Origin of the sequence: Pseudomonas sp. PDM17, from assembly GCF_014851985.1 — a bacterium.
Taxonomy (GTDB): Bacteria; Pseudomonadota; Gammaproteobacteria; order Pseudomonadales; family Pseudomonadaceae; genus Pseudomonas.
This window is the reverse complement of the sequence record NZ_JACVAT010000002.1, coordinates 515,619-572,013: the sequence shown is the minus strand read 5'-3', so window position 1 is coordinate 572,013 and position 56,395 is coordinate 515,619. Positions and strand designations below refer to the sequence as shown.

Here is a 56,395-nt window from a genome sequence, read left to right as displayed (position 1 = left end):
TTCCACCAACGCCTCGAGGATTTCCACGGCCTTGTCGTAGTACGCCTGTCCGGCGAGCGTCGGGCTGCTGTGGCGGGTGGTGCGGTTGAGCAGCGTGGCGCCCAGCTCCGCTTCCAGCGCCGCCACCTGGCGGGTCACCGAGGAGGTTGCCACGCCGAGCTTGCGGGCCGCCGCCGAGTAACCGCCACAACGGACGGTCTCGACGAACATCGACAGGGCCTGCAGTTTGTCCATGGCGGCACTCCGGGAGCGGGAAACCCCGGAGTGTACCCAATCACCCCTGCGCTCGCCTTGCACGCCTGTGCTCTCAGGCGTGGCTGTCGCCGCGCAGCAGGAAGAGCAAGGTGGCGATGGTCGGGATGACCGCCGCGCCGATGGCGAACGGCGTCCAGCTGATGGCTTCGTAGAGCGGGCTGGCAACCAGCGAGCCGAGCGCACCGCCGACGAAGATGCTGGTCATGTACACCGCGTTCAGGCGCGCACGGCTGTGCGGGTCAAGGGCGTACACCTCACGCTGGCCAAGCACCATGTTCAGCTGCACCGCGAAATCCAGCAGCACCGCGCACACCACCAGCCAGAAGAATCCCGCACCGGGCAGCGCACCGAGCAACAGCGCGAACGGCGCCAGCAGCAGCGCCACCAGGGTGCCCTTGAAGGTATGCCCGGCATCCGCCAGCCGTCCGGCGATGGGCGCGGCGACGGCGCCGACGGCGCCTACCAGGGCGAACAGCGCGACCTGAGTCTGGCTGAAGCCATGGTGGCGGATCAGCTCGATGGGGGCGATGGTCCAGAAGGCGCTGAACGCGGCGAACAGCAGCCCTTGGTAGAGCGCGCGTTCACGCAGCACGGCGTAGCGCCGCGCCAGGGAGAACACCGAACCGATCAGCTGCGGGTAGGTCGCGCTGTGGGCTGGTACGCGGCGCGGCAGCGCCACCGCCATCACCAGCGCGATCACCAGCATCAGCACGGACGCGGCGAGAAACACCCCGCGCCAGCCGAAGACTTCCGCCACCAGGCTGGACACCGGCCGTGACAGCAGGATGCCCAGCAGTAGGCCGCCCATGATGTTGCCCACCACGCGGCCACGGGCCTCTTCCGGCGCCAGGTGCGCGGCCAGCGGCACGAGGATCTGCACTGCCACCGAGGTCAGGCCGATCAGCAGTGCGCAGGCCAGCAGCACCGAAGGCGAATTCGCCAGCCCGGCGCCGGCCAGGCACAGCGCCACGGCCAGAGTGAAGCCGATCACCAGCTTGCGGTTTTCCAGCAGGTCCGCCAGCGGCACCAGGAACAGCAGGCCAATGGCGTAGCCGAACTGCGTCAAAGAGACGATCAGGCTGGCTTTTTCGGTGGAGAGGCCGATTGCCGGGGCAATCAGCTCGACGATGGGCTGCGCGTAGTAGAGGTTGGCGACCACGGCGCCGCAGCAGAAGGCCAGCAGCACCACCATCGCTGAGGACAGGGTCGGCTGCGCGTGGTCGGCCGGAAGGGAATTCGAAGCGGGGTTCATGACCATTCCTTGTGGGAAAAACAGTGGCGCCAGCCTATGCCGGCAGCCTTCCGCGCAGAATCGGTCGGGCCGGCAATACAGCGGTGCGCGAAACGCAACGCTGCCTGCCGGCGCGACGGTTCAGGCCATGTCGCTGTTGCTGAATTCCTCGGCGAGGAAGTCGATTAGTGTGCGTACCGAGGGCAGCAGGCCACGGCGCGAGGGGAAGATCGCGTGGACGATGCCGCACTTGGGCGACCAGCCCGGCAGCAGCTCGACCAGCCGGCCGGCAGCCAGGTCCTCGCGCACCGCCACACGCGGCACGTGGGCGATGCCGACACCGGCGATCACCGCATTGCGCAGGGCCAGCAGGTCGTCGGTGACCATGCGCGGCTTGTGAGAGATCAACAGGCGCTCCCCTTCCTCGTTGAACAACTCCCACTGGTATTCGCGCTGCATGCCGCCCCAGTGCAGGCTGGGCAGCTGGCCGAAGCCCATCGGCGAGCTGTCGCCGGTCATGCGTTCGAGGAAATCCGGGCGCCCCACCAGGCACTGGGTGCTGTTGCCCAGCACCTTCATCACCATGTCGGTGTTCTCCAGCGGCGGGAAGCGCACCCGCAGGGCGATATCGAAACCCTCGTGGAGCAGGTCGACGCGGCGGTTGGTGCTCTCGATGAACAGTTCCACCAGCGGGTATTTGAGCATGTAGCGGGTGAGCATCGGCCCGACCCAGGAGTTGAGCAGCGTCGTCGGGCAGGCCAGCCGCACCAGTCCGCGTGGCTCGGCGCGGTTGCGTTCGATGACCTCCGAAGCACCTTCCGCCTCGATGCGCATGGCCACGCAGCGCTGGTAGTACTCCTGGCCGATCTCGGTCAGCGAGCAGTGCCGGCTGGTGCGGTGCAGCAGACGCACGCCCAGGCGTTCCTCCAACTGGGCGATGCGCCGGCTGAGCTTGGACTTGGGGATGTCCAGCGCGCGGCCGGCAGCGGCGAAACCACCCTGCTCCACCACCTGAGTGAAGTAATAGAGGGTGTTGAGGTCTTCCATGGGTTGTTCTCCGCCTGGAACGCTGGGAAAGCTGCGCAGCTTACCGTATCAGGTGATGCGGCACGCGCCAGCCATGCTGCGGCGGTCATGTACGGGGAGAATGGAGTCAACCGCTCCTGCGAGCGGAAAGCGTCGGTGCGGGTCTGCAGTAGCGTCCCATGGGCGCGGCCGCAGGCAAGGCCCGCCCCTGCTGGGGAACACGACTCCTCGCAGGGGCGGGCCGTACCAGCGACACGATCACGCGGGTGTTGCCACCCGCGTCAAACCGCCGATCAGCCCTTCGCCGCCCAGGCGTTGAAGCGCTGCTCGAGGTCCTCGCCGTGGTCGACCCAGAACTCGAAGTTCACCGGCACCGCCTGCTCGAGGTTCGCCGGCGCCGTGTTCAGGCGCTCGATCAGCTTGGGATCGATCAGCTTGTTGGTCCCCAGGTTCACCGAGCCGTAACCCAGCTTCACGGTGTGGATCTTCTGCTGCTCGGGCGACAGCGAGAAGGCGATGAAGTCCTCGGCGGCCTTCTTGTTCGGGCTGCCCTTGGGGATCGCCCAGGAGTCGATGGCATACAGGCTGCCGTTCCACACCACCTTCATCGGCACGCCCTCCTCCTGCGCAGCGAAGGCGCGGCCGTTGTAGGCAGTGCTCATGACCACGTCGCCGCTGGCGAGGAACTGCATCGGCTGCGCGCCGGACTCCCACCACTGGATCGATGGCTTGATCTCATCGAGCTTCTTGAACGCGCGGTCCACGCCTTCCTTGGTGGACAGTACCTTGTACAGGTCTTCCTTCTTCACGCCATCGGCCAGCAGGGCGATCTCCAGGGTGTACTTGGCGCCCTTGCGCAGCGAGCGCTTGCCGGGGAATTTCTTCGTGTCCCAGAAATCCGTCCAGCCGGTCGGGCCGTTGGCAAGGCGTTTACCGTCGTAGACCATGGCCATCGACCAGACCAGCAGGCCGGCGCCGCAGTCGGAGATGGTGCCGGGCACGTAATCTTCGGCCTTGCCGAGGATCGCCGGATCGAGTTGCTCGAACAGGCCTTCTTCGCAGCCGCGCAGCAGCTCAGGGCCTTCCACCTGGACGACGTCCCAGTTGACGCCGCCGGTGTCGACCATGGCCTTGATCTTGCCCATTTCGCCGTTGTACTCGCCGGCGATCACCTTCATACCTTCCTTCTTCTCGAAGGGCTTGTAGAAGGCCTCGGTCTGTACGTCCTTGCTGATACCACCGAAGGAGATCACGGTCAGATCAGCAGCCATGGCGCCGGACGCCACGCCCATGAGCAGGGCTCCCAGAATCGGGTTTTTCATTTCCACCTCTTGGCTTTGTTGTTGGCAGATGGTTCAAGCACGCAGGCGCCCGGTCTCTGCGGACCGGGGCACGATAACAGGGGCAGGTGCGCCCGTTTGTCTTAACTGCGATAGGCGGCCTCGCCGTCCTCGATCAGGCGCAGGGCCGATTCCCAGGCCAGCAGGTGCAGGCCGTCGACCAGCGCTTCCTCCTCCTGCAAGGCGACGCGCTCGCACACCGCGTGCGGCGGGTAGCGCAGCTGGCGGCCGCCGGCCAGGGCCTGGACCTGCGCCTGGCAGGCGCGCTCGAGGAAGTAGATCTGGTTGAAGGCTTCGGCGATGCAGCGCCCGGTGGCCAGCAGGCCGTGGTTGCGCAGGATCATCACCATGTGGCTGCCCAGGTCGTTGACCAGGCGCGAGCGCTCCTCCGGGTCCAGGGCGATGCCTTCGTAGTCGTGGTAGCCCAGGCGGTCGTAGAACTTAAGCGCATGCTGGCTGATCGGCAGCAGGCCGTCTTCCTGGGCAGACACCGCGATACCGGCGGCCGTGTGGGTGTGGATCACGCAGGCCACGTCCTCGCGGGCGGCATGTACCGCGGAATGGATGTTGAAGCCGGCGCGATTGACGCTCTTCGGGCCGAAGCGTGGGTCGATGACGTCGCCCGCGTGGTCGACCTTCACCAGGTCGGAGGCGCGCATTTCATGGAACATCACGCCGTAGCGGTTGATCAGGTAGTGGCCCGGTTCGCCCGGCACCCGCGCGGAGATGTGGGTGTCGATATGGTCGGTCCAGCGGAAGTGCGCGATCAGCCGGTACAGCGCGGCAAGGTCGCAGCGCGCCTGCCACTCTTCGGCGGAAATACTCGACGGATCGATGTTGTAAGCTGTGTCACGCATGACGGGCTGTCCCTGTTCTTGTTCGGGGGTTCTTATTTCAGGCTGTGCGGCGTATTGCCGCCGTCTGGGACCGAGTGTGCTGGGCGCGCCCCGCCCGCACCATGCACAGGGACAACGCAGAAATTGCAGTGCTGTTATGGTCCGCGGACCTGTACAGATCCTTCCCCACCATAATCGGACCTTCGGATGCTGTTGCTCGACCCCACCTCGGACATTCCCCTGGTCACCCAGATCGTCGACGGTATCGCCCAGGCCATCGACGAGCAGCGCCTGCGCCCCGGCGCCAAGCTGCCTTCGATCCGCAAGTTCGCCCAGGCCAACGGCGTCAGCCACTTCACCGTGGTCGAGGCGTACGACCGACTGGTGGCGCGCGGCTGTCTGAGCGCCGTGCCCAACGCCGGCTTCTATGTGCGCGGCCCGGTAGTCGAGGGCAGCATCAGCGACGAGGCGCCCACCGAGTTCGACTTCGATGCGCACCTGCTGCTGCACAAGGTCTTCCAGCCGCTGGGGATGGAACTTCGCCCCGGCGTCGGTCTGCTGCCCGAGCACTGGCTCGACGGCGAAGGCCTGCTGCGCGGCCTGCGCAGCCTGGCGCGGGAAGAGCCGACTCAGTTCGGCAACTACGGCCACAGCAAGGGCAACCCCAAGCTGCGCGGCAAGCTCGCCGACCGCCTGGGCGATGCGGGGGTAGCCGCCAGCCCCGAGCAGATCCTGCTGACTGCCGGCGCCAGCCAGGCGCTGGATCTGACTGTGCGCTACCTGGTACAGCGCGGCGATCCGGTGCTCGTTGACGAGCCTGGCTACCACAACCTGTTCCTCAACCTGCGCCTGCAGGGCGCGCAATTGCTGGGCGTACCCCGCAGCGCCGACGGGCTTGACCTCGACCGCCTGGAGCAACTGGCCCGCGAGCACCGCCCCAAGGTCTACTTCACCCAGGCTCGTCTGCAGAGCCCCACCGGCGGCAGCCTGTCGCTGGCCGCCGCTCACCGGTTGCTGCAACTGGCGGAGAAGTACGATTTCCTCATCGTCGAGAACGACATCTACGCCGAACTCGACCCCGCCGGCCAGCTGCTGCTGGCCAACCTCGACCAGCTGGCGCGGGTGATCTACATCGGCAGCCTGTCCAAGGTCATCGCCCCGGCGCTGCGCACCGGTTTCATCGCCGCGCACCCGGAACTGATCGAGGAGCTGGTGCCGCTGAAGATGGTCAGCGGCCTGACCAGCTCGGAACTCACCGAGACCCTGGCCCTGGACATCCTCCTGCAGGGCCGCCACCGCAAGCACGTGCGCCAGCTGCGCGACCAGCTCGGCGACGCCCACGACAGCGTGGCGCGGCGCCTGGAAGCCGCCGGCCTGGAAATCTTCCACGAACCCCGCGCCGGCCTGTTCCTCTGGGCCCGGCACCGAGCGGTCGACGACGCCACTTTGCTCGCCAGTCGCGCCAAGGAGGCCAAGATTCTGCTGTTCCCCGGCCAGCTGTTCATGCCCGACGGCCGCAGCGTACCGTGGATGCGCTTCAACGTCGCGCACTCGCTGGATGAGCGGCTGTATACCTTTCTCTCCGCGCAGGGTTGATGGTCACAAAATTCAGTGGAGCCGAGTCCAAGGAAGAACAGCCGGCCTTTCGTCCGGCACGTCAGGAGGACACCATGAAATTTCCCGCCATCGACCCGCAGCAACTGCAACGCGCCCAGCAAGGCGACCCCGCCGCCCTCGATGCGCTGCTGGTGGCCCTGCAAGCACCGGTCTACAACCTCGCCCTGCGCATGCTCGGCCGCCGTGAAGATGCCCAGGACGCCAGCCAGGAAATCCTCCTGCGCATCACCACGCACCTCGCCAGCTTCCGCGGCGACAGCCAGTTCTCCACCTGGGCTTTCCGCATCGCCAGCAACGCGCTGCTGACTGCGCGCACCAAGGTCCGAGAGACGCCCACCGTGTCGCTGGAAGCTCTGGCGGAAAAGCTCGAACTCGGCCTGCGCCTGGCCGAAGCCAATGAGCGCCCGCTTGAACCGGCCGACAAGCTCGCCGCCGAGCGCATCGCCCTGGCCTGCACCCAGGGCATGCTGATGTGCCTGGAGCGCGAGCAGCGCCTGGCCTATGTGCTCGACATCGCCTTCGGGCTGGACTCGGAGACGGCGGCGGCGGTGCTGGAGATCGAACCGGCGGCCTACCGCAAGCGCCTGTCACGGGCACGCCAGCGACTGGATGAGTTCATGCAGCAGCATTGCGGGCTGGTCAACGCGCAGGCCGCCTGCTCCTGCGAGCGCCAGGCACTGGCCCTGCCGGCGGGCGCCAGCGATACCCGCAAGGCCGAGAGCGAGCTGCTCGCCCTCACCCGCCTGGCCGATGCCGCAGCAGTGTTCCGCGGCCACCCGGATTACCACGTCCCGCAACGGGTCATCGAAACCGTCCGCGCCGTGCTGCAGCAGCACACCGGAGGCTGGCAATGAACGCACTCGCCGATCTGGACTACCCCGAAGGCTTCCAGCCGCTGCAGCGGCGCAATCCGTTGCTGGACCTGCTCGGCCCGTTCCTGGTGCGCGGCGAAGGTGATTCACTGGAACTCGGCCTGCTGCTGGACGAACGCCACACCAACAGCCGCGGCGGCGTACACGGTGGCATCCTCGCCACCCTGGCGGACATCGGCATGGGCTACGCCATGGCCTTCTCCAGCCAACCGCCGCAACCGCTGGTCACCGCCAGCCTGACCCTGGACTACGTCTCCAGTGCCCAGGTCGGTGACTGGCTGAGCATCCGCCTGCTGCACAGCCGGCAGGGCCGGCAGATGGCCTTTGCCAATGCGCTGCTGTCGGTGGGCGACAAGGTGGTGGCGCAGGCCAGCGCGGTATTCGCGGTCCCGCGCTGATCCGCCGGATATCGCCAGCGGCCGCGCGAGGCCTTAGACTTGCCGTCCATCAGTAACCGCCAGCAAGAGATCACTATGGGCGCCCAGTGGAAAGCCAAACATAAAGAAGTCGCCGCCAACGCCAAGGGCCGCATCTTCGGAAAACTGTCGAAGGAAATCATGATCGCCGCGCGCAATGGCGCCGACCCGGACATGAACCCGAAGCTGCGCCTGGTCGTCGAGCAGGCCAAGAAGGCCTCCATGCCGCGCGACACCCTGGAGCGCGCCATCAAAAAAGGCGCTGGCCTGCTGGACGGCGCCGCCACCTTCGAGCGCGTGGTCTACGAAGGTTTCGCCCCGCACCGCGTACCGGTGATCGTCGAGTGCCTGACCGACAACGTGAACCGCACCATCGCGGAAATCCGCGTGCTGTTCCGCAAGGGCCAGCTGGGCGCCTCCGGATCGGTGTCCTGGGACTTCGACTACCTGGGCCTGGTCGAGGCCACCCCGGCCAGCGCTGACGCCGACCCGGAACTGGCCGCCATCGAAGCCGGCGCCCAGGACTTCGAGCCGGGCGAGGAAGACGGCGACACCCTGTTCCTCACCGACTCCACCGACCTCGACGCCGTCTGCCGCGCCCTGCCCGAGCACGGCTTCACGGTCGCCTCGGCCAAGCTCGGCTACAAGGCAAAGAACCCGGTGAGCCTGTCCGACGCGGAACTGGAGGAAGTCGAAGCCTTCCTCGACGCCCTGGACGGCAACGACGACGTGCAGAACCTCTACGTCGGCCTGGCGTAAGTCGGACTGGCGCAAGACAGAAAGGGCGGCCGATTGGCCGCCTTTTTTCATTCTGGCGGGCGCTGCGCGCTCGCGCGAAGACTTGCTATCCGCTACAGCCCCTTCTTCAGGCTTTGGCTCAAGCTCTCCTGCCGACGGATCGCGGGCATGGCCCGCTCCTGCAGGGTTGCTCCCCAGCGCAGCGACTTTGCGCATTTCTGATATCGCCCCACCCCGCGCCCTTCGTACCTTCTCCCTGCCCGCCGCACCTGACGGCCGGCGCGTGCAACCCACAAAACAACAAGAAGGGCCGCCCCATGACTCCACGCATCCAACCGTCGGCAACCGCCGACGCCCTCCCTTGCCCGCTGCGCTCCGGCGCGCGCGGCTGACTGCCGTTCACCCCTCATCATTCACAGGCAAGGGACACCCACCATGCTCAAACAAGGCGTACTCCGCTGGCCCCAGATCGCCGGGCTCGGCATTTCACTGGTCATCGCCGGGCAGTTCTCCGGCTGGAACTACGGCCTGGCCAGCAGCGGCTGGGCCAACATGCTCGTCGCCACCCTGCTGATGGCCGTGCTCTGCGGCGGCCTGGCGCTGTGCGTGTGCGAACTTTCCACCGCGCGGCCCCATGCTGGCGGTGTGTTCGCCTACGCGCAGCTGGCCTTCGGGCCCTTCGTCGGCTATCTGGTCGGCGCGGCCTGTGCACTGGCGCTGACCATCGGCACCGGCGCGGCTGCCAACTTCCTCGCCGCCTATATGGAGTCAGTGTTCGGCTTCGGCGGCTGGCCGGTGCGTATCGGCCTGTTCGCGGTAATCATCGGCATTCACATCGTTGGCGTTGGCGAAGCCCTCGGGTTGACCCTGCTGGCCGGCGCCGTGGCAGCCATCGCGCTGCTGGCCTTTGGTGGCGCCATGCTGCCCCACGTACACTGGGAAAACCTGCTGGCCACTACCGGCAGCCCGCTGCCCAACGCCGCCAGCGCGCTGCCGGGTGTGAGCGTCGGCGGCGTGTTCGCCTGCGTGCCCTTCGCCATCTGGATGTTCATCTGCCTGGAGCAGGTCGCCTCCGCCGCTGAGGAGGCCGCCGAACCGGGCCGCAGCATGCCGCGCGGGATCATCGCCGCCGTCGCTACCCTGCTGCTGACCGCCCTGACCGTGGTGATCAGCGCGCCGGGCGCCGCCGGGGTAGAAGTGGTCGGCAACGCCGGCGACCCGCTGTACGCCGCCATGACCCACGGCGGACTCTACGGCGAGCGTGACTGGCTGCCGCTGCTGGTTGGTTCCGGCGCCGTATGCGGCCTGCTGGCGACCTTCTTCTCGGTGGTGTTCTCCGCCTCCCGCCAGCTGTTCGCCCTGGCCCGTGACGGCTTCTTCCCCGCCGCCATGGCCCGTACGAACCGCCGTGGCGCGCCCTATGTCGCCCTGCTGGTGCTGACCGTGATCGGCCTGCCGCTGACCCTGGTGCCGCCGGAAAAGCTCCTGCTGTGCATCGTCCTGCTGCTGGGCAGCTGCCATCTGGTGCTGTTCGCCGCCTACCTGCGTCTGCACCGCACCCAGCCCGGCCTGGTGCGCCCGTTCCGCCTGCGCGGCGGCCCGCTCGTGGCCAGCGTCGGCATGCTGCTGACGCTGGTGGTGATCGCCGCCTGCTTCCAGCTCGAAGTGGCGATGCTCAGCGCCCTGGCCCTGGTGGTCGCCGCCCTCATCCTCAACTACCTGCTGCGCGCCGCCAACCGCGCCGGCAAGCCCCTGGAGAATGCCGAGAATGTCTGAATCGACCCTGCTGCAACGCCGCCACCAGGTCATGGGCGATGCCTCGCCGCTGTTCTACGACGAGCCGCTGGAGCTGGTGAAAGGCGACGGTGTCTGGCTCATCGACGCCGCCGGCAAGCGCTACCTGGACTGCTACAACAATGTGCCCTGCGTCGGCCACTGCCACCCCAGGGTGGTGGCGGCCATGGCCGAACAGGCGGCGACGCTGAACATCCACACCCGCTACCTAAACGAGCGCGTGGTGCGCTACGCCGAGAGCCTCACCGCGACCTTTGCCGAACCGCTGGACAGCCTGATGTTCACCTGCACCGGCAGCGAGGCCAACGAGCTGGCCCTGCGCATGGCGCGCTTCGCCACCGGCAACAAGGGCGTGATCGTCAGCGACTACAACTACCACGGCAACACCACCAGCCTGGCGGCAGTGACCACCGCGCTGCCCAGCTCCGAGCCGTTCTCCGCCCACGCGCGGGCCGTGCCGATCCCCTGCCTTTACCATGCCGACGGCACGCCCGAGCAAATCGCCGACCGCTACGTGGCCAAGGTCGCCGAAGCCATCGCCGAGCTGCAGACGGCCGGCGTCGGCCTGGCGGCCATGCTGATCGACACCCTGTTCGCCAACGAAGGCATTCCGCGCCTGCCGGCCGGCTACCTGGAGCGCGTGGCGAAGCTGGTGCGCGATGCCGGCGGCCTGCTGATCACCGACGAGGTGCAATCGGGCTTTGCCCGCACCGGCGACCATATGTGGGGCCACCAGTCGCACCCGCTGGTGCCGGACATCGTCACCCTCGGCAAACCCATGGGCAACGGCTTCCCTCTGGCGGGCGTGGTGACCCACCGCGAGCGCGTGGAGACCTTCGGCCGCAGCAACATGTACTTCAACACCTTCGGCGGCTCGCCGGTGGCCGCTGCCGTCGGCCAGGCGGTGCTGGACGTGATCACCGAGCAGGACCTGCAAGGCAACGCCCGGCGCCAGGGCGCGAAGCTCAGCGCCGAACTGCATCGCCTCGTCGAGCGCCACTCGATCATCGGCGACGTTCGCGGCCAGGGTCTGTTCTTCGCCGTGGAACTGGTGCGCGACCGCGCCAGCCGCGAGCCGGCCGGGCTCGAAGCGCGACGCATCGTCAACCGCATGCGCCAGCGTGGCGTGCTGATCAGCAAGATCGGCGGCGACGACAACATCCTCAAGATTCGCCCGCCTCTGGTGTTCGAGGCCGAGCACGGCGAGCTGTTCATCGACACCCTGAACCAGGTCCTGAGCGAACTCTGAGGAGCTACCATGAACGACTTTTCCAAGGTTTGTTTCACAGAGCTCGATCACGACCAGCAGATCGCCTGCCTTCGCGACCTGGCACTGGACGCCCTGCACCACTGGGATGGCGATTTCGTCGGCCTGGAGCTGCTCAAGTACCGCGAGAACGCAGTGTTCTGCGCCACCCGTAGCGACGGCACGCGCAGCGCCCTGCGCGTGCACCGCGGCGGCTACCACAGCGAAGCGGCACTGCGTTCGGAGCTGACCTGGATGGAGCAGTTGGCCGCCGGCGGTATCGGCGTACCGAGCATCATCCGCACCCGCAGCGGCGAGCACCTGGCCGAGGTACGCAGCACTGCTCTGGAAGAATCACGCTTCGTCGACATGCTCGGCTGGCTTTCCGGTAGCACTTTGGGCTCCGCCGAGCAGGGCCTGAGCGCCGATGGCGACATCGAGGCGCTGTTCCATCAGGCCGGCGTCGTGGCCGCGCGCATCCACCTGAATTCAGCCCAGTGGCGCCAGCCCAACGAATTCACCCGGCACGCCTGGGACGAGGAAGGCCTAGTCGGCGCCAACCCGTTCTGGGGGCGATTCTGGGAGCTGGAGCTGCTCAGCGATGGGCAACGCGAGCTTCTGCAGAGAGCTCGACAGGAAGCCCGCCTCGACCTGCGCCGCTACGGCCGCAACCTGGGCAACTTCGGCATGATCCACGCCGACCTGGTGCCGGAGAATCTGCTGCTCGAAGGCGGCGAACTGCAACTGATCGACTTCGACGATGCCGGCTTCGGCTGGCACATGTTCGAGCTGGCCACTGCGCTGTACTTTTGTCTGGACGACCCGCGCCTGGCGCAGATCCAGGCGGCGCTGCTGGCCGGCTACGACTCGGTCAAGCCACTGTCCGGAGCCGACCGCGCCGCGCTGCCGTTGTTCCTCGCCCTGCGCGGCACCACCTACCTGGGCTGGGTGCACACCCGGCCCACCAGCGAAACCGCCCGGGAACTGGCGCCCATGCTGATCGAGCGCGCCTGTACACTGGCCGCCGCCTACCTCGCCGGCCGCTGAAACTGGCAGAGCGCCGCAACACCCTGGCGCGCAGGCACAAGCCTGCCCGCCAGCACTGACCGATACTCGGCGCACAACCGAGGTGACCCGCAATGACCGGCATCGCCCGCCATCAGGCAACCGACTCCGATGAACTGGCCTGCGCCCTCGCCGGCTGGAGCCAGGACTACACCCAGCTCGGCCACGGCCGCCTGCAGGCGGAGCTGCTGCATGTGCAACTGCCCGACGCCTCGCTGATCTACGAACATTCCAACCTGCACCTGCACGAGAACATGGCGCCGCCCGCCGGCCACCTGGTGATCGGCATCCCCCTGCGCGCCAGTGCCGATTCGCGCTTCAACGGCCAGGCCCTGCACGACGACACCCTGCTGGTGCTCGAAGGCGGTCGCGAGCTGGAAATCTGCGCCGCCGGGGAAATCCACATGCTCGGCCTGACCTTCAGCCAGCCACAGCTGGAACGCCTGCTCGGCGCAGAGGAGCGCGAGCTGTTCGAACGCGCGCTGCAGCAACGACGCCTGGAGCTTTCGCCTACTGGCGCCGGCGGCCTGCGCCGCAGCCTGTGCGACGCCCTCGCCGGCTTCGAAGGCGAGCTGTGGCGGGTGGACGATCCGCAGCAGGCCGGGCATGCAGTCGCCCTGGTGCTCAGCCACGTACTGCAGGCGCTGGAAGAAATCCTCCCCGGCAACGACCGCGAAGGCGCGCCGCGCTCATTGCAGCAACATCGCCGCCTGGTGCTGGCAGCCATCGAGCGCATGCAGGCCGACCTCTCCGAGCCGCTGTCGCTGCTGGAACTGAGCCAGCGCCTGAACACCAGCCAGCGTACCCTGCAGTACTGCTTCCGGCAGATCTGCCAGAGCACGCCGCAACAGTTCTTCCTCAGCCTGCGCCTGGCCGAGGCGCGCCGCCGGCTCAAGCAGGAGCCGCAGCAGAGCATCACCCACCTGGCACTGGACCTGGGGTTCGCCAGTTCCAGTCACTTCTCGGCGTTGTACAAACGCCTGTATGCGGAGCAACCGTCACTGATCTCGCGTTCGCGCTGATCGGCACGAATTCCGACTATCTGCACCTTTTCGGCGCAGCGAGCCCACTTTTCCCGGAAATAGAAGCCTTGGGCGATCTGGCAACCACACCCAATCACTTGGCAGACAGGAGCAACGGCACGGGGCCAGCCCTTACTTAGCATCGGCAGAAGTCACATCCCCTCAATCGACAATAACGAAACGGATGCCTTCACCATGACCCACGCCGCCGTGCTGCGCCCCACCCTGCTCGCCCTGCTCATCGCCGGGGCCAGTTCCGCCAGCGCCTACGAGCTGTACGCGACCGACGACACGCACCTGAACGCCGACCTCTCGGCGACCTTCGGGCTGTTCCACAGCCAGGAGCGCTACAACATGACCGGCACCCTGGATGAAGGCTCGTCGTCCTGGCAGGAAGGCTTCATCAAGTACGGCCTGAGCGGCGACCAGAAGCTGGGCGGCGCGGGCACCGCCTACGGCGCCTTCAACCTGCTCAGCTCCGGCACCTGGGGCGACGGCGACGCCGCCGGCTTCAGCGACGGTTCCGAACGCACCACCAAGATCGAGGACGCCTATGCCGGCTGGCGCTCGGCCGGGCTGTTCCCGGTGCTGGGTGACGATGGCATCGACCTGTCCTTCGGTCGCCAGAACATCGTGGTCGGCGATGGTTTCCTGATCGACGGCGACGCCCTGAACATGGGCAAGGGCCTGGCCGACGGCGAATACAACCGTGGCGGCGGCTACTACCTGGCGGCGCGCCGCGACTTCGACGAAACCGCCGTGCTGCGCATCGGCGGCAAGGAAGGCTGGCGCGGCGACCTGATGCGCCTGAAGTCGGACAACCGCGCCCAGGCCAACTCCGAGCTGTATGTCGCCACCCTCGAACATGTCGCCCCGGAAGCCACCTTCGGCCTGACCTACATCGACATCACCGACGTGGACGAGCGCTACGCCTCGCCCATCCAGCTCGACCGCAAGGACATGAAGACCTACAGCCTGCGTGGCACCGGCAATGCGGGCGTGGAGAACCTGTTCCTCTCCGGCGAATACGCCTGGCAGGACAAGCGCGACGCCCAGTACACCGACGACACCGCGAACGCCTGGTACCTGGAGGCCGGCTGGACCTTCTCCGACGTCACCTGGAAGCCCTATATCAGCTACCGCTTCAGCCGCTTCTCCGAAGGCTACGACACCCTCTTCTACGGCTTCAGCCGTGGCTTCGGCACCTGGTTCCAGGGCGAGGTGGCAGGCAACTACTCCGGCCCGTTCAACAACAACACGCGCGTACACAACGTCGGCGCCAAGGTCACCCCGCTGGAGAATCTCTCCATCGGCGCGCAGTACTTCGACTTCCACACCCTGGACACCGACCTGGGCAACACCGACGGTCGCGAGCTGGACCTCTACGCCGAGTGGGCGATCAACGAGCACCTGGTGATCATCCCGCTGGTGGGCCTGTACCAACCGAAGAAGAGCGCAGCCGAAGGCGGCACCCAGATCGGCAACGACAACAGCAACCTCTACAGCCAGTTGCTGTTCTCCACCACGTTCTGATCCAGAGATTCGAAGCACAAGGAAAGCCCGCCATGCCCAGCCTCCTGACGTCCATACAGGGCCGTATCACCTGGCTGGCGGGCCTCTGCCTGATCCTCGTCGCCAGCGTCCTGATCGGCCTCTCGCTGTACCAGGCGCGGCAGGACAGCCGCACCATCCAGCACGACAGCGGCGAGCTGTTCGCCGTTGCCGCACGGCACAACCTGGAAACCCAGGGCCAGGTGCAGGCCCTGCTGATCCGCGAACGCCTGCAGAACAACCTGCTGCTCGGTGAAGGCCTGCTGCGCACAGTGCAGAGCCTGCGCGCGCAACAGCACCAGGGCGTCCTCGCCCCCTCCGCGCTGCGCACCGCACTCAACCAATCGATGGCCGACACCCTCGGCGCACACCCGGAGCTGCTCGGCCTGTTCCTGGTGTTCCAGCCCGATGCGCTGGACGCCGCCGACAGCCAGTTCGCGGCCCGCGAAGACCTGGGCAGCAACGAGACCGGCCGCTTCGCCCTCTACCTGCTGCAGAGCGGCAAGGATACTCAGCGGGTGATCGGCACCGAGCAAGTCCTCGGCGACACCACGCCCGGCCCCAGCGGCCAGCCCTACAACGCCTTCTTCACCTGCTCCACCGGGCACGCCCGCCCCTGCGTGCTCGACCCGTATTTCGACGACGCCTCCGGCCAGCGCCGGCTGGTCACCAGCGTCACCCTGCCGCTGCTGGAGAACGGCAAGGCCATCGCCGCCGTGGGCTTCGACATCGACCTGGCGGCGCTGCAGCAAAGCAGCGCGGAAGGTAGCCGCAGCCTGTTCGACGGCCAGGGCCGCATCCGCATCCTCAGCCCCAACGGCCTGATCGCAGGCGACAGCGGCGACGCCTCGAAGCTGGGGCAGAAGTTCGCAGACAAAACCGTGCTCGCCGAGATTGTCGCCGGGCGCTCGCAGTCCTTTGATGACGGCGAATCCATCAGCGTGCTGCACAGCCTCGCGCCGGTGCCGGACGCCGCGCCCTGGGGCATCCTGCTCAGCGTGCCGCGCGCGGTGATGCTCGCCCCGGCGGAACGCCTCAAGGGCACGCTGGATGACCTGCGCTGGAAAAGCACCGCGCTGGAAACCGGCGTAGGCATCGCCGCCGGGCTGCTCGGCATGCTGCTGGTAGCTCTCACCGCGCTCGGCATCAGCCGGCCGATCCTGCGCCTGGCACGGATGCTGGAAGATATCGCCGACGGCGAAGGCGACCTCACCCGCCGCCTCGATTACCCGCGCCGCGACGAACTGGGCCGGCTGGCCACCGCCTTCAACCGCTTCCTCGACAAGCTGCAGCCGAGTATCGCCGCCGTGCAGTCGGCGACCCGCGAGGCACACTCCACCGCCGACCGCTCGGCGCAGATCGCCCGGCAGACCAGCGACGGCATGCAGCAACAGTTCCGCGAGATCGACATGGTCGCCACGGCGCTCCAGGAAATGTCCGCCACCGCCCAGGATTCCGCCCGCAGCGCCGCCCGCGCTGCCGAAGCCGCGCACACCGCGGAGCAGGCCTGCGACGATGGCTTCCGCACCCTGGACGCCACCAACAGTGGCATCGACCTGCTGGCCGCCGGGATGAACCAGGCGATGGCCGAGTTGCAGCAGCTGGCGGCGAGCAACGAGCAGATCGGCTCGATCCTCGAAGTCATCTGCGGCATCGCCGCGCAGACCAACCTGCTCGCCCTCAACGCCGCCATCGAAGCGGCGCGCGCGGGCGACGCCGGGCGCGGTTTTGCCGTGGTCGCGGACGAAGTACGCGGGCTGGCCCGGCGCACCCAGGAATCGGTGGAGGAGATTCGCGAAGTGATCGAAAACCTGCAGGCGCGCGGCCAGTCAGTGACCAGCGCGATGCAGGGCAGCTTTGCCCAGGCCCAGGGCAACGTCGATCAGGCGCGCCAGGCCATCGACGCCCTGCGCCGGATCGGCGAGGCGGTGAATCTGATCAGCGAAATGAATCTGCAGATCGCCAGCGCGGCGGAGGAACAGAGCAGCGTCGCCGAGGAGATCAACCGCAACATCGCCGGCATCCGCGACGTCACTCAGACCATTTCCGATCACGCGCAGCAAGCCGCCAGCGCCAGTCGTTCACTGAACGACCTGGCCAGCCGGCAGCAGGGATTGGTGGAGCAGTTCCGCGCCTGAGTCAGACCTTGCTGCACATCGGGGTCTGGCGCAGGTACTTGACGGTGTGCTGCTCGCCCTTGGAGTCCAGGTAGACCATGGTGGCCTGGCTGACTTCGCAGCGCTCGTTGGGTTGCGAGATGCTCAGTACCTTGGCCACATCCAGCGGCATGCCGTAGTGGTACACGGCAGCATCGTCGGCGAAAGCACTGAAGGACAGCAGCAAGGCGGGGATGGCGAAGAGTGCGCTAAGGGTGGATTTCATGGCAGGAACCTCAGGGATCACGCGGGTCGCGTCGATCGTGGCCCACAGCCATAAATCTAGCCGAGCGGCCGCTCGGGACACAGCGCGAGTTCGACAATGAATTTCTGCAGATTGCGTAACAATGGCGGTTTGCGAGCCACCCCGACTTGTGATTATCACGCCGACTGTTGTCTGACTGGCAGCATTCGAACTCCCGAAGCGTTTGCGGCCAGCACTTTCTCCCGCAAGAATGAATGCCATCGATCGGATCGGGAGGCGCCATGAAGCGCGTGGCCATGCTGCTGTTCCCCGGCGTGCAGGCGCTGGATGTTTCCGGCCCGCTGGACGTGTTCGCCGAAGCCAATGCCTTCGTCCCCGCCGGCCAGGGCTATCAGGTGGTGACCCTCGCCGCCCCGTCCTTCCCGCTGCGCGCCTCCAACGGCCAGTGGCTCGGCGCCGACTTCAGCCTCGAACAGGGCCACGGCGCCGCCGACATCCTGCTGGTGCCGGGCGGGCCGGCCTTGCCGGATGAGTCGCCTGCGCCGGATTTGCTCGACTGGTTGCGCGCGGCCTGTCCCCAGGCGCCGCGTTATGGCTCGATCTGCACCGGGGCCTTCCTGCTAGGCCATGCCGGGCTGCTCGACGGCAAGCGCGTGACGACCCACTGGAGCGATGCGCGGCGGCTTGCGGAGTTGTTCCCGCTCGCGCAGGTCGAGCCCGACCGGATTCATGTGCGCGATGGTGCATTGGTGACTTCGGCCGGCGTGACTGCCGGTATCGACCTGGCGCTGGCTCTGGTCGCCGAGGACCATGGCGCGGCGGTGGCGCTGGCGGTGGCGAAACGGCTGCTGGTGGTCGCGCAGCGTCAGGGCGGGCAGTCGCAATTCAGCCCCTTCCTGCAGGCCCCGGCCGATGAAGGCTCGCCGGTGGCGCGCATCCAGCGCTACGTGCAGGAAAATCTCGACCAGCCGCTGGGTGTGCCGCAACTGGCCGCCGAAGTGGCGATGAGCCCGCGCAGCTTCGCCCGCGTGTTCGTCCGCGAGGCGGGCGTGACGCCGGCCGAGTTCGTCCAGCGCGCCCGCATCGACGCCGCTCGCGGGTTGCTGGAAGGCAGCGATCTGGCGCTGAAAGTGATCGCCTGGCGCTGCGGCTTCGGCAGCGCGGCACGCATGCGCCTGGTGTTCGCCCAGCGCCTGGGCGTCACGCCAACGCAGTATCGCGAGCAGTTCCGCCGCGAGGGTTGATCCTCCACGCCAAAGTGTCCGGCGTGCCTCGTCGTAGGATGGCGTGGAGCGCAGCGATACCCATCAATTCGACGCACGATCAGCATGGGTATCGCTGCGCTCCACCCATCCTACCCATGCGCTCACTGATAGCTCCTGCGCGGGCTCAGATCGGCGGCGCCGAGCGCAGCATCACCGACTTCAGCGCGAACGCCGACTTGATCCCCGCCACGCCGGGAATCTGCGTCAGCGTGTTGGTGAGGAACAGCTGGTAAGCCGACAGGTCCTTCACCACCACTCGCAGCATGTAGTCGGCGTCGCCGGTCATCTGGAAGCAGCTCATCACCTGCGGCGCCTGGACGATGCGTTCTTCGAACCGGGCGAGGTAATCGCCGGTCTGTTTTTCCAGGGACACCGAGACGAACACGCTCATGCCGCCGGACAGGCGCTCTTCGTCGAGGCGCGCGAAGTAGCCCTGGATGTAGTGCTCCTCCTCCAGGCGGCGCACCCGGCGCAGGGTCGGGGTCAGCGACAGGCCGATGTTCTGCGCCAGATCGCGCCAGGACAGGCGGCCGTCATCGGCCAGGGCGCGGAGGATTTTCAGGTCGGTACGGTCCAGATCAGCCATTTTTCCTCAGTACTACGGAAGGTTGTTTTTATAGTTCAAACACACTAATCCCGAAGCTTATAGCTAGTCAATTTGGAGCAAAAAACCAACCGGTCACACCTATACTGAAACCACAACTACAACAACCGAGGACCTCACCATGAGTGATGTCACCCCCCGCCACGCGACCCCGCGCGGCACCCGCACCGTAGCCCTACCCGGCCGGGTGCGCCCGCCAGGCATGGCCTCTTCCGTCTGCTGATCCACACCCACGATCACAACTGGAGACCGACCATGACCGACTACGCTCCGCTCCGCCTGCACGTCCCCGAGCCCACCGGGCGTCCGGGCTGCAAGACCGACTTCTCCTACCTGCACCTGTCGCCCGCCGGCGAGGTACGCAAACCCGACATCGACGTGGAACCCGCGCAGACCACCGACCTGGCCTTCAGCCTGGTGCGAGTGCTCGACGAAGACGGCAACGCCGTCGGCCCCTGGGCTCCGGACCTGAGCCACGAGCAACTGCTGCGCGGCATGCGCCTGATGCTCAAGACGCGCATCTTCGACGCGCGCATGCTCACTGCCCAGCGCCAGAAGAAGATGTCCTTCTACATGCAGTGCCTGGGTGAAGAGGCCATCGCCACCGCGCACACCATGGCCCTGCGCGACGGTGACATGACCTTCCCGACCTACCGTCAGCAAGGCATCCTGATCACCCGCGACTACCCGCTCAAGGACATGATCTGCCAGCTGCTCTCCAACGAGCAGGACCCGCTCAAGGGCCGCCAGCTGCCGATCATGTACTCCAGCCGCGAGAAGGGCTTCTTCTCCATCTCCGGCAACCTCGCCACCCAGTTCATCCAGGCCGTCGGCTGGGGCATGGCCTCGGCGATCAAGGGCGACACCAAGATCTCGTCCGCCTGGATCGGTGACGGCGCCACCGCCGAATCCGACTTCCACACCGCCCTCACCTTCGCCCACGTCTACCGCGCGCCGGTGATCCTCAACGTGGTCAACAACCAGTGGGCGATCTCCACCTTCCAGGCCATCGCCGGCGGTGAAGGCACCACCTTCGCCAACCGTGGCGTGGGCTGCGGCATCGCCTCGCTGCGGGTGGACGGCAACGACTTTCTCGCCGTCTATGCCGCCTCGCAATGGGCCGCCGAGCGCGCCCGCCGTGGCCATGGCCCGAGCCTGATCGAGTGGGTCACTTATCGTGCAGGCCCGCACTCCACGTCGGACGATCCATCCAAGTACCGCCCCGCCGACGACTGGACCAACTTCCCGCTGGGCGATCCCATCGCCCGCCTCAAGCAGCACCTGATCGGCCTCGGCATCTGGTCCGAGGAGCAGCAGGAAGCGCTGAAGAAGGAACTGGAAGCCGAAGTGATCGCCGCGCAGAAGGAAGCCGAACGCCACGGCTCACTGGTGGACGGCCATGTGTTCAGCGCCGCCAATCTGTTCGACGACGTCTACAAGGACCTGCCGGAACACCTGCGCCGGCAGCGCCAGGAGCTCGGGGTATGAATGCCATGAACCAGCAACACGAGAACGCCCAGGCGGTCACCAGCATGACCATGATCCAGGCGCTGCGCTCGGCCATGGACGTGATGCTCGAGCGCGACGACAACGTCGTGGTGTTCGGCCAGGACGTCGGCTACTTCGGCGGCGTGTTCCGCTGCACCGAAGGCCTGCAGAAGAAGTACGGCACCTCGCGGGTGTTCGACGCGCCGATCTCCGAGAGCGGCATCATCGGCGCCGCCGTCGGCATGGGCGCCTACGGCCTGCGCCCGGTGGTGGAAATCCAGTTCGCCGACTATGTCTACCCGGCCACCGACCAGCTGGTCTCGGAAGCCGCGCGCATCCGCTACCGCTCGGTCAACGACTTCACCGTACCCATGGTCGTGCGCATGCCCTGCGGCGGCGGCATCTACGGCGGGCAGACCCACAGCCAGAGCCCGGAGGCAATGTTCACCCAGGTCTGCGGCCTGCGCACCGTCATGCCGTCCAACCCGTACGACGCCAAGGGCCTGCTGATCGCCTGCATCGAGAACGACGACCCGGTGATCTTCCTCGAACCCAAGCGCCTGTATAACGGCCCGTTCGACGGCCACCACGACCGCCCGGTGACGCCCTGGTCCAAGCACCCGGCCAGCCAGGTGCCGGAGGGTTACTACAGCGTGCCGCTGGACAAGGCGGCCATCGCCCGCCCCGGCTCCGAACTGACCGTGCTGACCTATGGCACCACCGTCTACGTGGCCCAGACCGCCGCCGAGGAAACCGGCATCGATGCCGAGATCATCGACCTGCGCAGCCTCTGGCCGCTGGACCTGGACACCATCGTCGAGTCGGTGAAGAAGACCGGCCGCTGCGTCATCGTCCACGAGGCCACCCGCACCTGCGGTTACGGCGCCGAGTTGATGTCGCTGGTCCAGGAAAACTGCTTCCACCACCTCGAAGCCCCCATTGCGCGCGTGACCGGCTGGGACACTCCCTACCCGCACGCCCAGGAATGGGACTACTTTCCGGGGCCCGCGCGCGTCGGCGCGGCCTTCAAGCGCGCCATGGAGGTCTGAATGGGCACTCACGTCATCAAGATGCCGGACATCGGCGAAGGCATCGCCGAGGTCGAGCTGGTGGAGTGGCATGTCCAGGTCGGCGACGAGGTCCATGAGGACCAGCTGCTGGCGGAAGTCATGACCGACAAGGCCACCGTGGAAATCCCCTCGCCGGTGGCCGGAAAGATCATCGCCCTGGGCGGCGTGCCCGGCCAGGTGATGGCCGTGGGCGGCGAGCTGATCCGCCTGGAAGTGGAAGGCCACGGCAACCACCGTGAAGCCGCGCAACCCAAGGCCCACGAAGAAGAGCCGGCCAAGCCGGAAGCCAAGCCGGCCCCCGTCGCCGAAGCCCCCAAGCCTGCACTGCGCGTCGAAAGCAAACCGGTCGCCCCGGCCGCGCGCCCTGCTCCGTCGCCGGCGCCGCGCCGCGCGCCGGGGGAGAAGCCGCTGGCCTCACCGGCGGTGCGCCAGCGTGCCCGTGATCTGGGCGTGGAGCTGCAGTTCGTCCAAGGCAGCGGCCCGGCCGGGCGCATCCTGCGTGAAGATCTGGAGCACTTCCTGGAACACGGCGGCGCGACCATTGCCTCCGGTTATGCCGCGCGCCACGACGAACACCAGATCCCGGTGATCGGCCTGCGCCGCAAGATCGCGCAGAAGATGGCCGAGGCCAAGCGGCGCATCCCGCACTTCAGCTATGTCGAGGAAATCGACGTCACTGACCTCGAAGCGCTGCGCGTGCACCTCAATGCCAAGCACGCGGCGGCACGCGGCAAACTGACCCTGCTGCCGTTCATTGCCCGCGCCATGGTCGTCGCCCTGCGCGACTTCCCGCAGCTCAACGCGCGCTATGACGACGAAGCCGACGTGATCACCCGCTACGGCGCGGTGCATCTGGGCGTCGCGACCCAGAGCGACAACGGGCTGATGGTGCCGGTGCTGCGCAACTCCGAATCCCGCGATCTGTGGGGCAATGCGGCGGAAGTGGCGCGCCTCGCCGAAGCCGCGCGCCATGGCAAGGCCAGCCGCGAGGAGCTCTCCGGCTCGACCATCACCCTGAGCAGCCTCGGCGCCCTGGGCGGCATCGTCAGCACGCCGGTGATCAACTACCCGGAAGTGGCCATCGTCGGAGTCAACCGCATGGTCGAGCGGCCCATGGTGGTCAGCGGCCAGGTAGTCGTGCGCAAGATGATGAACCTGTCCTCGTCCTTCGATCACCGGGTGGTCGACGGCATGGACGCGGCAGCCTTCATCCAGGCCGTGCGCGCCCTGCTCGAACACCCCGCCACCCTGTTCATCGATTGACGGAAGCCGCTGACATGAAACAGAACCAGACTCTCGAAACCACCCTGCTGGTGATCGGTGGCGGCCCCGGCGGCTACGTCGCGGCGATCCGTGCCGGCCAGCTGGGCATCCGCACCGTACTGGTGGAAGGCGCGGCCCTGGGCGGCACCTGCCTGAACATCGGCTGCATCCCGGCCAAGGCGCTGATCCACGCTGCCGAGGAATACCTCAAGGCCCGCGAGTTCGCCGGCAAGTCGCCGCTGGGCATCAGCGTGCAGGCGCCGAGCATCGACATCCAGCGCACCGTGGAATGGAAGGACGGCATCGTCGACCGCCTGACCACCGGTGTTGCAGCACTGCTGAAGAAGCATGGCGTCACCGTGGTCAACGGCTGGGCGAAGATCGTCGACGGCAAGACCGTCGAGGTCGACCTTGCCGAAGGCGGCACCCAGCACATCCATACCGAGCACCTGCTGCTGGCAGCCGGTTCGAAATCCGTGGAACTGCCCTTCCTGCCGGTGGGCGGCAATGTCATCTCCTCCACCGAGGCGCTGGCACCCAAGGCGCTGCCCAAGCGCCTGGCGGTGGTTGGCGGCGGCTATATCGGCCTGGAGCTGGGCATCGCTTATCGCAAGCTCGGCGTGGAAGTCACGGTGGTGGAAGCGCAGCCGCGGATCCTGCCGACCTATGACGAGGAACTGACCCGACCGGTGGCCAATTCCCTGCGCAAGCTGGGCATCGAGCTGTACTTGGGCCACAGCGTGATGGGCCTGGAGCCGGACGGCAAAGGCCTGCGCGTGCAGGACGGCGCCGGTTCCCAGCGGGTGATCGAGACCGACCAGGTGCTGGTCGCCGTCGGCCGCCACCCCAACACCGCCGGCTGGAACCTCGACACCCTGCGCCTGGACATGAACGGCCGCGCCGTGCAGATCGACGACCAGTGCCGCACCTCCATGCGCGATGTCTGGGCCATCGGCGACATCGCCGGCGAACCCATGCTGGCGCACCGCGCCATGGCCCAGGGCGAAATGGTCGCCGAGATCATCGCCGGCAAGCGCCGCGCCTTCACCCCCACGGCGATCCCGGCGGTGTGCTTCACCGATCCGGAAGTGGTGGTGGTCGGGCTGTCGCCGGAACAGGCTCAGGCCGCCGGCTATGAGATGTTGACCGCAAGCTTCCCGTTCGCCGCCAACGGCCGCGCCATGACCCTGGAATCCAGCGACGGCTTCGTCCGCGTGGTGGCCCGCAAGGACAACCACCTGATCCTCGGCTGGCAGGCCGTGGGCAAGGCGGTCTCGGAGCTGTCCACGGCCTTCGTGCAGTCGCTGGAAATGGCCGCCTGCCTGGAAGACATCGCCGGCACCATCCACGCCCACCCGACCCTCGGCGAAGCGGTGCAGGAAGCAGCGCTGCGCGCGCTGGGGCATGCCTTGCACGTCTGAAGTCTGATCTCTCCAACTGGCCTGGCCTCCAGGCTTCCCCCTCCTGACCCGCCCGCTGGCGGGTCTTTTTTGCCTACGGGTTCAGCGCTGGCCATGGCCGCGAACGGCGGACAACGTCCGCCGTCGGGGTTCTCTGCCGGACCTGACCAATCGTGGACAGAGTCCGCTCCTACGCACCGTGGCCGATCACCGCACGGATTGTGGCATTACCGCCACCCGGCCGATCTGCACCTACGCACCAGTTCACAGCCGTTTGCGTCTATTTTACCGTCTAAGCCTGCGATTTCACGGCAATAACGAACAGAACCTCGCGACATTGACCAAATTAACCATTTGGTACATTTTGCTCCTACAGGCCTTTCCCCTCACGGCCATACAAAAACAACGGAGCCACCTTTCATGCCACACACCCTGCTCGTACTCAACGGGCCGAACCTGAACCTGCTCGGCACCCGCGAGCCCGCGACCTACGGCCACGAAACTCTCGACGACATCGCTGCCCTCTGCCAGCGCACCGGCGCCGAGCACGGCCTGGAAATCGAATTCCGCCAGACCAACCAGGAAGGCCAGCTGATCGACTGGATCCACCAGGCGCGCGGCCGCTGCGCCGGAATCCTGATCAACCCCGCCGCCTGGACACACACCTCGGTAGCCATCCGCGATGCGCTCGCCGCCGTGGAACTGCCGGTGATCGAAGTGCACCTGTCCAACGTGCACAAGCGCGAGGAGTTCCGCCATCACTCGTTCGTCTCCGCCATCGCCCTGGGCGTTATCGCCGGGCTGGGCAGCGACGGCTATCGCGCCGGTATCCAGCACTTCGCCAAGCGGCTCAAGGGGTGAGCGCCATGACCGAATACCGCACCGTGCTGGCCGGCCTGATCGGCGCCGGCATCCAGGCCTCGCGCACTCCGGCCCTGCACGAGCGCGAGGGCGACGCCCAGGGACTGCGCTACCTCTACCGGCTGATCGACCTGGACTCCCTCGGCGTCGATGCCGGCGCCCTGCCCGACCTGCTCGCCGCCGCCGAGCGCATGAGCTACACCGGGCTGAACATCACCTTCCCCTGCAAGCAGGCAGTGATTCCGCTGCTGCACGAGCTATCCGACGAAGCCCGCGGCATCGGCGCGGTGAATACCGTGGTGCTCCGCGATGGCAGGCGCATCGGTCACAACACCGATTGCCTGGGCTTTGCCGAAGGCTTCCGGCGCAACCTCAGCGACGCACCGCGCGAACGCGTGGTGCAGCTGGGTGCCGGCGGCGCAGGCGCTGCAGTGGCCCATGCACTGCTCAGCGAAAGCGTGCAGCAACTGACGATCTTCGAGGTGGATTCGGCCCGCGCTCAGACACTGGTGGACAATCTCAACGCCCATTTCGGCGGCCAGCGCGCGCGGGTCGGACTCGACCTGGCTGGAGCAGTCACCGAGGCGGACGGGCTGGTCAACACCACCCCGGTGGGCATGGCCAAGCTGCCCGGCGCGCCGCTTCCGCTGGAGCTACTGCACTCGGGCCTGTGGGTGGCGGAGATCATCTACTTCCCGCTGGAGACCGAGCTGCTCCGGCATGCCCGCAGCCTTGGCTGCCGCACGCTGGATGGCGGCAACATGGCGGTGTTCCAGGCGGTGAAGGCTTTCGAGCTGTTCAGCGGCCTGGAAGCGGACAGCGAGCGGATGCTGGTGCATTTCAGCGCGATGTAATCGGACCATGGAGCGCTACCCGCGATGGGTATCGCTCCACACCATTCCAAGTCAGCTGGAACCGACCTGTAGGCGCGGCAAGGCCAGCGCCTGATGCAATCGTGGCAGCGCTGCTCAGGGCTGCACGTAGCGCAACACCGCCTCGATGATCATGTCCTTGTGCCGCGCCTTGATAGCCGGGTCTTCCAGCTCGACCTGGAACAGCGACCCCACCGTGTGGCGGTTGGACACCCGATAGAAGCAGAACCCACTGATCAGCATGTGCACGTCGATGGCCTGCAGGCCGGCGCGGAACGCACCACTGGCAGCGCCGCGCTGGAGGATGTCCTCGATGGTGCGCAGGATGTTGCTGTTCATCGAGCGGATCGCCTCGGAGCCAGAGGCGAACTGGCCATAGTGGATGTTCTCGATGCTGACGATGCGCACGAAATCCACGTTGCGGTCATGGTGGTCGAAGGTGAAGTCCACCAGCCGGCGCATGGCTTCCAGTGGCTCCAGCTCGGCCAGGTGCAGTGTCTGCTCGGTGCCGCGGATGTCACCGTAGAGCTTCTCCAGCACCGCCTGGTAGAGCTGCTCCTTGCTGCCGAAGTAGTAGTAGATCATCCGCTTCGAGGTGTTCATGCGTTCGGCGATGGCATCCACCCGCGCGCCGGAGAGCCCCTGCTGGACGAACTCGACGATGGCCGCCTGGAGGATGTCCTCGCGGGTCTTCTCCGGGTTGTTCTTGCGGCCCCGGCGGGCGGTTTCGGCGGGAATCGGCTGGGTGGCGCTGTCGGTCATGGCTCTGCATCGTCAGGCAGGCGCCAGGGGCGCCTGCTGTGGTGAAGGGGTGCGCGGATTATGCGCGCCCCCGCACCCTTCAGGCAAAGCGTGGCGGCTCACACCTTGGGGCGGCGCGTGGTGCCGTTGCGCGCCTGGGCCATGGCCGCCAGGCGCACGGCAACGTTGGCCGCGCCGTAGCCGGCATAGCCGCCGCGACGCTGGATGATCTCGAAGAAGAAGCGCTCCTCGAAGGGCTCGGTGTACACGTGGAACAGCTCGCCGCCGCTGGCGTCGCGGTCGTAGAGGACGTTGAAGTAGGCCAGCTCGCTGAGGAACTCGTCGTCGAAGTCGAAGCGCGCAGCAAGATCGTCGTAGTAGTTGAGCGGGATTTCCAGCAGCGGTACCCCGGCGTCCTTCGCCCGCGCCACCTCGGCGAAGATGTCTTCGCAGGCGAAGGCGATGTGATGGACCCCGGAGCCGCGATAACTGGACAGCGCATGGGAGATCGCCGTGTTGCGGTTCTCCGAGATGTTCAGCGGCAACCGCACACTGCCGTTGGCGCTGCGCAGGGCGCGGCTTTTCACCAGGCCGTAGGGATCAGGCAGCACCACTTCGTCGTCGGCCTCGAAGTCGAACAGGCCCTTGTAGAAAAGCACCCAGCTGTCCAGCCCGTCCGCCGGCAACGCCATGGCCATATGATCGATGCGCTGCAACTGGCCGCTGGGTTGGGCGCCAGGATCGAGGTGGAAGTCGATGTCATAGATGGTGTGTCCGGCGGCGCGTTCTTCGACCAGATAGATCAGGCTGCCGTCCGGTGCGCGCACGGCGGGAATCTCCCGCTCGTTGGGGCCGACCAGCCCGCGATACGGCTGGCCCTTGTAGTCCTGCGCACGCTCCAGTGCACTGGCGGCGTCACGCACGCGCAAGGCGGTGGCACACAGTGACGGGCCGTGGGCCTCGAAGAAGCTGTGGCCGAAGGAATAGGGCTCGGCATTGAGCACGATATTGATATCGCCCTGGCGCAGCAGGCTCACCGCCTTGGAGCGGTGTTCACCGGCACGGGCGAAGCCCAGGCGCTCGAGCCAGTTACCCAGGCGCGCGCCGAGGGCCTCGTCGACGGCGAATTCGAGAAACTCCACACCCTCCAGCTGGCTGGCCGGCGGCGGCGCGAACAGGCAGTCGAGCTGCTCCTGCGGCGTGCCTTCGCCGATCAGGCGTTCGCGGGTCTTCTCTTCCAGGTACAGCAGCGAGCGCAGTCCGTCCGCGGCATTGGCGCGCGGCGGCGCGGCGCGGAAGCCGTCGTTGAAGATTTCCAGTGACAGCGGGCCTCGATAGCCGCTCTTCAGTATCGGCGCGAGGAAACCCGCCAGATCGAACTCGCCCTGGCCGGGGAAGTTGCGGAAATGCCGGCTCCACTCCAGCACGTCCATGGCCAGGACCGGCGCGTCGGCCATCTGCACGAAGAAGATCTTCTCCCCCGGAATCTGCGCGATGCCCGCCGGGTCGCCCTTCAGCGAGAGGGTGTGGAAGCTGTCGAGAATCACGCCCAGCGCCGGGTGATTGACCTCGCGCACCAGGTCCCAGACCTGCTGCCAGGTGTTCACATGGCGGCCCCAGGCCAGGGCTTCGTAGCCCACGCGCAGGCCACGGGCGCCGGCGCGCTCGGCGGCCAGGCCGAGGTCTTCGAGGAGGAATTCGCGCTCGCCCAGGGAGTCGGCGGCAACGTTGCTGCACATCAGCACCAGGTCGGTACCCAGCTCCTGCATCAGGTCGAACTTGCGCTCCAGGCGGTCGAGGTTGCGCGGCAGGCGGTCGCGGCGGCAGCCCTCGAAGTCGCGGAACGGCTGGAACAGGGTGATCGCCAGCCCCAGGTCGGCGCAGACCCGGCGCACGTCGCGCGGGCTACCGCCGTAATACAGGAGATCATTCTCGAAGATCTCCACGCCATCAAAACCGGCGGCGGCGATGGCTTCGAGTTTGTCCGGCAGGGTTCCGCTCAAGGAAACGGTGGCGATCGAACGTTGCATTTCTTTGACTCCTGCCGGGTGTGCTGAGGGGCTTGTTGGAATCGGTCTCCGGCTGAGTCTGATTATTCTGGCGGTCCGGGTTGCCGGCAATTTAAAGTGTACTAACTGGTTAGTTTTGTGTTCGATTACCGAACCAAAGGCCGTTTATCGAATTGACGCTGTTCCAGCCGCTGCTCAAGATTTAGCCACGTCGACGCAATCCGGCTGTTCTCCAGCCACCTGCCTTTGCCTGGAGAAGTCCCCCAAAAGCCGCTGCGAGATGGCCTGCGTGTCATCCATAACAATTTCAAGAACGGGTAAATGCTCATGTACCTCCCCAACCCTCGCCTCGCCGCCTCCATCCCCCACCGGAAAACCGTCCTGGCCCGCCTGATGCCAGGCCTGTGCTGCTTGTTCGGGCGCAGTCGCGCGCACTGATTTTCGCCAGCCACCGCACGTCCTTGTGTCAGTCCACGCCGATCGGCGGCGGACCACGCGCAATGCCTGCGGCACGACAATAATTCCTGAGGCTGCGCGTCAGCCCGATAACGGATGGCCCCGATCATGATCCATACGCAATCCGCTCCCCTCGCTGCGGTCGCCCCGCACGGTTCCTCCTTCTTCGGCAAGGTGCGTGGCGCCATGGCCGTCGGCAAGGTGCGCTGGGGCATGCTCGCCCTGGTGTTCTTCGCCACCACCCTGAACTACATCGACCGCGCCGCGCTGGGCGTGATGCAGCCGGTACTCGCCGAGAAAATGGCCTGGACGGCCATGGATTACGCCAACATCAACTTCTGGTTCCAGGTCGGCTATGCCATCGGCTTCGTGCTGCAGGGCCGGCTGATCGACCGCATCGGCGTGAAGCGCGCGTTCTTCTTCGCCGTGCTGCTGTGGAGCTTCGCCACCGGCGCCCACGGCCTGGCCAGTTCGGCGGCCGGCTTCATGGTCTGCCGCTTCATCCTCGGCCTGACCGAGGCGGCCAATTACCCGGCCTGCGTGAAGACCACGCGCCTGTGGTTCCCCGCCGGCGAGCGGGCCATGGCCACCGGCATCTTCAACGCCGGCACCAACGTAGGCGCCATGGTCACCCCCGCCCTGCTGCCACTGATCCTCGCGGCCTGGGGCTGGCAGGCGGCGTTCCTGTGCATGAGCGCACTGGGCTTCGTCTGGGTGGTGCTGTGGAGCCTGAAGTACTTCAACCCCGAAGAACACCCGACGGTGAAGCAGAGCGAGCTGGACTACATCCAGGAAGCCGACGAGCCGCCAGCCGAGCGCGTGCCCTTCTCCGCCATCCTGCGCATGCGTGGCACCTGGGCCTTTGCCCTGGCCTACTCGCTGACCGCGCCGGTGTTCTGGTTCTACCTCTACTGGCTGCCGCCGTTCCTCAACCAGCAGTACGGCCTGGGCATCAGCGTCACCCAGATGGGCATCCCGCTGATGCTGATCTGGCTGACCGCGGACTTCGGCAGCATCGGCGGCGGCATCCTCTCGTCCTGGCTGATCGGCCGCGGTATGAACTCCATCCATGCACGTCTGCTGTCGATGTTCATCTGCGCCTGCGCCATCATCGGCGTGATCTTCGCTGCCAAGGCCAGCGGCCTGTGGGTCGCGGTGGCCGCCATCGCCCTGGGCGTGGGGGCGCACCAGGCCTGGACGGCGAACATCTGGAGCCTGGTGATGGACTACACGCCCAAGCACCTGATGAGCACGGTATTCGGCTTTGGCGGCATGTTCGCGGCGATTGGCGGCATGTTCATGACCCAGATCGTCGGCTACATCCTCACCGCGACCCACAACAACTACGCGATCCTCTTCACCATCATCCCGACCATGTACTTCCTGGCCCTGGCCTGGATGTTCTTCATGGCCCCGCGCAAGGTGCCCGGCGCTGCGACCTGACTCTCAAACTGCGTAGGGCGCATAACCTGGAACAGGATATCCGCCAGGTCTTGTGCGGCGGATAACGCTGGCGCGTTATGCGCCCTACGGGTCGAGGCAGTGACGAAGAACCCCGCCAATCGGCGGGGTTCTGCGTTTTGCGCTCACTGCTTCAGCGGTGTCAGCACCGGGGCCTTCTCGTCCAGCAGCATCCACACCAGCAGCTTGGCCGGCTTCTCGTTGCTGGCGTTGCGCGAGACCAGGTGCGGCGTGTTCGGCGCCTCGTACCAGGACTGGCCAGCCTGGTAGGTCACCGGTTTCTGCCCCTCCAGCTGGGAGATCACCGCGCCTTCGAGCACGTAGGCGAACACCGAGCCGCTGTGCACGTGGGCCCCGGAAGACTGACCGGGGGCATAGGAGACCGTGATCATCAGCCCCTTCTTGCCCGCCGCGTCGGGGAGCTTGTGCTCCTGCTGGACCTCAATCTTTTCCTGGGTGGCGTCGTGGGCGAAGAGCGGCAGGCTCAGGGCCAGGCCGAAGCCGGCGAGGAGGCATTTCAGGGAAGTAGTGGCAGGCATGGCGGCGTTCTCGGCAGTGGGAAGGTGAGTCCACGCTACGCCCGGCGGCCAGTAGGGCCAACAGCCAATTCGGCGGAAGATCGGGGTGCCATTGAGGTCGCCGGCGGGTTTGTGCCACACCGGCTTCGCGGGCGTGCCCCGCTTCTACAACAGCACGCGGCCCCCTGTAGGAGCGGGCCATTCCCGCGATATGGCCGCGCAGCGGCCACAAAAAAAGCCCCGCACTACGGAGGGGCTTCGGCTGCGCGGCGGCAGAATCAGCCCAGCAACGCGCTCAGGTCCAGCAGCCCATCCTTGCGCGGCGGGCACCAGTAGTAACCGCCCGTCAGCGGCCGGCTGAAGCGGTACAGCGCGTCGGTGATGCCGTCTTCCAGCCCGCTCATGCGGCGCAGCTGCACTTCGAAGGCATCCAGGGTGCAGCCGAAGGCGAGGAACATCAGCCCGGCGTCCTGGCCGTGGGTCCAGGGCATGGAGCGGCGCACGATGAAGGCTTCCGGCTCGAAGCTCTCTTGGGCGGTGCGCTTGACGTGGGCGGATTCCGGCGCGTCGTCCAGCTCCTCGTTGTCGCTCAGGCGACGCCCCATGATGTCGTCGCGCTCGTGCTGCGGCAGCGCAGCGAAGTCCTGCAGTTGGTGGCGCCATTGCTGGATCGCGGCGAAGCTGCCACCAGACAGGCCGGCGTCGCCCTCAATGATGGCGGCGGCGATGGCGTCGTCGTCCTGCGGGTTTTCAGTGCCATCTTCGTAGCCGGTCAGGTCGTGGCCGCTGCCATGGCGGAAAGCCTCGGTCAGGCTACCCAGCTCCAGCGCCGGAGCCAGCAGGGCCTGGGCTTCCTGGGTGCGCAGGAGCAGCTCGCCACGCTCCTCGCCACGCAGCCAGACCCACAGGGCATGCGGGGTGGACGGGTTGTCGACGCCCACGCCCGAGATCGCCGGGAACTCGCGAAGCCCGTCGATGCGGCGGCCCAGCGCACGCACCAGCGACTCGCCGAAACCGACCACCGCGCGTTCGCCATCGGCGAACTGCATCAGGCGATCCAGCGCGGCGGGCAGGTCCTGCAGCGACTTCAGATCGAAGAACAGATGGCGGGCGTGGGCGGGAACCGGGGTGGCGAGAATGCCGGGCTGGTAAAGGCTCATGACAGCGTCCTTGAACGAAAGAGCGGCGATTCTAATCGCGCTGCGCGCGAATCCAAACCGCTCTGTATCAAGGACTTGGCGATCAGTTCGCGGATGTGCCCTGCTTGCGCTTGTGCCGATGCCGCCCGTAGCGCCACAACGCCAGGCCGCCGAACACCAGCAGCACCGCGACGAACACCGGCAGACGGTACGGCCGCAGGTTGCCCAGCCACTGTTCCAGCAACTCGCCGGCCCAGTACCCGACGCTGGCGAACAGCAGCGCCCAGCAGAAGGCGCCGAGCAGGTTGATCAGCAGGAAACGCAGTGGCCCTACCCGGCTGGCGCCAATCAGCAACGGCCCGGCAAGGCGCATGCCGTAGAGAAAGCGCACCGCGAAGATCGACAGGTGCGGATAACGCTCGATCAACCCGGTGGCCCGTTCGATGGCCAGCCCATGCCGTTGCAGCCAGGGCACGGCACGGTCGCCCGCCCGGCGGCCGCCCCAGAACAGCAACTGATCGCCCAGGGTGCCAGCCAGCGTCGCCCAGACCACTACCGGAGTGAAGCCGAGCAGCCCCTGGTGCGCCGCGATGCCCGCCAACAGCAGCATGGATTCGCCCTCCAGCAGGCAACCGAGGAAAAGCACCGGATAGCCGTAGCTGGAAAGCAGTTGAGCGAGGTCGAGATGCTCGAACATGAAGGTCCTTCGAAAACGTGCTGTGCCAAGAGCCTAGCGGCCTGGCGAATGTTCTGCTTATCGAACATGGTCTGTAAAAAATAAACGACTAACTGGTCAGTCAGGATCGTTAGCAACCAATCAAATCAATCCTTTAACTGCGCCATTCGTCTTGAGATGTAATTTTTTTCGCTCATGAGCAATTCAAGTGTTTGACATATTTGACGGATTTGGCAGACTGCGGCCCGTTGTCGCAACTGGTTACGTTTTTCCGGCTCCCACTGCCTGGTGCACCGGATGACCTCGGCCGCGCAACCCAACAAAAACAACTTTGTCAGTCGTGGCCCACCTGCCCGAGCTTCGTCTCGGCAGTACGGTTCCCGGCGAGCCAACGGAACGAACAAATGCTGATCTGGTTTGTAGCGGTGTATCTGGTGATCACCGTAGCTGTCGGTTTCTACGCCACCACCCGCGTGCACAACTCCTCGGACTATGCCGCCGCTGGCCGGAGCATGTCCTTCCCCCTCGTCGTGACCATGGTGTTCGCCACCTGGTTCGGCTCCGAAGCCGTGCTGGGCATTCCCGCCACCTTCCTCGAAGAAGGCTTCGCCGGGATCATCGAAGACCCCTTCGGCTCCTTCGGCTGCCTGATGCTGGTCGGCGTCGTCTTCGCCCGCCCGCTGTACCGCCTGAACCTGCTCACCATCGGTGACTTCTTCCGCAAGCGCTTCGGCCAGCACGTGGAAATCTTCACCAGCCTGGTGATCATCATTTCCTACATGGGCTGGGTCGCCGCGCAGATCACCGCGCTGGGCGTGGTCTTCAGCGTGCTCTCCGACGGCGGCATCACCACCACCCAGGGCATGATCATCGGCACCATCATCGTCCTGCTGCACACCCTGTTCGGTGGCATGTGGTCGGTGGCGCTGACCGACTTCCTGCAGATGATCATCATCGTCTGCGGTCTGTTCTACCTGGTCTGGCTGATCGGCGACATGGCCGGCGGCCCGGTCAACGTGATCAGCCACGCCGCCAGCGAAGGCAAGTTCACCTTCCTGCACGGCACCTCGGCCAAGGACATCGTCGCCTTCCTCGGCGCCGCGGTGACCATGATGTTCGGCTCCATTCCGCAGCAGGACGTGTATGCCCGCGTGATGTCGGCCAAGACCGAGACGATCGCCAAGCGCGCCACCATGACCGGTGCCTGCTGCTACCTGGTCTTCTGCATGCTGCCGATTTTCCTGATCTACGCCGCGCAGATGATCGAGCCGGAGATGGTCAAGCACTGGCTGACCGAAGACTCCCAGCAGATCCTGCCGCGCCTGATCCTGGAGCGTACCCCGCTGTTCGCCCAGATCATGTTCTTCGGCGCCCTGCTCTCGGCCATCATGTCCTCCGCCTCGGGCGCCCTGCTGGCCCCGTCGGTGACCCTGACCGAGAACATCGTCAAGCACTTCCTGCCCAACATGAATGACCGCCAGGCCCTGCTGGCCATGCGTTGCAGCGTACTGGCGATGACCGTCGCCACCTGCCTGTTCGCCCTGCTGTCCAACGCCAGCATCTACGAGATGGTCGGCAACGCCTACAAGGTGACCCTGGTCGCCGCCGTGGTGCCGCTGTTCTTCGGCCTGTTCTGGAAGCGCGCCACCACCCAGGGCGCCCTGACCGCCATCGCCTGTGGCCTGATCGGCTGGGTATCGCTGGAACTGGGCCACCAGGAAGGCGACTTCTGGCCGCCGCAGCTGGTGGGCCTGATCTGCAGCGCCCTGGGCATGATCGCCGGCTCCCTGGCCCCGCAGTTCAGCCAGCACCGTGGCGAGAGCGTGTCGGAGATGGCCGCCGCTGCCGCTGCCAACTGATCACGCAATAGATAAAGAAGAAGCCCCGCCTTGTGCGGGGCTTTTTTGTGGGCATCCGCCTCGCACGGAACGTAGGCCCATAGCCCGGAACGGGTTATCCGCCGATTGCCTCAAGGCGGATAACGCTGACGCGTTATATGCCCTCCGGCCCTGCTGCAGATGCAGGGACATCGATGGGTATCGCTGCGCTCCACGCCATCCTGCGTTGGTGCTTCGCCGCAGTACCGGTGCAAGCGGGGAATCTGCTTGCGGGCAAAGCCCGCTGCAGGCTCTAACCGGTCACGGTAGTCATGCTCTTGCCGTCTACCCGCCGCAACGGCAGCGACTCCGGGTCGAAGCCGTCGATGCAGCAGGCATTCACACTGAGCAGCGCCGGATTACTGCGGCGCTGGTGGTAGACGTAGATGCCGCAAGTTCCGCAGAAGTAATGCAGCGCGACGCCGCTGTTCCAGCGGTACAGGTGCAAGGCCTGATCACCGCGGGTCAGGCGGAAGCTGTCCTTCGGCACGGTCGCCATCAGGGCGTTGCGCTTGCCGCACAGCGAACAGTCGCAGCGCACCAGCTCATCGAGCTCCGAGTCGAAGGCGAAAGCCACCGCGCCGCAGTGGCAGGTGCCGGTGTAATGCATGGCTGAATCCTCCTCGGGGATGCCCTTCATCGCTGCCCCTCATGAATACATCAGCGTAGACACCCGAGTATTCGTGACTCCAACTCAACTATCCTTTGCTGTTTACCACGTTTTTCTCAATGACTGACTTCCGGACAATGCCTCCCATCGCATCCCATTCGTCCGGAGCCCCACACCATGCCCCTCGCACTCCTGGCGCTGACGCTCAGCGCCTTCGCCATCGGCACGACGGAGTTCGTCATCGTCGGCCTGATCCCGACCATCGCCACCGACCTGGGCGTCACCCTGCCCTCCGCCGGCCTGCTGGTCAGCCTCTACGCCCTGAGCGTCGCCATTGGTGCACCGCTGCTCACCGCCATGACCGGGCGCATCCCGCGCAAGGCCTTGCTGGTCGGCCTGATGGCACTGTTCACCCTCGGCAACCTGGTGGCCTGGCAGGCACCCAGCTACGAATCGCTGATCATCGCGCGGATCCTTACCGGCCTGGCCCACGGTGTGTTCTTCTCGGTCGGATCGATCATCGCCACCAACCTGGTGAGCAAGGACAAGGCCGCCAGCGCCATCGCCACCATGTTCAGCGGCATGACCGTCGCCTTCGTCACCGGTATCCCGCTGGGCACCTTCATCGGCCAGCACCTGGGCTGGCGCGTGACCTTCCTGGTAGTCGCCGCCTTCGGCGTGGTCGCCCTGCTGGGCAGCCTGCTGTTCGTGCCGAAGAGCATCCAGCATACCCCGCCGGCACCACTGCTGCGCCAGGCCCGCGTGCTGCTGCAACCGCGTCTGCTGCTGGTCTATGCGATGACTGCAGTGGGCTACGGCGGCTCGCTGATCGCCTTCACCTTCCTCGCGCCGATCCTCCAGGACCTGGCCGGTTTCAGCCCGAACATGGTCGGCGCCGTGCTCCTGGCCTACGGTGTCTCGGTGGCCATCGGCAATATCTGGGGCGGCCGCCTGGCCGACAAGCGCGGCCCGGTCAGCGCCCTGAAGATCATCTTCGGCCTGCTCGCTTCGGTACTACTGGTGCTGACCTTCACCGCCGGCAACCCGTGGTTGGTGGTGCTGACCGTGCTAGCCTGGGGCGCAGTGGCCTTCGGCAACGTGCCCGGCCTGCAGGTGTATGTCGTGCAACAGGCCGAGCGCGTGGCGCCGGATGCCGTGGACGTGGCCGCCGGCTTCAACATCGCCGCGTTCAACCTCGGCGTAGCTGGCGGTTCCTGGGCGGGCGGTCTGGTCGTCAGCCACCTGGGGCTGGGCCACACGCCCTGGATCGCCGCCGTCGTCACCCTCGCCGCCTTCGGCCTGACCGCCCTGAGTGGCCGTCTGGACCGCAGAAATTCCATGGAACCGGCCGCCGCTGGCGCGGTTCCCACTCACTGATCGACCAAGGAGACTTCCCATGAGCGTTCCCGCATTCGGCCTCGGCACCTTCCGCCTCAAGGGCCAGACCGTCATCGACTCCATCCGCACCGCGCTGGACCTGGGCTACCGCGCCATCGACACCGCGCAGATCTACGGCAACGAAGCCGACGTCGGCGAGGCCATTGCCGGCGCCAGGGTCAAGCGTGACGAGCTGTACCTGACCACCAAGATCTGGACCGAGAACTATGCTGCCGACAAGCTGATCCCCAGCCTCAAGGACAGCCTGCACAAGCTGCGCACCGACCGCGTCGAACTGACCCTGATCCACTGGCCCTCGCCCAAGGGCGAAGTCCCGGTCGGCGAATTCATGGGCGCCCTGGCCGAAGCCAAGGCCCAGGGCCTGACCGGCGAGATCGGCGTCTCCAACTTCACCATCGCGCTGATGCAGGAAGCCGTCGCCGCCGTGGGCGCCGGCCAGATCGCCACCAACCAGGTGGAACTGCACCCGTACCTGCAGAATCGCAAGGTCGTCGATTTCGCCAAAAGCCAGGGCATCCACATCACCTCCTACATGACCCTGGGCTACGGCAAGGTGCTCAGCGACGAGGTAATCATCGAGATCGCCCAGCGCCACGGCGTCACCCCGGCACAGGTCACCCTGGCCTGGGCCATGCAGCTGGGCTACTCGGTAATCCCCTCGTCCACCAAACGCGAGAACCTCGAAGGCAACCTGCGCGCCGTCGACCTGCGCCTGACCGACGCCGACATGGCCGCTATCGCCGCGCTGGAGCGCAACGAGCGCATCACCAGCCCGGAAAGCCTGGCACCGGCCTGGGATTGATTCATCGCTGCCTGACAGCCGCCCTTCGGGGCGGCTGTCCCGTTTCCAAGGAGTACTCATGAGCGCCCCCGACCATACCCGTGCAAACGACTACGCCGCCTGGACCTGGACGCCCGGCGCCAGCCTCGACGGGCTGAGCCTCGCCCGCCTGCCGGTGCCCACGCCGGGTCCGGACGAAGTGCTGGTGGCCAACACCGCCATCGCACTGAACCCGGTGGACTGGAAGATGATCGACTGGGGCCGCGACGACTGGCAGCAAGGCCAGGTGCCCGGCGTGGATGGTGTTGGCATCGTCATCGCAGTGGGCAGCGAGGTAAACCTGCGCGCCGGTACCCGCGTCGCCTACCACCAGGCGCTGACCCGCGGCGGCAGTTTTGCCGAATACACCCTGCTGCGCGCCCGCGCCGTCTACCCGGTTCCGGACTCGCTGGACGACGCCACCGCCGCCAGCCTGCCCTGCCCCGGCCTCACCGCCTGGCAGGCGCTGGACAAGCTGCCGGCCTGCAACAACCGCGACGTGCTGGTGACCGGGGCCGGTGGTGCAGTCGGCTACCTGCTGGCGCAACTCGCCCTGCAACGCGGCCTGCGCGTGTGGGTGACGGCCTCGGTGAAACGCCGCGAGCACCTGCTGCAACTGGGTGTCGCCGGAGTCTTCGACTACCGCGACGGCCAGTGGACCCAGCACCTGCTCGAAGCCCTCGGCCCGCGTCGCCTGCACGGGATCTTCGACACCATCAGCGGTAACCACGCCGCCAGCCTTGCCCCGCTGCTGGGCTACAACGGCCACCTGGTGTGCATCCAGGACCGCCAGGAAGGCGCCCCGCTGCCGGCTTTCAGCACCGCCATCTCGCTGCATGAAGTGGCGCTCAACAGCATCCACGCCCACGGCGAAACCCTCGACTGGCAAGAGCTGCGCGCCGGCGCAGAGCATTTGATGCAAAGCGTCGCCAGCGGCCAGTTGCAGGCGCCGGCGAAGCGGTTCTTCGACTTCGCCGAGCTGCCAGAAGCACTTCGCCACTTGAAGTCCGGCGCAGGCAGCGGTAAATCGATCAGTCGCCTGCCGGCACCGATGGTCATCGCCTGACCGGACCGCTTCGGGGTAAAGCCGAATCTCCATCTGGCAGGATGAACACGTCTTGGGATGGCGTGGAGCGCAGCGATACCCATCGATGCCGTGCACCCGCCGCATGGGTATCGCTGCGCTCCACCCATGCTACAAGAGCGCCCCCCGGACAACCCTCAGAACGAACAGGAGAACATCATGGATCTGGGCATCAAGGGCCGTTGGGCCGTGGTCTGCGCCGCCAGCAAGGGCCTCGGCAAGGGCTGCGCCCTGGCGCTGGCCCGCGAGGGCGTGAACCTGGCGATCAACGCCCGTGACGTCGACACCCTCGCCGCCACTGCCGCCGAGCTGCGCCAGCTGGGCGTGGAAGTGCGCGAAGTGGCCGGCGACATCAGTCAGCCGGAGGTGCGCGCCGCACTGGTCGCCGCCTGCCCGCAGGTGGACATCCTGGTCAACAACGCCGGCGGTCCCCCGCCCGGGGATTTCCGCGACTGGGAACGCGAAGACTGGCTGCGCGCCCTGGAGCTGAACATGCTCACGCCCATCGAGCTGATCAAGGCCACCATCGACGGCATGGCCGAGCGCGGCTTCGGACGCATCGTCAACATCACCTCCGGTTCGGTGAAAGCGCCGATCGCCACCCTGGGTCTCTCCAACGGTGCGCGCAGCGGCCTGACCGGCTTCGTCGCCGGCGTTGCACGTCAGCCGCAGGTAGCGGGCAACAACGTGACCATCAACGGCCTGCTGCCCGGCTCCTTCGACACCGACCGCCTGCGCAGCGGCTTCCACCGCGCGGCGACCCTCAGTGGCCGCGACGAAGGCGAACTGGTGGATGCGGGCAAACAGGAAATCCCCGCGGGGCGCTTCGGCAGCGCCGAGGAGTTCGGTGCTTTCTGCGCCTTCCTCTGCAGCGCCCATGCCGGCTACCTGACCGGGCAGAACCTGCTGCTCGATGGCGGCGCTTATCCGGGCACCTACTGAAATACCCCGCACCGGTTGCTTTTCGCAGGAGCGAGCAAGCTCGCTCCTGCGATCACTTCCCCAAGCTCTACAATTCCCCCGCCGCTCCCGAACAGGCCTGCCGATGAAAGCCCACTCCGACGAACTCAAGACCTTCGCCACGGTGATCGACTGCGGCTCCATCACCGCCGCCGCCGAACAGCTGGGGCTGACGCCCTCGGCGGTGAGCCGGGCGCTGTCGAAGCTGGAGGAAAAGCTCGGCACCACCCTGCTCAACCGCACCACGCGGCGCATGAAGCTGACCGAGGAAGGCGAATTCTTTCTCGAGAACGCCCGCCACATCCTTGAACAGATGGACGCCCTGGAAGAACGCCTGGCCCTGCGCCAGCAATCCCCGGCCGGGCGCCTGCGGATCAACGCGGCGTCGCCCTTCATGCTCCACGCGGTAGTGCCGCATATCGGCGCCTTCCGCGAGCGCTACCCGGACATCGAGCTGCAGCTCAACACCAACGACCTCAACATCGACCTGCTGGAACAGAGCACCGACATCGCCATCCGCATCGGCCATCTCGCCGACTCCAGCCTGCACGCCCGTCCGCTGGGCAGCAGCCGCCTGAACCTGCTCGCTGCTCCCCAATACCTTGAGCGCCACGGTACCCCGACCAACCTGGAAGAGCTGCTCGGCCACTCGCTGCTGGGCTTTACCCAGCCCGAGGCACTGAACGTCTGGCCGATCCGCCACGCAGGGGGCGACACCCTCACGGTCGACCCGTCGCTGTCCGCCTCCAGCGGCGAGACCTTGCGCCAGTTGGCCATCGGCGCCCAGGGCATCGCCTGCCTCGCCAGCTTCATGACCTGTGACGACATCCGCGCCGGGCGGCTGGTGCGCGTGCTGCCGGAGATGACCAGCGAGCGCCGCCAGCCGATCCACGCGGTGTACTACCGCAACTCGCAGCTGGCGCTGCGCATCCAGTGCTTCCTCGACTTCATCCAGGAGCGTCTGGCGCAGTCGCTGCACGCCACCGGCTAAGCCAAGAAATTTCCCACAGCCGGAAAACCTCGACCACACTCAACAGGGTTCGCGACGCTCCACCGCCGGGGCGTCTTCCCGCAGAGATCGAGGGCCTGGCATGTCACCCATGCTGCTGTACCTGCGCGCCATCATCCATCCTGGCCGCGATACCCTGCTGTTCGCCCTGCGCACCGTGCTCGCGGGGCTGCTGACGCTGTACCTGGCGTTCCTGCTCGACCTCGACCAGCCCAAGTGGGCGACCATGACCGTGGTGATCATCAGTACCCCGCTGGCCGGCATGACCCTGCAGAAAAGCTTCGCCCAGGTGATCGGCACCACCATCGGCGCCATGGTCGCCGTGGCCATCATGGCGCTGTTCCCCCAGGCGCCACTGCCTTTCATCGTCACCCTCGCGCTCTGGCTGGCGCTCTGTACGGCCGGCGGCACCCTGATGCGCTTCACCTACTCCCACGCCTTCGTCCTCAGCGGCTTCACCGCGGTGATCGTCGCGCTGCTGGCCCAGCCGGCGCCCGAATCCACCTACACCCTGGCCATCACCCGCGTCACCGAAACCCTGCTGGGCGTTGCCTGCGTGACCCTGGTCAGTCTGTTCTTTGCCCGCCCGCAGAGTGTGGCGCGCGGCTATTTCGCCAAGGTCGACCAGTTGATCCGCCTGATTGCCGTGCACGCCGCCGCGGTGATCCGTGGCGAGGAGCTGGAGGAAGACTTCCAGCAACGGCAGAAGCAACTGCTGGGCGAGATCGCAGCCCTGGAAATGCTGCGCCGCCACCTGTATTTCGACGCCCCGCGCCTGCGCGGCGCCGATGAACTGGTGCAGCAACTGGCCAACCAACTGGTGCTGATGACCTCGCGCCTGGCCATCCTGCGGCGCCAGCGCAAGTTGATCGAAGCGCGCCTGAGCGGCCCGCTGCCCGAATCCGTGCGGCGCCTGCGCGAGGATGAACTGGCCTGCCTTGCCGAGCTGGCCGAGTTCGGCCGCGACCTGCCCGGCGCCACCCGCAAGCGCATCACCCAGCTGCGCCAGCGCTTCGACGCCGCCGCTCGGCAGGCGGAAGAACTGGCCGACGGCCTGCCCACGTCACTGCGTTCACTGGCCTGGGCGCTGCGCTTCGAGCAGGCGCGGTTGATGCAGCAACTCGATGAGATGATCGAGCTGAGCGAGGCGATTCAGGAAGGCCGCCCCGGCAGCAGCTCCTATCCGCAGAGCCAGGCCCACGCCCTGCACCTGGACTTTCACCTCGCCGCGATGAACGCCACCCGCGCCTTCGTCGCGCTGTGCTGCGCGGGCTGGATCTGGATCGAGACCGCCTGGGACGGTGCCCGCGCCGGGATGATCCTGATCGGCATCCTCTGCTCCCTGCTCGCCACCTTCCCACGCCCACTGATGGCGAGCCTGGCCTACATGCGCGGGCTGGCGATGGCGCTGGTGGCGGCGGCGCTGCTGCAGTTCCTGCTGCTGCCCAGCGTTGGCGACTTCGAGATGCTCGCGCTGTTCCTCACGCCGCTGCTGTACGTGATCGCAGTCGGGCTGGCCAACCCGCAGACAGCCGGGATCGGCATCGGTCTGGGCTTATCGACCTTCCTGCTGGTCGGCCCGCAGAACCAGGGCGCGTGGATCAACACCTCGCTGCAATGGTTCGAGTTCGCCGGCGGCTACGTCAGTGCCGGTGTGCTGGCGTTGCTGGTCTACGCCTGGGTGTTCCCCTTTGACGCCGATGCGCGTCTGCGCCGCCAGTCGCGCCGCACCCGCGCAGAGGTGCGCTCGGTACTGCTGTCCAAGCCCAGCGAAGCTCGCCGCTTCCTGTTCGAGAGCCGCATGGTGGATCGCCTGGCGATCATGCTCGGGTTGTTGCCGGCGGCGCGCGACAGCCAGTCCGGCGAACGCTTCCAGTGCAGCCTGGCGAGCATGACGCTGGGCGTGGTGCTGCATCAGTTGCGCCGCGAGAGCCTGAACCCCAACGGCCTGCCGCAAGCCCTGCGCGAGCGGCTGTCGCTGCTGCTGGATGAACTTGCCGCCTGCCTCGACCAGCCACCCGCCGCGCCGCTGCACCGGGTACTGCCGGCCATCCGCGAGCTGGGCAACGAGCTGGACGAGCTGCAAAGCCACGGCAACTACCCCAGCGGCGATGCCATGCGCCCGGTGTTCGTCAGCGGCGTCGCACTGCTGGTGGCCGCCGACCTGCTGGATCGCTTCCGTGACCTCTACGGCGAATCCGCCGACCTCCACGACGACCACGGGGAAGCCGCGCTGCATGCCCGTTGATATCGAACTGGGCGGGGTCTACCTGCCGCCGCTGGCCCAGGCGCTGCTGCTGGCCCTGCCGATCTTCCTGCTGCTGGACTGGAGTCTGCGTCGCCTCGGCGTCCTGCGTCTGGTCTGGCACGAAGCGCTGTTCGAAGGCGCGCTCTATGCCTGCATCTGCGCAGGCCTGATCCTGCTCATGGGAGCCCTGCACTGAATGGCCAGCCTGCGCAAAGCCCTGCCGCCGCTGATCACCCTGGCCGTGGTCGCCCTCGCCCTGATCCTCGGTTACTTCGCCTGGACCTACTACACCCGCGCGCCCTGGACCCGCGACGCCCGCGTGCGCGCCGACGTGGTGACGCTCTCGGCGGACGTCACCGGGCGTATCGTCGAACTGCGGGTGAAGGATAACCAGCACGTCAGCAAGGGCGAACTGCTGCTGAGCATCGACCCGGCGCGCTACGAGCTGGCGGTGCTGCACGCCGACCGCGCAGTGGAAGTTGCCCGCGCCGCACTCGGCCAGTCCCAGGCGGCCATCACTGCCAACCAGGCGCTGTTGCAGCAGCGCCATAGCGAGGAAGTCCGCCGCCGGGCGCTGAAGGCGCGTTCGGCGATCTCCAACGAGGAATGGGAGAAGGCCCAGACCGACGTCACCGTGGCCGAGGCCCAGCTGCTGCGCGAACAGGCCAACCTGGGCCTGGCGCAGGCCAATGTGGCGCTCTCCGAGGCCGCGCAGAAGCAGGCACGCCTGGACCTGGAGCGCACCCAGGTGGTGGCGCCGGTGAACGGCTACGTGACCAACCTGCTGACCCGCGCCGGCGATTACGCAACCGCCGGCCATTCACTGGTGGCGCTGGTGGACAGCGACTCCTTCTACGTCGGCGGCTACTTCGAGGAGACCAAGCTGCCGCGTATCCGCGAGGGGGATCGGGTGGACGTGCAGCTGATGAGTGGCGAGCGCTTCGACGGTCGCGTCGAGAGCATCGCCTTCGCCATCACCGACCGCGAGAACGTCGCCGGCGCGCGGCTGCTGGCCAACATCAACCCAAGCTACACCTGGGTGAAACTCGCCCAGCGCATCCCCGTGCGCATCGCCATCGCCCCGGACTACAAGGGCCGCGACCGCCTGCGCGCCGGCACCACTGCCACCGTCAGCGTGGTCGAAGGCGCTCGCTAGACCCCGATCTTCCGATGGGCAGGGGGAACTTTCATCACCGCCCCGTCATCAACCCATCGCGTGATTGTCACCCGCCCGGTGCAGCATGCATTCAGCTTCCCGCATCCCGCGCGGACGCCTGCGCACGAGGATGACCCTTGCCCCGCCTTCGCCTTCTGGCCGCTTTCCTGCTGACCTGCACCACTCTCGCCCTGGTGGCCTGGCGCTCGCTGCCCACGCCACTGGAAGACGTGCCGAGCAGCAGCCTGTTCGCGCAGAACTGGGCCCGCGGCGGGGTCGTCCTGCTGGTGCGTCACATGGAGCGCTGCGACCGCTCCACCGCCGAATGCCTGGGCGCCGCCGACGGCATCACCGCCCGCGCCGCCGCCCTCGCCCGGAGCATGGGCGAGAGCATCACCCGCCTGGGCCTGACCGCCACCGACATCTACAGCAGCCCGGCCAACCGCACCGTGCAGACCGCCGACCTGATGTTCGACCGCAACGTGGCGCGCCAGGACTGGCTGCTCACCTGCAAGGACGGCGACCTCGCCGAGCAGATCCGCCAGCACAAGGCCGCGCACCGCAACCTCGTACTGGTCACCCACAGCGAATGCTTCGACCTCCTGCGAGAGAACCTCAAGGTGCGCGAGACCGACACCCCCGAGTACGGCAGCGCTCTGGTGCTTTTCGACGAGAGCGAACCCAAGCTGCGGATCGCCGGTGAAGTCGAGACCGATGAGTGGCTGACGCTGGTGGACTCGCACAACCCGAGCTGAGGCCGCTGCCAGAAAACGCTTTCTGTGCCATCTTCTTGCGATCGTTCCAAGGAGAGGCTCGATGCCCGCCCTGCTCACTGCCCACCCGCTGTTCGCCGCCCCCGTCCTGCTGCTGATCGACCTGCTGCTCTGGCGGCTGGTCGGCCCGGCCCATCCGCACTGGCGGCTGGCCACGCGCATCCTGTGCTTCCTGCTGTTCAGCCTGCTGCTGTTCAACGCCGGAATGAACCCGCTGCGCGCCGCACCCTGGCCAGACGACCTGCCCAGCCACATGGTCGCCACTGCCGTGCAGATCTTCTGGTGGCTGTTCGCCGCGCGCTGCCTGACGGTGGTGCTGGGCTTCCTGCTGGTGCAACGCATTGGCCACGGCGGTCGGTTGCTGCAGGACGTGGTCGGCGCGCTGATCTTCCTGGTCGCCATCATCGCCGCCGCCGGCTACGTGCTGGAGCTGCCGGTTAAGGGCCTGCTGGCCACTTCCGGAGTGGTTGCAATCGTCCTCGGCCTGGCGCTGCAGAGCACGCTGAGCGACGTGTTCTCCGGCATCGTGCTGAACACCACCAAGCCCTACCAGCTGGATGACTGGATCTCCATCGACGGCATCGAAGGCAAGGTCACCGAGATCGACTGGCGCTCCACCTACCTGCAGACCTCCCAGGGCACGCTGGCGGTGGTGCCCAACTCCCTCGCCGCCAAGGCCAAGGTGCTCAACCTGAGCCGTCCGGCGAACCTCTACGGCGTCAGCGTGAGCCTGACGGTCAGCCCGCACATCCGTCCGCGCAAGGTGCTGGATGCCCTCGAACACGCTCTGGGCGGCTGTCGCGCCCTGCTCGCCAGCCCTGCGCCGACGGTCAGCATGCGCAAATCCGAACCCGATGGCGCGGAGTACGAAATGAATGGCTTCGTCGCCGCCATGGGCGAGAAGCGCGAGGTGCGCAACCAGTTGTTCGACCTCGCCTACCGCCACCTGCAGGCCGCAGGCATCAACCTGCTGGCCGAGGCCGACGCGCCGATGCGCGAGAGCGCCTCGCGGGCACGAGCGCTACTGGTGCGCTCGGGCCTGTTCGATGCGCTGCGTGACGAGGAGCGCGACGAACTGGCGAACCGCATGCAGCGCCGGCCCTTCAAGCGCGGGGAAGTACTGCTGGCGCCGGGGGATGTCAGCGACCGCCTGCTGATCATCGACTCCGGCGTGGTCAGCGTCACCCTGCCCCACGAAAGCCAGACCATCGAGGCCGGCCGCATGGGGCCCGGCGAAGTGTTCGGCGAGGCCGGCGTGCTGACTGGTTCGGCCTGGCAGGCTGAGTTCACCGCGATCAGCGATGGCGCCGCCTACTACATCGACAAGGAAACCCTCGCCCCCTGCATGGAGGCGCGCCAGGAGATCGCCGAGGCCATGGGCCGCCTGCTGGACTTCCGCCAGAAGGCCAGCGCCGCGCTATTGGTGGAGCAACCCACGGTGGTGCAGCAGCGCGGGCTGATGGCCTGGCTCAAGCAGCACACCGGACGCCGCTACAAGGCCTGACTCCATTGCGGATCAGGCGTTGCCAGATCAGGCGCTGACTTCCTGCAGGCAATCCAGCGGCACCCAGCCGGCCTCGCCACCGGAGCGGACGCACCAGAGCCAGCCGCCCAGCTCGCGGCCGCCTTCGAGGCGCTCGCCGACTTCGACGTCGAGTTCGCGGGCGGTGTAGTCCTCCATCGCCACCCCCGCGCCCGGCGCAGTCATGTTGAAGACCTGCGCCGGCACCCAGCCCTCGCGCTGGCCGGGCGTGGAGCAGAAGTACCAGTCTTCCCAGCCCTCGGCGCCTTCATAACGTTCACCGACGAACAGCGGTGCGCCCTTGGCGAAGGTGATGGGCGCGGGGTACTCGCTGCGGTGACGCTGAATCACTTCGTAGTGCATGTCGATCTCCCGGTTCCCTGGACCGATCCATGCTACTCCTCACAGCGCATCATGGAAGATCACCCCGAGGGTGAAGCGCTCGCCGGTAGGCAGGCGACTGACGCCATGGCGCAGGTTGACCCGGTAATAGCCACGCAAGCCGGGCACCGGGCGCTGGGCCACGGCAAACACCACGGCATCGCCCTGCCACAACGGCACCACGGTCGCCCGCGACTGCAAGCGTGGGCGCTGCTCGGTGAGGACGAATTCGCCACCCGAGAACTCCTCGCCCGGCCGAGACAGCAGGATTGCCATCTGCAGGGGGAAGGCCAGTTCCCCGTAGAGGTCCTGGTGCAGACAGTTGTAGTCGCCAGCACGGTAGCGCAACAGCAGGGGCGTCGGCCGCCGCTGGCCGGCGGCGTGGCATTGGTCGAGGAAGCTGGCATGCTCCGGCGGGTACTGGATGCCGGTGCCCATGCGCTCCTGCCAGGTGTTGGCGATGGCCCGCAGCGGCGGATAGAAGGCTTCGCGCAGCTCCTGCAGCGGTGCCGGCAAGGGATAGGTGAAGTAGCGGTATTCACCGAGGCCGAAGTTATGCCGGGCCATGTTCACGCGGCCGCGAAACGGCGCGTCCTGGTCGTACAACGCGCGAATTGCCTCGCACTGGGACTTGTCGAGCAGGCCGGGGATCAGCGCATGGCCATCGGCGTCGAGTTGGCGGGTGAGTACGGGCCAATCCAGGGCGCACGGAGTTCGGGAGAGGGACATTCTGGCGATCCATGATGGCGATGCCCCAGTCTGGGACCGCCCCCTTGCCATCCGCGCCCCAGAACCGACTTTCAAACTTCCCTGTAGGAGCGGGCCGCTTACCGTGACGCATTGTAGAATCACAGGCATCCCCCCCCCCCAGACCGACGACTGCCATGAGCACCGAAGACCCGATCCTGCGCGATATCTCCCGCGTCACCCTGCAGCACTATCAGGACAGCGCCCAGTCCTTTCGTGAGGGTACCTGGAACCACGACGTCACCCAGAACATCGCCGCATTGCTGCGGCACATCCAGGGCGAGGCGCCGTTCGTGCTGCTCGATCTTGGTTGCGGTCCGGGGCGCGACCTGTGCGAGCTGAAACGCATGGGGCATGCACCGGTCGGCCTGGACGGCTGCGCCGACTTCGTCGCCATGGCGCGCGAGGCCAGCGGCTGCGAAGTCTGGCAGCAGGATTTCCTCGCTCTCGACCTGCCCGTCGAGCGCTTCGACGGCATCTATGCCAATGCCAGCCTGTTCCACGTACCGCGCAGCGAGCTGTCGCGTGTGTTGCGCCAACTGCATGGGGCGCTGAAGCCGGGTGGCGTGCTGTTCAGCTCCAATCCGCGCGGGGAGAACCAGGAAGGCTGGAATGGCGGGCGCTACGGCTCCTACCACGACCTGCAGAACTGGACGCGCCTGTTGGAAGACGCCGGTTTTCGAGAGCTGGAGCACTACTATCGCCCGGCGGGCCTGCCGCGGGAGCAGCAGCCCTGGCTGGCGAGCGTTTGGCGCAAGACCTGACGTCGGTCCTGCCGGCTCTGGTTCTGGTTCACCAACCCCGCGCGGTCCGCCTCCCTGAGGCGATCCCGCAGCTGCGCGACGAGCACACGCAATGCCCGCACCAGCCACGGCGAATGCGCATGACCTGGCTGGACGGCTTCGTCACCGTGCTCGAACTGGCAGGGCAAAGTCTGGGTTCCGCTGGACGACCTGCCAACCCTCACTCGCGTCAACGACAAGCCAAAGGGTCCGCCCGGTTTCTGGAAGCGCTGAGTGGCCAGCCGATCCGCAGCAGCCTCGTCGCCCGCGCGCTCCAGAGCCGGTGACGAGCAGCCTGTTTGAAAGACGTGGCAACAAACGCCGGGTTGATCGGCCTCGGCCGTCGCACCTAGAATCACCGGGCTCGATTACCGGGCATCCTTTCTGATCCGTTGAGACAGGCTTCATGTTGGAGATAGCAGTAACCCGATAACCCCTTCGCCTTGCCGACAAGGCGGGCCGGTTATCGATGCGCACAAACACTGGCAGACACCACCTCGTGTCTGCGGTTTCTACGCACCTACTGCATTCAGGTTTCCATCATGAATATTTCCAGACCGGAACAACGGACTCTGCACGTCCTCGCCAAGGGCGGCCACATTTCCTTCCAGCGCGACGACGCCGGGCGCGTCGTCTTCGTCGAGTGCTATACCCGTGACGGGTATGTACTGGCCGACTGCACCCTGGCTGTCTTCAGGAAGCTCAGGGACAAGCGCCTGATCATCTCGCGTGGCGGCTCACCCTACCGGATCAACGCCACAGGCCTGGGCGCCGTGCGCCCACAACTGGACAACCGCTGACCCACCAATGGCCGGGCCGGCTTCGCGCGCCCGGCCACCTGCACAAGGGAACTACACCATGCCTTACGAGATTCGCCTGGAACGGCCCGAAGACGCCGCCGTCATTGCCGAAGTAACCACCTCCGCCTTCGCCGTGGCCGAGCACAGCAACGGTGCCGAGAGCGCCATCATCGACGGCTTGCGCGCAGCCGGTGCGCTGAGTATTTCCCTGGTCGCCACGGTGGATGGCGAGGTCGTCGGCCACGCGGCTTTCTCGCCCGTCACCCTGGACGGCGCGGACCTCGGCTGGTACGGGTTGGGGCCGGTCTCGGTACGGCCCGACCTGCACGGCCGGGGCATCGGTGCGGCGCTGATTCGCGCCGGACTGGAGCGCCTTAACGCCATGGGCGCGAAAGGCTGCGTGGTACTCGGCGACCCGGCCTATTACCCGCGCTTCGGCTTCCGCCGGGACCCGGCGATCCAGTACGCGGGCGTGCCGCCGGAATACTTCATGGCACTGTCGCTGGACGGCTCGAAAGCCGCCGGACAGGTTGCCTACCACAGCGGTTTCTCCGCCACCTGAAGACGAGAACAGTCGCATGCCGCTATCGATCCGCCCCGCCACCCCGGCGGACATAGACACCCTCTTCGATATCCGCACCAGCGTGCGGGAAAACCACCTCAGCCGCGAGCAGATGGCCGAGCTGGGCATCACGCCGCAGGTGCTGGCCGAGGCCATTGAATCTGCGCCTTGCGCGTGGGTCGCCGAGGTCGACGGTATTACCGGCGGCTTCGCCATGGTGGATACCGAAGAGGGCGAACTCTTCGCCCTCTTCGTTCGCCCGGAGTGCGAGGGCCTGGGCATGGGTCGCCTGTTACTGGCGGCGGCCGAGGAGCAGTTGTTCCGCGAGCACGGGAGTATCTGGCTGGTGACCGATGGCGGCGACGGCATTCGCGCCAACGCCTTCTACCGCCGCCACGGCTGGCAAGTCGCCGAGCGCGTGGATGAACGGGATGTACGGTACGAGAAGTCTCGAGTCTGAGCCTGAACTCTCACTGTAGAAGCCGGCCCTGCCCGCGATCCGCCGGCAGGTCAGGCGGCGGATCAAACAGCTGAATGTCAGGCGAACGTCATCATTGTTTCCAGACAGCGCCTTACCGGTGCTGTGCGCGGGCGTGGCCCGTTCCTACAGCAGGGCCTCCCCTGCAACCGTTCAGAGCAGCGACTTGCCCTGGCTGAGGACCTTGTCGCACACCTGCTTGGTGACCTTTTCCTTGATGCCGCTGCCGGACAGGTCGAGGCTCTTGCCGTCGTTGCCGGTAAGGATGCCCTTGGCGCCATCCTTGTAGCCACTGTCGCTGGTGGTGGTGTTGCCCGGCAGCTTACCCAGGAGCTTGTCCTTCACCTGGGTGGCAGCGTCGGCGTTGAGGTAATTGTTCTTCGCGCAATACTCCAGCAAGCCGGCAACGTTGCTGCTGCTGGACGACGCGGATGGCAGACTGCCAAGGCCGCCGAGCTGGCCGGCGACATCGCCGAGGGAGGCGGCCTGGGTCATCGACCAGGGCAGCAACGCGGCGGTGAGGACTGCGGGAATCAGTTTGCGGGCATTCATGGGATTCTCCTGTTCATGGGGCGCTCCTGGTTGCGTCCGACGCGGCACGAAGCGCCACTGCGAGTGTAGACATCAACGGCCACGGACTACCCGATAGACCAGCGCGCCCAGGCTACCGCCGGCCAGCGGGGCCAGCCAGAAGGCCCAGAGCTGCTCCATAGCCCAGGGGGCGGCGTAGAAGGCCACGGCCAGGCTGCGGGCCGGGTTAACCGAGGTATTGCTGACCGGAATGCTGATCAGGTGGATCAGCGCCAGCGTCAGGCCGATGGCCAGCGGCGCAAAACCCGCCGGGGCGTCACGGTCGGTGGCGCCCATGATCACGAAGAGGAACACGGCGGTCATGATCACTTCGCAGAGCAGTACCGCCGCCAGGCTGTAGCCACCCGGCGAATGCTGGCCGTAGCCATTGGCGGCGAACCCTGCGGCCGCATCGAAGCCCGCAGTGCCACTGGCGATCAGGTACAGCGCGCCACCGGCCAGCAGGCCGCCGACGATCTGTGCAAGGATGTAGGGCAGCACGTGTGCCGCCGGGAAGCGCCCGCCGAACATCAGGCCGACGCTCACCGCCGGGTTGAGGTGGCAGCCGGAGATCGGCCCGATCGCGTAGGCCATGGTGACGACGCTCAGGCCGAACGCCAGTGCCACGCCGAGCAGGCCGATACCGTGGCCGCCGAAGTTGGCGGCGAGGACGGCGCTGCCGCAGCCGCCCAGGACCAGCCAGAAGGTGCCGATCAGCTCGGCCGCAAGTTTCCTGTACATGATTACCTCCGTGGAACCGCGGTTGCGGTTCGCCGTGGAATGTCGGTGAGGTTGGGGAATGGTCGGGAGGACGTCACCGCCCTCCCCGCTGTCAGGCCGCCTACCAGAGGTAGCGGTAGCCCAGGGTCACTGCCCAGGGCTGTTCGAGGTGGTCGCCCTTGGCGTAGTCCACTTCAAGCGAGACCTTCTGCTGGCGGCTGACCTGCAGGGCGGCGCCGGCGCCCAGTTCGCCGCGCGAGCCGGGCAGCTGGTTGGTCAGTTTTTCGCCGTTGACGCGCACTTGGGTGTTGCCGGCCAGTTCGTCGATGTACGACGCGACGGCATAAGCCTGCAGGCGCATATCGCGGTCCAGCTGGATTTCCTTGCCGCCGCGCAGGCCCACGCGCCCCTGCAGCGAGTCGGTGTCGCTGGCGCGCACCTTGAGGCCATCGCTGCTGGTGTAGCGCGGGCCTTCGAAGTGTGTGGCGCTGAGTTGCACCTGCGGCTCGACGAACCACTGGTCCTGCAGGTCGATATGCTTGCCGCCCTCGACGCTGGCGCCCCAGGCATCTGCCTTGTAGTCGCCTTTCACCGGCTGCCCGAGGTTGGTCGGCACCTTCACGTCGCCGTCCATGTGGCTGTACTTGATGACATTGTCGAGGTACCAGCCGTCGTCCCGCAGGTAGGTGGCGTAGGCGCCGACGCTGGTGCTGTCGATATGCCCGCGACTGTTTTCGGTGAAACGGATGCGCGACTCGCTGGCGCCGACCATGGCACCTACGTACAGCCGCGCGCCGTCGAGGTGGATCGCCTTGTCGGCGCCGATCTCGACACCGTCGAGGTTCTGCTCGTACGCACGGCTGTAGTGCTCGCCCAGGCGCAGGCGCTTGCCGATGCCACGAACCCAGACGCCGCCCTCGTCCTGGCTCAGGCGCAGCTCGCCGAGGCGCTGTACCAGGGTGCCCAGTTCGGCGTAGTACAGGCTGGCCGCGGCGCTCTGCATGCCGAGCGCCACGTTGGAGCCCTTGGAGATCACGTCGGGCTGGCTGACGCCGCCGCCATTGCCGCCCCCGGTGCTGCCTTCGCTGCCGCCCTGGTTGCCCTCCTCGCTGCCACCGGAGCCGCCAGGGTTCTGCGGATCGGGGTCGGGGTCGGGGGTGGACGTCCCGGGCTCGCCACCGTCACCGGGGCCGGTGGAGGGCTGATCCGGTTCCTCCGGATCGGTCGGCTCGCCCGGGTCGACCACATTCTTGCCGGCCGCGACCAGGTACCAGTCGTTGCCTTGTTGTTCGAGGGTGTAGCGGTAGGCGCCAGCGTCCACGTGTTCGCCATAGAGGCCGAAAGTGCCGGGGCTGCCCTGGGTGCCGACCACCCGCAGCTGGTCGCCGCCCGCGTCCTTGCCGCTGTCGGCGACGACCAGGGTGTGCTCACCGTAAGCCTGCCCGCCCACCAGAATCAGGTCGCCCTGCAGGCTGGACAGATCAGTGTGCATGTCGAAGGTGCCGGAGCCGGTCAGGTCGCCGCTCACGAACAGGGTGTGGTAGCCATTGGCGCCGAAGGAGACGCGGGCGTTGTCCAGGTCGAGCCGGCGCAGGCTGGAGTCGGCGTTCAGTTGCCAGTGTGCGTTGCCAAGGTTCAGGTCCAGGGTGCCCAGCTCGCCGTCCTGCAGCCGGGTGTCACCGTGCAGATCGCTGCGTTGGCTGGTCAGCGTCAGCGCGCCATTGCCGGCCACGTCCGCCAGCAGGCCGCTGTCACCTACGTCCAGGCTCGAATCGGTAAGGGTGGAGTCCACGCTGGCGCCTTCGGCGATCGCGTAGCCGATGCCGTTGCCAGAGCGCAGCTGGCTGCCGCTGGCGTTGAAGGTGCCGACGCTGCCGACCTGCGCGCTGAGCAGCGCCGCATCGCTGGCCACCTCGCTGTCGGTCATCTCCAGTTGCGCCGAGCCATAGGGCTGCTCGCCCTGGCTGAAGAGGATCGCCGAGCCATTGCGCGCATCCACCTGGCTATCGCTGACGTCGATGCTCCCGCCATTGTCCAGATGCAGCGCCGCGCCCTGGCTGCCACTGCTGGACAGCTGGCTGGCGTCGACGCCGATGCTGCCCGAAGCTGCCGCATGCACCGCTGCGGAACCTGCACCAGTGGCATCCAGGCGGCTGCCGGCCACCGTGATGGTGCCGCCCTCGGCCGTCCACGCGCCGTCAGCGTTGGCGCCGCTGGTCTGCACATGACTACCGTCGTTCAGGTCGATATGGGTGCCCTGGCGCGTATAGAGCCCATGGCTGCCCTCGCCTTCGGTGGTGACCTGGCTGGCGCGTACGGCCACGGTGCCGCTGGCGTTGTTGACGATCACGCCGATGCTGCCGGCGCCGTGGGTGAGGATACTGGAACCTGCGATGACATTGTCCGCGCCATTGCTGGAGACGTGCACGCCATGACTGTCTTGCCCGGAGGTTTCCAGGGTGGCTCCGCTGATCTGCAGCGCGGCACCGTTGTTGGCCTGGATAGCGGTGCTGCCGTTGCCTCGGGTGGAGACCTGGCTATCGCTCAGCACCAGGCTGCCGTTGTTGTCCAGCAGCACCCCGGCGCTCTGATCGCCCAGCGTGCTCAGGTTGCTGTCACGGACCCAGGCGCCACCGTTGTTGTGCGCATGCACCGCTGCAGCATTGTCGCCATCCGTGGCGACGCTGCTCCCACTCAACTCGAACTGGCCGTTGCTCTGGGCATCCAGGCCCGCCGCGCCACCACCCTGGGTGTGCACCTGCGAGTCGAGGATGCGAACCGTGCCGCCGTTGGTCTGCACACCGAAACTACCGGCGCTGTCGACTTCCAGGTGGAGCAACTGATCCTGGCTGCCGCTCCACAGGTAAAACAGCAGGCCGCCGCCATTGCCGGTGTTGTGCACCCAGCCGCCGTCCATGCTGAAGACCATGTCGTTGACCGTGACGGCGGACTGCCCGGCGTTCACATCGATATGGGCATCATTGAGTTCGCTGGTGTTGTTTTCCCACGGCGAAAAGACCTGCGGCGTGTCGAAGTCGTCGGCTTCCGCCGGCAGCCCCGCCAGTGCGGTGATCACGGCCGCCAGCAGCGTGGGGAGGAATGGCGGCGCATGCCGGGCCGCCGGTTGCGTAGTGCGGGTGTTCATCTGGTTGCCCTCCAGAATCCATGTCCGGCCGGCGCGTGAGCCGGTCTCTGGGGGCAATTTTTCGCGGAGCCAGGCTCCACGAAGATGGGAAAGCATTTAGCGTTAAGTAGGAAACTTCCTACACAAATCCTGCAGACCTACAGAAAATGACCTAGCGTTGAACGGGACTTCGATTAAGGGCATTGCCATGGGCCAGGTGCTGATCGCCGACGGACATCCCGTCACCCGCCATGCCGTGCGCATGCTGCTGGAAAGCGAGGGGCACGCTATCGTCGGCGAGGCCGAGGACGGCCTGGAAGCCTTGCGCCTGGGCCTGGAGCAGCTGGCCGACCTGCTGATCCTGGACATCGACCTTTCGCGCCTGAACGGCCTCGACGTCATGGCGCGGCTCAGGGCGCACGGGGTGAACCTGCCGGTGCTGGCGTTCAGCGCACAGGACTCGGAGCACATCGTCGGGCGCTTCCTGCAGGGTGGCGCCTCCGGCTTCGTCAGCAAGCACGACGACCTGCGCGAGCTGAGCCTGGCGGTGGCAATGCTGCTGCGCGGGCGCAGCTACTTCCCCATGCGCCTGCTGGGCAACGTCAACCTGCCAGAAGTACGCAGTGGCGAGCGCGAGCGGGTTGCCAGCCTGTCCAACCGCGAGCTGTCGGTGCTGTACTTCCTCGCCAGCGGGCGCAACAACCACCAGATTGCCCACGAACTGACCATCAGCGAGAAAACCGTCAGCACCTACCGCACGCGCCTGCAGCACAAGCTCAACCTGCGCAGCCTGCCCGAGCTGATCGACTTTGCCCGGCGCAACGCACTCGTCGCCGCGCCCCAGGCCGAGCCCGCACCGGCGGCGCCGGAGAACGATGAGCTGGTGATGCTGCGCAGCCTGGTCGACGGCCTTCCCGATGCCCTCTACGTGCGCGACACCGGCGGCCGCCTGGTTCACGCCAACCTGGCCTTCCTGCGTCTGTACGACGTGCAACTGGGCGACGTACTGGGAACCCGCGCCATGGACGTGGACTGGTACGCGCCGGCACAGGCGGAATTGCTGCACCAGTACTTCCTCCAGGCGGTGGCGACCGAGCAGCCCTTCGCCCGCGACATCGAACTGCGCATCCATGGTCACCGGCGGGTGCTGCACCACTGGGGCAAGCCCTACCGCGACGCCAGCGGGCGGCTGCTCGGCATGATCTGCGGCAGCGCCGACATCACCGGCCGCCAGGACCGCCTGCGCGCCATCGAGGCGGACAAGCTGCAGGCGGAACTGGGCAACCGGCAGAAGCTCAATTTCCTGGTGCGCGCGAGCAACGAGTTCAGCCTGCCCCTGGGCGCCATGCACGGCATGCTGGAGGTGGTCCTGCAGCGTGCGACGCTGGCAGCGGCGGACCGCGAGGCGCTGGAGTGGATCGACAGCACCAGCTGCGGCCTGCTCAAGCTCACCGCCGATCTGCGCCAGGTCGCGCGCCTGGAGAGTGGCGAGGAGCGACCGCAGACAGTGCCCCTCCGGCTGGACGAACTGCTGTGCGAAGCCATCGATGCCGCAACCCCTTCGGCACACGGCAAGGGCCT

The 56,395-nt window shown here is 66.7% G+C and carries 53 protein-coding genes and 1 pseudogene (2 of these 54 only partly in view); 36 read left to right on the top strand and 18 right to left on the bottom strand.

Going from position 1 to position 56,395, the window contains the following annotated elements; all coding sequences use genetic code 11:
* From IB256_RS08310 to IB256_RS08290, 5 genes are all read right to left on the bottom strand, one after another.
* Positions 1–234: the 5' end (the start) of a LysR family transcriptional regulator gene (locus IB256_RS08310; RefSeq protein WP_192295745.1), read on the bottom strand. It extends 669 nt beyond the left edge of the window; only the first 234 of its 903 coding nucleotides appear in the window; its start codon is at positions 232–234; the stop codon falls past the left edge of the window.
* A 73-nt stretch (positions 235–307) separates the two neighbouring features.
* Positions 308–1,507, bottom strand: a complete 1,200-nt coding sequence (locus tag IB256_RS08305; protein ID WP_192402071.1) for an MFS transporter — start codon at positions 1,505–1,507, stop codon at positions 308–310.
* A 120-nt stretch (positions 1,508–1,627) separates the two neighbouring features.
* On the bottom strand, positions 1,628–2,533 hold the full coding sequence (locus tag IB256_RS08300; protein WP_192402069.1) for a LysR substrate-binding domain-containing protein: 906 nt from the start codon (positions 2,531–2,533) through the stop codon (positions 1,628–1,630).
* A 272-nt stretch (positions 2,534–2,805) separates the two neighbouring features.
* On the bottom strand, positions 2,806–3,834 hold the full coding sequence (locus IB256_RS08295; protein WP_138215559.1) for an ABC transporter substrate-binding protein: 1,029 nt from the start codon (positions 3,832–3,834) through the stop codon (positions 2,806–2,808).
* Between the two features lie 101 nt (positions 3,835–3,935).
* Entirely contained in the window at positions 3,936–4,709 is a 774-nt protein-coding gene (locus tag IB256_RS08290) for a class II aldolase/adducin family protein (RefSeq protein ID WP_192295748.1), read from the bottom strand.
* A 186-nt stretch (positions 4,710–4,895) separates the two neighbouring features.
* Here IB256_RS08290 and IB256_RS08285 point away from each other — a divergent pair, with 186 nt between their 5' ends.
* From IB256_RS08285 to IB256_RS30945, 11 genes and pseudogenes are all read left to right on the top strand, one after another.
* Positions 4,896–6,284: a PLP-dependent aminotransferase family protein gene (locus tag IB256_RS08285; protein WP_192295749.1), complete on the top strand. Its 1,389-nt coding sequence runs from the start codon at positions 4,896–4,898 to the stop codon at positions 6,282–6,284.
* 74 nt (positions 6,285–6,358) lie between these two features.
* Positions 6,359–7,159 carry an RNA polymerase sigma factor gene (locus tag IB256_RS08280; RefSeq protein ID WP_192402067.1) on the top strand — a complete coding sequence of 267 codons (801 nt, stop codon included), beginning with the start codon at positions 6,359–6,361 and terminating at the stop codon, positions 7,157–7,159.
* Complete coding sequence (locus IB256_RS08275) at positions 7,156–7,575, top strand: PaaI family thioesterase (protein WP_138215555.1); 420 nt, start codon at positions 7,156–7,158, stop codon at positions 7,573–7,575. The genes IB256_RS08280 and IB256_RS08275 overlap by 4 nt, the downstream gene beginning before the upstream one ends.
* A gap of 75 nt (positions 7,576–7,650) precedes the next feature.
* Positions 7,651–8,352, top strand: a complete 702-nt coding sequence (locus tag IB256_RS08270; RefSeq protein WP_192295751.1) for a YebC/PmpR family DNA-binding transcriptional regulator — start codon at positions 7,651–7,653, stop codon at positions 8,350–8,352.
* Positions 8,353–8,766: 414 nt separating this feature from the next.
* On the top strand, positions 8,767–10,107 hold the full coding sequence (locus IB256_RS08265; protein ID WP_192402065.1) for an amino acid permease: 1,341 nt from the start codon (positions 8,767–8,769) through the stop codon (positions 10,105–10,107).
* Positions 10,100–11,374, top strand: a complete 1,275-nt coding sequence (locus IB256_RS08260) for an aspartate aminotransferase family protein (RefSeq protein WP_192402063.1) — start codon at positions 10,100–10,102, stop codon at positions 11,372–11,374. Before IB256_RS08265 ends, IB256_RS08260 begins: the two co-directional genes overlap by 8 nt.
* A 9-nt stretch (positions 11,375–11,383) precedes the next feature.
* Complete coding sequence (locus IB256_RS08255; protein WP_192402061.1) at positions 11,384–12,418, top strand: phosphotransferase enzyme family protein; 1,035 nt, start codon at positions 11,384–11,386, stop codon at positions 12,416–12,418.
* A 92-nt stretch (positions 12,419–12,510) separates the two neighbouring features.
* Positions 12,511–13,458 (top strand): helix-turn-helix domain-containing protein, encoded by a 948-nt coding sequence (locus IB256_RS08250; RefSeq protein WP_192295755.1) that lies wholly within the window; start codon positions 12,511–12,513, stop codon positions 13,456–13,458.
* A 195-nt stretch (positions 13,459–13,653) separates the two neighbouring features.
* A complete protein-coding gene (locus IB256_RS08245) occupies positions 13,654–14,991 on the top strand; it encodes a hypothetical protein (protein ID WP_192402059.1) in 1,338 nt (445 codons plus the stop codon).
* 32 nt (positions 14,992–15,023) lie between these two features.
* Positions 15,024–16,289: pseudogene (locus IB256_RS30950) on the top strand (HAMP domain-containing protein); the annotation flags it as partial.
* A gap of 102 nt (positions 16,290–16,391) precedes the next feature.
* Positions 16,392–17,147 (top strand): methyl-accepting chemotaxis protein, encoded by a 756-nt coding sequence (locus tag IB256_RS30945; protein ID WP_412547958.1) that lies wholly within the window; start codon positions 16,392–16,394, stop codon positions 17,145–17,147.
* A 1-nt stretch (position 17,148) separates the two neighbouring features.
* Here IB256_RS30945 and IB256_RS08235 read toward each other — a convergent pair whose 3' ends face one another.
* Complete coding sequence (locus IB256_RS08235; RefSeq protein WP_081519782.1) at positions 17,149–17,391, bottom strand: DUF2790 domain-containing protein; 243 nt, start codon at positions 17,389–17,391, stop codon at positions 17,149–17,151.
* Positions 17,392–17,651: 260 nt separating this feature from the next.
* On the opposite strand from IB256_RS08235, the gene IB256_RS08230 reads away from it, so the two are divergent.
* Positions 17,652–18,614, top strand: coding sequence for a GlxA family transcriptional regulator (locus tag IB256_RS08230; protein WP_192295758.1), 963 nt, complete (start codon positions 17,652–17,654; stop codon positions 18,612–18,614).
* Between the two features lie 145 nt (positions 18,615–18,759).
* On the opposite strand, the gene IB256_RS08225 is transcribed toward IB256_RS08230, so the two are convergent.
* Positions 18,760–19,221 carry an Lrp/AsnC family transcriptional regulator gene (locus IB256_RS08225; RefSeq protein WP_024762520.1) on the bottom strand — a complete coding sequence of 154 codons (462 nt, stop codon included), beginning with the start codon at positions 19,219–19,221 and terminating at the stop codon, positions 18,760–18,762.
* 273 nt (positions 19,222–19,494) lie between these two features.
* Here IB256_RS08225 and IB256_RS08220 point away from each other — a divergent pair, with 273 nt between their 5' ends.
* From IB256_RS08220 to IB256_RS08195, 6 genes are all read left to right on the top strand, one after another.
* Positions 19,495–20,727, top strand: a complete 1,233-nt coding sequence (locus tag IB256_RS08220) for a 3-methyl-2-oxobutanoate dehydrogenase (2-methylpropanoyl-transferring) subunit alpha (protein WP_151187004.1) — start codon at positions 19,495–19,497, stop codon at positions 20,725–20,727.
* Positions 20,724–21,776: an alpha-ketoacid dehydrogenase subunit beta gene (locus IB256_RS08215; protein ID WP_081519779.1), complete on the top strand. Its 1,053-nt coding sequence runs from the start codon at positions 20,724–20,726 to the stop codon at positions 21,774–21,776. Before IB256_RS08220 ends, IB256_RS08215 begins: the two co-directional genes overlap by 4 nt.
* Positions 21,777–23,060, top strand: coding sequence for a dihydrolipoamide acetyltransferase family protein (locus IB256_RS08210; protein WP_192295759.1), 1,284 nt, complete (start codon positions 21,777–21,779; stop codon positions 23,058–23,060).
* Positions 23,061–23,074: 14 nt separating this feature from the next.
* Complete coding sequence (lpdA, locus tag IB256_RS08205; RefSeq protein ID WP_192402055.1) at positions 23,075–24,481, top strand: dihydrolipoyl dehydrogenase; 1,407 nt, start codon at positions 23,075–23,077, stop codon at positions 24,479–24,481.
* Between the two features lie 399 nt (positions 24,482–24,880).
* Positions 24,881–25,321 (top strand): type II 3-dehydroquinate dehydratase, encoded by a 441-nt coding sequence (gene aroQ / locus IB256_RS08200; RefSeq protein WP_192295761.1) that lies wholly within the window; start codon positions 24,881–24,883, stop codon positions 25,319–25,321.
* A 5-nt stretch (positions 25,322–25,326) separates the two neighbouring features.
* The gene (locus tag IB256_RS08195) at positions 25,327–26,175 is read left to right on the top strand and encodes a shikimate dehydrogenase (RefSeq protein WP_192402053.1); all 849 of its coding nucleotides are present in this window, start codon (positions 25,327–25,329) and stop codon (positions 26,173–26,175) included.
* 114 nt (positions 26,176–26,289) lie between these two features.
* On the opposite strand, the gene IB256_RS08190 is transcribed toward IB256_RS08195, so the two are convergent.
* Together IB256_RS08190 and quiC are read right to left on the bottom strand one after the other, a co-directional pair.
* Complete coding sequence (locus IB256_RS08190) at positions 26,290–26,955, bottom strand: TetR/AcrR family transcriptional regulator (RefSeq protein WP_192295763.1); 666 nt, start codon at positions 26,953–26,955, stop codon at positions 26,290–26,292.
* Positions 26,956–27,053: 98 nt separating this feature from the next.
* Positions 27,054–28,964, bottom strand: coding sequence for a 3-dehydroshikimate dehydratase QuiC (gene quiC / locus IB256_RS08185; RefSeq protein ID WP_192295764.1), 1,911 nt, complete (start codon positions 28,962–28,964; stop codon positions 27,054–27,056).
* A gap of 543 nt (positions 28,965–29,507) precedes the next feature.
* Here quiC and IB256_RS08180 point away from each other — a divergent pair.
* Positions 29,508–30,842, top strand: a complete 1,335-nt coding sequence (locus IB256_RS08180) for an MFS transporter (RefSeq protein ID WP_151186998.1) — start codon at positions 29,508–29,510, stop codon at positions 30,840–30,842.
* Positions 30,843–30,985: 143 nt separating this feature from the next.
* Here IB256_RS08180 and IB256_RS08175 read toward each other — a convergent pair whose 3' ends face one another.
* The 3 genes from IB256_RS08175 to IB256_RS08165 form a co-directional block, all read right to left on the bottom strand.
* A complete protein-coding gene (locus IB256_RS08175; RefSeq protein WP_192402051.1) occupies positions 30,986–31,399 on the bottom strand; it encodes a cupin domain-containing protein in 414 nt (137 codons plus the stop codon).
* A gap of 257 nt (positions 31,400–31,656) precedes the next feature.
* On the bottom strand, positions 31,657–32,538 hold the full coding sequence (locus tag IB256_RS08170) for a Dyp-type peroxidase (protein WP_192402049.1): 882 nt from the start codon (positions 32,536–32,538) through the stop codon (positions 31,657–31,659).
* A gap of 82 nt (positions 32,539–32,620) precedes the next feature.
* Positions 32,621–33,214: a DedA family protein gene (locus IB256_RS08165; RefSeq protein WP_192295767.1), complete on the bottom strand. Its 594-nt coding sequence runs from the start codon at positions 33,212–33,214 to the stop codon at positions 32,621–32,623.
* 383 nt (positions 33,215–33,597) lie between these two features.
* Here IB256_RS08165 and IB256_RS08160 point away from each other — a divergent pair, with 383 nt between their 5' ends.
* On the top strand, positions 33,598–35,052 hold the full coding sequence (locus IB256_RS08160; RefSeq protein ID WP_192295768.1) for a sodium:solute symporter family protein: 1,455 nt from the start codon (positions 33,598–33,600) through the stop codon (positions 35,050–35,052).
* A gap of 271 nt (positions 35,053–35,323) precedes the next feature.
* Here IB256_RS08160 and IB256_RS08155 read toward each other — a convergent pair whose 3' ends face one another.
* Positions 35,324–35,680: a GFA family protein gene (locus tag IB256_RS08155; protein ID WP_225601671.1), complete on the bottom strand. Its 357-nt coding sequence runs from the start codon at positions 35,678–35,680 to the stop codon at positions 35,324–35,326.
* 177 nt (positions 35,681–35,857) lie between these two features.
* On the opposite strand from IB256_RS08155, the gene IB256_RS08150 reads away from it, so the two are divergent.
* The 10 genes from IB256_RS08150 (at position 35,858) to IB256_RS08105 (ending at position 46,632) form a co-directional block, all read left to right on the top strand.
* On the top strand, positions 35,858–37,057 hold the full coding sequence (locus IB256_RS08150; protein WP_081520422.1) for an MFS transporter: 1,200 nt from the start codon (positions 35,858–35,860) through the stop codon (positions 37,055–37,057).
* A gap of 19 nt (positions 37,058–37,076) precedes the next feature.
* Positions 37,077–37,880: a 2,5-didehydrogluconate reductase DkgB gene (gene dkgB, locus IB256_RS08145; RefSeq protein WP_192295771.1), complete on the top strand. Its 804-nt coding sequence runs from the start codon at positions 37,077–37,079 to the stop codon at positions 37,878–37,880.
* 58 nt (positions 37,881–37,938) lie between these two features.
* The gene (locus IB256_RS08140) at positions 37,939–38,964 is read left to right on the top strand and encodes a zinc-binding dehydrogenase (RefSeq protein WP_192402047.1); all 1,026 of its coding nucleotides are present in this window, start codon (positions 37,939–37,941) and stop codon (positions 38,962–38,964) included.
* A 177-nt stretch (positions 38,965–39,141) separates the two neighbouring features.
* The gene (locus IB256_RS08135; RefSeq protein WP_192402045.1) at positions 39,142–39,924 is read left to right on the top strand and encodes an SDR family oxidoreductase; all 783 of its coding nucleotides are present in this window, start codon (positions 39,142–39,144) and stop codon (positions 39,922–39,924) included.
* 103 nt (positions 39,925–40,027) lie between these two features.
* Positions 40,028–40,933: a LysR family transcriptional regulator gene (locus IB256_RS08130; protein WP_081520426.1), complete on the top strand. Its 906-nt coding sequence runs from the start codon at positions 40,028–40,030 to the stop codon at positions 40,931–40,933.
* Positions 40,934–41,033: 100 nt separating this feature from the next.
* A complete protein-coding gene (locus IB256_RS08125) occupies positions 41,034–43,199 on the top strand; it encodes an FUSC family protein (protein ID WP_192402043.1) in 2,166 nt (721 codons plus the stop codon).
* Positions 43,189–43,395, top strand: a complete 207-nt coding sequence (locus tag IB256_RS08120; RefSeq protein ID WP_045207441.1) for a DUF1656 domain-containing protein — start codon at positions 43,189–43,191, stop codon at positions 43,393–43,395. The genes IB256_RS08125 and IB256_RS08120 overlap by 11 nt, the downstream gene beginning before the upstream one ends.
* Positions 43,396–44,355 carry an HlyD family secretion protein gene (locus IB256_RS08115; RefSeq protein ID WP_192295775.1) on the top strand — a complete coding sequence of 320 codons (960 nt, stop codon included), beginning with the start codon at positions 43,396–43,398 and terminating at the stop codon, positions 44,353–44,355.
* Between the two features lie 137 nt (positions 44,356–44,492).
* A complete protein-coding gene (locus IB256_RS08110) occupies positions 44,493–45,110 on the top strand; it encodes a histidine phosphatase family protein (protein WP_192402041.1) in 618 nt (205 codons plus the stop codon).
* A gap of 61 nt (positions 45,111–45,171) precedes the next feature.
* Entirely contained in the window at positions 45,172–46,632 is a 1,461-nt protein-coding gene (locus IB256_RS08105; protein WP_192295777.1) for a mechanosensitive ion channel domain-containing protein, read from the top strand.
* A 27-nt stretch (positions 46,633–46,659) separates the two neighbouring features.
* Here the strand turns inward: IB256_RS08105 and IB256_RS08100 are convergent, their stop codons facing one another.
* A complete protein-coding gene (locus IB256_RS08100) occupies positions 46,660–47,013 on the bottom strand; it encodes an SH3 domain-containing protein (protein WP_045207447.1) in 354 nt (117 codons plus the stop codon).
* A 39-nt stretch (positions 47,014–47,052) separates the two neighbouring features.
* Positions 47,053–47,760: a 2OG-Fe(II) oxygenase gene (locus IB256_RS08095; protein WP_225601670.1), complete on the bottom strand. Its 708-nt coding sequence runs from the start codon at positions 47,758–47,760 to the stop codon at positions 47,053–47,055.
* A 155-nt stretch (positions 47,761–47,915) separates the two neighbouring features.
* Between IB256_RS08095 and IB256_RS08090 the strand changes: the two genes are divergently transcribed.
* The 5 genes from IB256_RS08090 to IB256_RS08070 all read left to right on the top strand — a co-directional run bounded on the left by IB256_RS08090 (position 47,916) and on the right by IB256_RS08070 (position 50,382).
* On the top strand, positions 47,916–48,542 hold the full coding sequence (locus IB256_RS08090; RefSeq protein WP_192402039.1) for a class I SAM-dependent methyltransferase: 627 nt from the start codon (positions 47,916–47,918) through the stop codon (positions 48,540–48,542).
* A 119-nt stretch (positions 48,543–48,661) separates the two neighbouring features.
* The gene (locus tag IB256_RS08085; protein WP_192295780.1) at positions 48,662–48,847 is read left to right on the top strand and encodes a hypothetical protein; all 186 of its coding nucleotides are present in this window, start codon (positions 48,662–48,664) and stop codon (positions 48,845–48,847) included.
* 255 nt (positions 48,848–49,102) lie between these two features.
* Positions 49,103–49,360, top strand: coding sequence for a YjhX family toxin (locus IB256_RS08080; RefSeq protein WP_081517008.1), 258 nt, complete (start codon positions 49,103–49,105; stop codon positions 49,358–49,360).
* Between the two features lie 58 nt (positions 49,361–49,418).
* Entirely contained in the window at positions 49,419–49,922 is a 504-nt protein-coding gene (locus IB256_RS08075; RefSeq protein ID WP_192295781.1) for a GNAT family N-acetyltransferase, read from the top strand.
* 16 nt (positions 49,923–49,938) lie between these two features.
* Positions 49,939–50,382, top strand: coding sequence for a GNAT family N-acetyltransferase (locus tag IB256_RS08070; RefSeq protein ID WP_192402037.1), 444 nt, complete (start codon positions 49,939–49,941; stop codon positions 50,380–50,382).
* 171 nt (positions 50,383–50,553) lie between these two features.
* Here IB256_RS08070 and IB256_RS08065 read toward each other — a convergent pair whose 3' ends face one another.
* From IB256_RS08065 to IB256_RS08055, 3 genes are all read right to left on the bottom strand, one after another.
* Positions 50,554–50,952: a DUF2501 domain-containing protein gene (locus IB256_RS08065; protein ID WP_192402035.1), complete on the bottom strand. Its 399-nt coding sequence runs from the start codon at positions 50,950–50,952 to the stop codon at positions 50,554–50,556.
* Positions 50,953–51,024: 72 nt separating this feature from the next.
* A complete protein-coding gene (aqpZ, locus tag IB256_RS08060; RefSeq protein WP_192295784.1) occupies positions 51,025–51,711 on the bottom strand; it encodes an aquaporin Z in 687 nt (228 codons plus the stop codon).
* A 100-nt stretch (positions 51,712–51,811) separates the two neighbouring features.
* Positions 51,812–54,835, bottom strand: coding sequence for an autotransporter outer membrane beta-barrel domain-containing protein (locus tag IB256_RS08055; RefSeq protein ID WP_192402033.1), 3,024 nt, complete (start codon positions 54,833–54,835; stop codon positions 51,812–51,814).
* Between the two features lie 187 nt (positions 54,836–55,022).
* Here IB256_RS08055 and IB256_RS08050 point away from each other — a divergent pair, with 187 nt between their 5' ends.
* A protein-coding gene (locus IB256_RS08050; protein ID WP_192402031.1) for a response regulator crosses the window boundary here: on the top strand, positions 55,023–56,395 show its 5' portion. It continues 409 nt past the right edge of the window; 1,373 of the gene's 1,782 nt are visible here — the first part of the coding sequence; it begins with the start codon at positions 55,023–55,025; its stop codon lies off the right edge, out of view.

Bases quoted from the DNA above. Each gene is read 5' to 3' on its own strand.
- IB256_RS08305 (WP_192402071.1), bottom strand. From the start codon at position 1,507: ATGAACCCCGCTTCGAATTCCCTTCCGGCCGACCACGCGCAGCCGACC.
- IB256_RS08300 (WP_192402069.1), bottom strand. From the start codon at position 2,533: ATGGAAGACCTCAACACCCTCTATTACTTCACTCAGGTGGTGGAGCAG.
- IB256_RS08295 (WP_138215559.1), bottom strand. From the start codon at position 3,834: ATGAAAAACCCGATTCTGGGAGCCCTGCTCATGGGCGTGGCGTCCGGC.
- IB256_RS08290 (WP_192295748.1), bottom strand. From the start codon at position 4,709: ATGCGTGACACAGCTTACAACATCGATCCGTCGAGTATTTCCGCCGAA.
- IB256_RS08285 (WP_192295749.1), top strand. From the start codon at position 4,896: ATGCTGTTGCTCGACCCCACCTCGGACATTCCCCTGGTCACCCAGATC.
- IB256_RS08280 (WP_192402067.1), top strand. From the start codon at position 6,359: ATGAAATTTCCCGCCATCGACCCGCAGCAACTGCAACGCGCCCAGCAA.
- IB256_RS08275 (WP_138215555.1), top strand. From the start codon at position 7,156: ATGAACGCACTCGCCGATCTGGACTACCCCGAAGGCTTCCAGCCGCTG.
- IB256_RS08270 (WP_192295751.1), top strand. From the start codon at position 7,651: ATGGGCGCCCAGTGGAAAGCCAAACATAAAGAAGTCGCCGCCAACGCC.
- IB256_RS08265 (WP_192402065.1), top strand. From the start codon at position 8,767: ATGCTCAAACAAGGCGTACTCCGCTGGCCCCAGATCGCCGGGCTCGGC.
- IB256_RS08260 (WP_192402063.1), top strand. From the start codon at position 10,100: ATGTCTGAATCGACCCTGCTGCAACGCCGCCACCAGGTCATGGGCGAT.
- IB256_RS08255 (WP_192402061.1), top strand. From the start codon at position 11,384: ATGAACGACTTTTCCAAGGTTTGTTTCACAGAGCTCGATCACGACCAG.
- IB256_RS08250 (WP_192295755.1), top strand. From the start codon at position 12,511: ATGACCGGCATCGCCCGCCATCAGGCAACCGACTCCGATGAACTGGCC.
- IB256_RS08245 (WP_192402059.1), top strand. From the start codon at position 13,654: ATGACCCACGCCGCCGTGCTGCGCCCCACCCTGCTCGCCCTGCTCATC.
- IB256_RS30945 (WP_412547958.1), top strand. From the start codon at position 16,392: ATGCAGCAACAGTTCCGCGAGATCGACATGGTCGCCACGGCGCTCCAG.
- IB256_RS08235 (WP_081519782.1), bottom strand. From the start codon at position 17,391: ATGAAATCCACCCTTAGCGCACTCTTCGCCATCCCCGCCTTGCTGCTG.
- IB256_RS08230 (WP_192295758.1), top strand. From the start codon at position 17,652: ATGAAGCGCGTGGCCATGCTGCTGTTCCCCGGCGTGCAGGCGCTGGAT.
- IB256_RS08225 (WP_024762520.1), bottom strand. From the start codon at position 19,221: ATGGCTGATCTGGACCGTACCGACCTGAAAATCCTCCGCGCCCTGGCC.
- IB256_RS08220 (WP_151187004.1), top strand. From the start codon at position 19,495: ATGACCGACTACGCTCCGCTCCGCCTGCACGTCCCCGAGCCCACCGGG.
- IB256_RS08215 (WP_081519779.1), top strand. From the start codon at position 20,724: ATGAATGCCATGAACCAGCAACACGAGAACGCCCAGGCGGTCACCAGC.
- IB256_RS08210 (WP_192295759.1), top strand. From the start codon at position 21,777: ATGGGCACTCACGTCATCAAGATGCCGGACATCGGCGAAGGCATCGCC.
- lpdA (WP_192402055.1), top strand. From the start codon at position 23,075: ATGAAACAGAACCAGACTCTCGAAACCACCCTGCTGGTGATCGGTGGC.
- aroQ (WP_192295761.1), top strand. From the start codon at position 24,881: ATGCCACACACCCTGCTCGTACTCAACGGGCCGAACCTGAACCTGCTC.
- IB256_RS08195 (WP_192402053.1), top strand. From the start codon at position 25,327: ATGACCGAATACCGCACCGTGCTGGCCGGCCTGATCGGCGCCGGCATC.
- IB256_RS08190 (WP_192295763.1), bottom strand. From the start codon at position 26,955: ATGACCGACAGCGCCACCCAGCCGATTCCCGCCGAAACCGCCCGCCGG.
- quiC (WP_192295764.1), bottom strand. From the start codon at position 28,964: ATGCAACGTTCGATCGCCACCGTTTCCTTGAGCGGAACCCTGCCGGAC.
- IB256_RS08180 (WP_151186998.1), top strand. From the start codon at position 29,508: ATGATCCATACGCAATCCGCTCCCCTCGCTGCGGTCGCCCCGCACGGT.
- IB256_RS08175 (WP_192402051.1), bottom strand. From the start codon at position 31,399: ATGCCTGCCACTACTTCCCTGAAATGCCTCCTCGCCGGCTTCGGCCTG.
- IB256_RS08170 (WP_192402049.1), bottom strand. From the start codon at position 32,538: ATGAGCCTTTACCAGCCCGGCATTCTCGCCACCCCGGTTCCCGCCCAC.
- IB256_RS08165 (WP_192295767.1), bottom strand. From the start codon at position 33,214: ATGTTCGAGCATCTCGACCTCGCTCAACTGCTTTCCAGCTACGGCTAT.
- IB256_RS08160 (WP_192295768.1), top strand. From the start codon at position 33,598: ATGCTGATCTGGTTTGTAGCGGTGTATCTGGTGATCACCGTAGCTGTC.
- IB256_RS08155 (WP_225601671.1), bottom strand. From the start codon at position 35,680: ATGCATTACACCGGCACCTGCCACTGCGGCGCGGTGGCTTTCGCCTTC.
- IB256_RS08150 (WP_081520422.1), top strand. From the start codon at position 35,858: ATGCCCCTCGCACTCCTGGCGCTGACGCTCAGCGCCTTCGCCATCGGC.
- dkgB (WP_192295771.1), top strand. From the start codon at position 37,077: ATGAGCGTTCCCGCATTCGGCCTCGGCACCTTCCGCCTCAAGGGCCAG.
- IB256_RS08140 (WP_192402047.1), top strand. From the start codon at position 37,939: ATGAGCGCCCCCGACCATACCCGTGCAAACGACTACGCCGCCTGGACC.
- IB256_RS08135 (WP_192402045.1), top strand. From the start codon at position 39,142: ATGGATCTGGGCATCAAGGGCCGTTGGGCCGTGGTCTGCGCCGCCAGC.
- IB256_RS08130 (WP_081520426.1), top strand. From the start codon at position 40,028: ATGAAAGCCCACTCCGACGAACTCAAGACCTTCGCCACGGTGATCGAC.
- IB256_RS08125 (WP_192402043.1), top strand. From the start codon at position 41,034: ATGTCACCCATGCTGCTGTACCTGCGCGCCATCATCCATCCTGGCCGC.
- IB256_RS08120 (WP_045207441.1), top strand. From the start codon at position 43,189: ATGCCCGTTGATATCGAACTGGGCGGGGTCTACCTGCCGCCGCTGGCC.
- IB256_RS08115 (WP_192295775.1), top strand. From the start codon at position 43,396: ATGGCCAGCCTGCGCAAAGCCCTGCCGCCGCTGATCACCCTGGCCGTG.
- IB256_RS08105 (WP_192295777.1), top strand. From the start codon at position 45,172: ATGCCCGCCCTGCTCACTGCCCACCCGCTGTTCGCCGCCCCCGTCCTG.
- IB256_RS08100 (WP_045207447.1), bottom strand. From the start codon at position 47,013: ATGCACTACGAAGTGATTCAGCGTCACCGCAGCGAGTACCCCGCGCCC.
- IB256_RS08095 (WP_225601670.1), bottom strand. From the start codon at position 47,760: ATGTCCCTCTCCCGAACTCCGTGCGCCCTGGATTGGCCCGTACTCACC.
- IB256_RS08090 (WP_192402039.1), top strand. From the start codon at position 47,916: ATGAGCACCGAAGACCCGATCCTGCGCGATATCTCCCGCGTCACCCTG.
- IB256_RS08085 (WP_192295780.1), top strand. From the start codon at position 48,662: ATGACCTGGCTGGACGGCTTCGTCACCGTGCTCGAACTGGCAGGGCAA.
- IB256_RS08080 (WP_081517008.1), top strand. From the start codon at position 49,103: ATGAATATTTCCAGACCGGAACAACGGACTCTGCACGTCCTCGCCAAG.
- IB256_RS08075 (WP_192295781.1), top strand. From the start codon at position 49,419: ATGCCTTACGAGATTCGCCTGGAACGGCCCGAAGACGCCGCCGTCATT.
- IB256_RS08070 (WP_192402037.1), top strand. From the start codon at position 49,939: ATGCCGCTATCGATCCGCCCCGCCACCCCGGCGGACATAGACACCCTC.
- IB256_RS08065 (WP_192402035.1), bottom strand. From the start codon at position 50,952: ATGAATGCCCGCAAACTGATTCCCGCAGTCCTCACCGCCGCGTTGCTG.
- aqpZ (WP_192295784.1), bottom strand. From the start codon at position 51,711: ATGTACAGGAAACTTGCGGCCGAGCTGATCGGCACCTTCTGGCTGGTC.
- IB256_RS08055 (WP_192402033.1), bottom strand. From the start codon at position 54,835: ATGAACACCCGCACTACGCAACCGGCGGCCCGGCATGCGCCGCCATTC.